54 protein-coding genes and 1 pseudogene (2 of these 55 cut by a window edge) are annotated in these 56,683 nt (G+C 63.8%); 24 read left to right on the forward strand and 31 right to left on the reverse strand.

Going from position 1 to position 56,683, the window contains the following annotated elements:
* A protein-coding gene (locus GGD63_RS14940) for a DUF2189 domain-containing protein (RefSeq protein ID WP_183243710.1) crosses the window boundary here: on the reverse strand, positions 1-861 show its 5' portion. 48 nt of this gene lie to the left of the window's left edge; 861 of the gene's 909 nt are visible here — the first part of the coding sequence; the start codon lies at positions 859-861; its stop codon lies beyond the left edge, outside the window.
* A gap of 532 nt (positions 862-1,393) precedes the next feature.
* On the opposite strand from GGD63_RS14940, the gene GGD63_RS14945 reads away from it, so the two are divergent.
* The 5 genes from GGD63_RS14945 to GGD63_RS14965 all read left to right on the forward strand — a co-directional run bounded on the left by GGD63_RS14945 (position 1,394) and on the right by GGD63_RS14965 (position 5,928).
* Positions 1,394-2,227 (forward strand): cytochrome c oxidase subunit II, encoded by an 834-nt coding sequence (locus GGD63_RS14945; protein WP_183243195.1) that lies wholly within the window; start codon positions 1,394-1,396, stop codon positions 2,225-2,227.
* A 72-nt stretch (positions 2,228-2,299) separates the two neighbouring features.
* Positions 2,300-4,084 (forward strand): cbb3-type cytochrome c oxidase subunit I, encoded by a 1,785-nt coding sequence (locus GGD63_RS14950; protein WP_183243198.1) that lies wholly within the window; start codon positions 2,300-2,302, stop codon positions 4,082-4,084.
* Complete coding sequence (locus tag GGD63_RS14955) at positions 4,081-4,788, forward strand: cytochrome c oxidase subunit 3 (protein ID WP_183243200.1); 708 nt, start codon at positions 4,081-4,083, stop codon at positions 4,786-4,788. Before GGD63_RS14950 ends, GGD63_RS14955 begins: the two co-directional genes overlap by 4 nt.
* 15 nt (positions 4,789-4,803) lie before the next feature.
* The gene (locus tag GGD63_RS14960) at positions 4,804-5,526 is read left to right on the forward strand and encodes a heme-copper oxidase subunit III family protein (RefSeq protein ID WP_183243202.1); all 723 of its coding nucleotides are present in this window, start codon (positions 4,804-4,806) and stop codon (positions 5,524-5,526) included.
* Positions 5,527-5,535: 9 nt separating this feature from the next.
* Positions 5,536-5,928: a cytochrome C oxidase subunit IV family protein gene (locus GGD63_RS14965; RefSeq protein ID WP_183243204.1), complete on the forward strand. Its 393-nt coding sequence runs from the start codon at positions 5,536-5,538 to the stop codon at positions 5,926-5,928.
* Positions 5,929-6,059: 131 nt separating this feature from the next.
* Here the strand turns inward: GGD63_RS14965 and GGD63_RS14970 are convergent, their stop codons facing one another.
* Genes GGD63_RS14970 through GGD63_RS14980 form a run of 3 tightly spaced genes read right to left on the reverse strand, consistent with a single transcriptional unit; the run spans position 6,060 to position 9,585 of the window.
* Complete coding sequence (locus GGD63_RS14970; protein ID WP_183243206.1) at positions 6,060-7,817, reverse strand: NAD+ synthase; 1,758 nt, start codon at positions 7,815-7,817, stop codon at positions 6,060-6,062.
* 21 nt (positions 7,818-7,838) lie between these two features.
* Positions 7,839-8,192, reverse strand: a complete 354-nt coding sequence (locus GGD63_RS14975; protein WP_183243208.1) for a diacylglycerol kinase — start codon at positions 8,190-8,192, stop codon at positions 7,839-7,841.
* Positions 8,193-8,196: 4 nt separating this feature from the next.
* Positions 8,197-9,585 (reverse strand): class II 3-deoxy-7-phosphoheptulonate synthase, encoded by a 1,389-nt coding sequence (locus tag GGD63_RS14980; protein ID WP_183243210.1) that lies wholly within the window; start codon positions 9,583-9,585, stop codon positions 8,197-8,199.
* 181 nt (positions 9,586-9,766) lie between these two features.
* Between GGD63_RS14980 and GGD63_RS14985 the strand changes: the two genes are divergently transcribed.
* The gene (locus tag GGD63_RS14985; RefSeq protein ID WP_183243212.1) at positions 9,767-10,663 is read left to right on the forward strand and encodes an alpha/beta fold hydrolase; all 897 of its coding nucleotides are present in this window, start codon (positions 9,767-9,769) and stop codon (positions 10,661-10,663) included.
* Between the two features lie 7 nt (positions 10,664-10,670).
* Here GGD63_RS14985 and GGD63_RS14990 read toward each other — a convergent pair whose 3' ends face one another.
* Together GGD63_RS14990 and GGD63_RS14995 are read right to left on the reverse strand one after the other, a co-directional pair.
* Entirely contained in the window at positions 10,671-10,934 is a 264-nt protein-coding gene (locus tag GGD63_RS14990; RefSeq protein ID WP_183243214.1) for a hypothetical protein, read from the reverse strand.
* Positions 10,935-11,120: 186 nt separating this feature from the next.
* Complete coding sequence (locus tag GGD63_RS14995; RefSeq protein ID WP_183243712.1) at positions 11,121-12,605, reverse strand: aldehyde dehydrogenase family protein; 1,485 nt, start codon at positions 12,603-12,605, stop codon at positions 11,121-11,123.
* 113 nt (positions 12,606-12,718) lie between these two features.
* On the opposite strand from GGD63_RS14995, the gene GGD63_RS15000 reads away from it, so the two are divergent.
* Entirely contained in the window at positions 12,719-13,801 is a 1,083-nt protein-coding gene (locus tag GGD63_RS15000) for a substrate-binding domain-containing protein (protein WP_183243216.1), read from the forward strand.
* 72 nt (positions 13,802-13,873) lie between these two features.
* The gene (locus tag GGD63_RS15005) at positions 13,874-14,248 is read left to right on the forward strand and encodes a winged helix-turn-helix domain-containing protein (protein WP_183243218.1); all 375 of its coding nucleotides are present in this window, start codon (positions 13,874-13,876) and stop codon (positions 14,246-14,248) included.
* A 6-nt stretch (positions 14,249-14,254) separates the two neighbouring features.
* Here the strand turns inward: GGD63_RS15005 and GGD63_RS15010 are convergent, their stop codons facing one another.
* Both GGD63_RS15010 and GGD63_RS15015 read right to left on the reverse strand, forming a co-directional pair.
* Entirely contained in the window at positions 14,255-14,632 is a 378-nt protein-coding gene (locus tag GGD63_RS15010) for a hypothetical protein (RefSeq protein ID WP_183243220.1), read from the reverse strand.
* 102 nt (positions 14,633-14,734) lie between these two features.
* Complete coding sequence (locus GGD63_RS15015; protein ID WP_183243222.1) at positions 14,735-15,313, reverse strand: hypothetical protein; 579 nt, start codon at positions 15,311-15,313, stop codon at positions 14,735-14,737.
* A gap of 161 nt (positions 15,314-15,474) precedes the next feature.
* Here GGD63_RS15015 and GGD63_RS15020 point away from each other — a divergent pair, with 161 nt between their 5' ends.
* Positions 15,475-16,413, forward strand: a complete 939-nt coding sequence (locus GGD63_RS15020) for a LysR family transcriptional regulator (protein ID WP_183243224.1) — start codon at positions 15,475-15,477, stop codon at positions 16,411-16,413.
* 23 nt (positions 16,414-16,436) lie between these two features.
* Here GGD63_RS15020 and GGD63_RS15025 read toward each other — a convergent pair whose 3' ends face one another.
* Genes GGD63_RS15025 through GGD63_RS15040 form a run of 4 tightly spaced genes read right to left on the reverse strand, consistent with a single transcriptional unit; the run spans position 16,437 to position 18,508 of the window.
* Positions 16,437-17,021, reverse strand: a complete 585-nt coding sequence (locus GGD63_RS15025) for a TIGR00645 family protein (protein ID WP_183243226.1) — start codon at positions 17,019-17,021, stop codon at positions 16,437-16,439.
* A gap of 34 nt (positions 17,022-17,055) precedes the next feature.
* Positions 17,056-17,691, reverse strand: coding sequence for a YjbE family putative metal transport protein (locus tag GGD63_RS15030; protein WP_183243228.1), 636 nt, complete (start codon positions 17,689-17,691; stop codon positions 17,056-17,058).
* Positions 17,688-18,050 (reverse strand): hypothetical protein, encoded by a 363-nt coding sequence (locus GGD63_RS15035; protein ID WP_183243230.1) that lies wholly within the window; start codon positions 18,048-18,050, stop codon positions 17,688-17,690. Before GGD63_RS15035 ends, GGD63_RS15030 begins: the two co-directional genes overlap by 4 nt.
* 2 nt (positions 18,051-18,052) lie before the next feature.
* Positions 18,053-18,508, reverse strand: coding sequence for a TerB family tellurite resistance protein (locus GGD63_RS15040; protein ID WP_183243232.1), 456 nt, complete (start codon positions 18,506-18,508; stop codon positions 18,053-18,055).
* A 659-nt stretch (positions 18,509-19,167) separates the two neighbouring features.
* Between GGD63_RS15040 and GGD63_RS15045 the strand changes: the two genes are divergently transcribed.
* Both GGD63_RS15045 and GGD63_RS15050 read left to right on the forward strand, forming a co-directional pair.
* Complete coding sequence (locus GGD63_RS15045; protein WP_183243234.1) at positions 19,168-19,353, forward strand: hypothetical protein; 186 nt, start codon at positions 19,168-19,170, stop codon at positions 19,351-19,353.
* Between the two features lie 348 nt (positions 19,354-19,701).
* Complete coding sequence (locus GGD63_RS15050; RefSeq protein ID WP_183243714.1) at positions 19,702-20,841, forward strand: hypothetical protein; 1,140 nt, start codon at positions 19,702-19,704, stop codon at positions 20,839-20,841.
* A 196-nt stretch (positions 20,842-21,037) separates the two neighbouring features.
* Here GGD63_RS15050 and gor read toward each other — a convergent pair whose 3' ends face one another.
* The 3 genes from gor to rpiA form a co-directional block, all read right to left on the reverse strand.
* Entirely contained in the window at positions 21,038-22,426 is a 1,389-nt protein-coding gene (gene gor, locus GGD63_RS15055; RefSeq protein ID WP_183243236.1) for a glutathione-disulfide reductase, read from the reverse strand.
* Positions 22,427-22,487: 61 nt separating this feature from the next.
* Positions 22,488-23,039, reverse strand: a complete 552-nt coding sequence (locus GGD63_RS15060) for a DUF2059 domain-containing protein (RefSeq protein WP_183243238.1) — start codon at positions 23,037-23,039, stop codon at positions 22,488-22,490.
* Positions 23,040-23,050: 11 nt separating this feature from the next.
* Positions 23,051-23,755: a ribose-5-phosphate isomerase RpiA gene (gene rpiA, locus GGD63_RS15065; protein WP_183243240.1), complete on the reverse strand. Its 705-nt coding sequence runs from the start codon at positions 23,753-23,755 to the stop codon at positions 23,051-23,053.
* 150 nt (positions 23,756-23,905) lie between these two features.
* Here rpiA and GGD63_RS15070 point away from each other — a divergent pair, with 150 nt between their 5' ends.
* The 8 genes from GGD63_RS15070 to GGD63_RS15105 all read left to right on the forward strand — a co-directional run bounded on the left by GGD63_RS15070 (position 23,906) and on the right by GGD63_RS15105 (position 32,647).
* A complete protein-coding gene (locus GGD63_RS15070; RefSeq protein WP_183243242.1) occupies positions 23,906-24,595 on the forward strand; it encodes an HAD family hydrolase in 690 nt (229 codons plus the stop codon).
* Between the two features lie 155 nt (positions 24,596-24,750).
* Positions 24,751-25,221: a hypothetical protein gene (locus tag GGD63_RS15075; protein ID WP_183243244.1), complete on the forward strand. Its 471-nt coding sequence runs from the start codon at positions 24,751-24,753 to the stop codon at positions 25,219-25,221.
* A 107-nt stretch (positions 25,222-25,328) separates the two neighbouring features.
* Positions 25,329-26,363, forward strand: a complete 1,035-nt coding sequence (gene moaA / locus GGD63_RS15080) for a GTP 3',8-cyclase MoaA (RefSeq protein WP_183243246.1) — start codon at positions 25,329-25,331, stop codon at positions 26,361-26,363.
* Between the two features lie 171 nt (positions 26,364-26,534).
* A complete protein-coding gene (locus tag GGD63_RS15085; RefSeq protein ID WP_183243248.1) occupies positions 26,535-27,116 on the forward strand; it encodes a TRAP transporter small permease subunit in 582 nt (193 codons plus the stop codon).
* A gap of 27 nt (positions 27,117-27,143) precedes the next feature.
* The gene (locus tag GGD63_RS15090; RefSeq protein WP_183243250.1) at positions 27,144-28,799 is read left to right on the forward strand and encodes a TRAP transporter large permease subunit; all 1,656 of its coding nucleotides are present in this window, start codon (positions 27,144-27,146) and stop codon (positions 28,797-28,799) included.
* Positions 28,800-28,969: 170 nt separating this feature from the next.
* Entirely contained in the window at positions 28,970-29,509 is a 540-nt protein-coding gene (locus tag GGD63_RS15095; protein ID WP_183243252.1) for a TRAP transporter small permease subunit, read from the forward strand.
* Positions 29,506-31,107 carry a TRAP transporter large permease subunit gene (locus GGD63_RS15100; protein ID WP_183243254.1) on the forward strand — a complete coding sequence of 534 codons (1,602 nt, stop codon included), beginning with the start codon at positions 29,506-29,508 and terminating at the stop codon, positions 31,105-31,107. The genes GGD63_RS15095 and GGD63_RS15100 overlap by 4 nt, the downstream gene beginning before the upstream one ends.
* 250 nt (positions 31,108-31,357) lie before the next feature.
* Complete coding sequence (locus GGD63_RS15105) at positions 31,358-32,647, forward strand: M20/M25/M40 family metallo-hydrolase (RefSeq protein ID WP_183243256.1); 1,290 nt, start codon at positions 31,358-31,360, stop codon at positions 32,645-32,647.
* Positions 32,648-32,689: 42 nt separating this feature from the next.
* Here GGD63_RS15105 and GGD63_RS15110 read toward each other — a convergent pair whose 3' ends face one another.
* The 9 genes from GGD63_RS15110 to GGD63_RS15150 all read right to left on the reverse strand — a co-directional run bounded on the left by GGD63_RS15110 (position 32,690) and on the right by GGD63_RS15150 (position 43,728).
* Complete coding sequence (locus GGD63_RS15110; protein ID WP_183243258.1) at positions 32,690-34,066, reverse strand: ATP-binding protein; 1,377 nt, start codon at positions 34,064-34,066, stop codon at positions 32,690-32,692.
* 1 nt (position 34,067) lies between these two features.
* Positions 34,068-34,742, reverse strand: coding sequence for a response regulator transcription factor (locus tag GGD63_RS15115; RefSeq protein ID WP_183243260.1), 675 nt, complete (start codon positions 34,740-34,742; stop codon positions 34,068-34,070).
* A 164-nt stretch (positions 34,743-34,906) separates the two neighbouring features.
* Positions 34,907-38,263, reverse strand: coding sequence for a CHAT domain-containing protein (locus GGD63_RS15120; RefSeq protein WP_183243262.1), 3,357 nt, complete (start codon positions 38,261-38,263; stop codon positions 34,907-34,909).
* A gap of 76 nt (positions 38,264-38,339) precedes the next feature.
* Positions 38,340-39,935 carry a hypothetical protein gene (locus GGD63_RS15125; RefSeq protein ID WP_183243264.1) on the reverse strand — a complete coding sequence of 532 codons (1,596 nt, stop codon included), beginning with the start codon at positions 39,933-39,935 and terminating at the stop codon, positions 38,340-38,342.
* 10 nt (positions 39,936-39,945) lie between these two features.
* The gene (locus tag GGD63_RS15130) at positions 39,946-41,181 is read right to left on the reverse strand and encodes a CHAT domain-containing protein (protein ID WP_183243266.1); all 1,236 of its coding nucleotides are present in this window, start codon (positions 41,179-41,181) and stop codon (positions 39,946-39,948) included.
* Positions 41,182-41,226: 45 nt separating this feature from the next.
* Positions 41,227-41,496 (reverse strand): hypothetical protein, encoded by a 270-nt coding sequence (locus tag GGD63_RS15135; RefSeq protein WP_183243268.1) that lies wholly within the window; start codon positions 41,494-41,496, stop codon positions 41,227-41,229.
* A gap of 71 nt (positions 41,497-41,567) precedes the next feature.
* The gene (locus GGD63_RS15140; RefSeq protein ID WP_183243270.1) at positions 41,568-42,341 is read right to left on the reverse strand and encodes an SDR family NAD(P)-dependent oxidoreductase; all 774 of its coding nucleotides are present in this window, start codon (positions 42,339-42,341) and stop codon (positions 41,568-41,570) included.
* 132 nt (positions 42,342-42,473) lie between these two features.
* Positions 42,474-43,031: a MarR family winged helix-turn-helix transcriptional regulator gene (locus GGD63_RS15145; protein ID WP_183243272.1), complete on the reverse strand. Its 558-nt coding sequence runs from the start codon at positions 43,029-43,031 to the stop codon at positions 42,474-42,476.
* A gap of 352 nt (positions 43,032-43,383) precedes the next feature.
* Positions 43,384-43,728: a hypothetical protein gene (locus tag GGD63_RS15150; RefSeq protein WP_312013274.1), complete on the reverse strand. Its 345-nt coding sequence runs from the start codon at positions 43,726-43,728 to the stop codon at positions 43,384-43,386.
* Positions 43,729-43,793: 65 nt separating this feature from the next.
* Here GGD63_RS15150 and GGD63_RS15155 point away from each other — a divergent pair, with 65 nt between their 5' ends.
* Positions 43,794-44,267 carry a hypothetical protein gene (locus GGD63_RS15155; RefSeq protein ID WP_183243276.1) on the forward strand — a complete coding sequence of 158 codons (474 nt, stop codon included), beginning with the start codon at positions 43,794-43,796 and terminating at the stop codon, positions 44,265-44,267.
* A gap of 20 nt (positions 44,268-44,287) precedes the next feature.
* Here the strand turns inward: GGD63_RS15155 and GGD63_RS15160 are convergent, their stop codons facing one another.
* Positions 44,288-44,509, reverse strand: a complete 222-nt coding sequence (locus tag GGD63_RS15160; RefSeq protein WP_183243278.1) for a DUF1127 domain-containing protein — start codon at positions 44,507-44,509, stop codon at positions 44,288-44,290.
* A 153-nt stretch (positions 44,510-44,662) separates the two neighbouring features.
* On the opposite strand from GGD63_RS15160, the pseudogene GGD63_RS15165 reads away from it, so the two are divergent.
* Positions 44,663-46,241, forward strand: a pseudogene (locus tag GGD63_RS15165) (winged helix-turn-helix domain-containing tetratricopeptide repeat protein).
* 205 nt (positions 46,242-46,446) lie between these two features.
* Here GGD63_RS15165 and GGD63_RS15170 read toward each other — a convergent pair.
* The gene (locus GGD63_RS15170; protein WP_183243280.1) at positions 46,447-47,370 is read right to left on the reverse strand and encodes an ornithine cyclodeaminase family protein; all 924 of its coding nucleotides are present in this window, start codon (positions 47,368-47,370) and stop codon (positions 46,447-46,449) included.
* Between the two features lie 144 nt (positions 47,371-47,514).
* On the reverse strand, positions 47,515-49,077 hold the full coding sequence (locus tag GGD63_RS15175; protein ID WP_183243282.1) for a winged helix-turn-helix domain-containing protein: 1,563 nt from the start codon (positions 49,075-49,077) through the stop codon (positions 47,515-47,517).
* Between the two features lie 396 nt (positions 49,078-49,473).
* Between GGD63_RS15175 and GGD63_RS15180 the strand changes: the two genes are divergently transcribed.
* The gene (locus tag GGD63_RS15180; RefSeq protein ID WP_183243284.1) at positions 49,474-51,012 is read left to right on the forward strand and encodes an FAD-dependent monooxygenase; all 1,539 of its coding nucleotides are present in this window, start codon (positions 49,474-49,476) and stop codon (positions 51,010-51,012) included.
* On the opposite strand, the gene GGD63_RS15185 is transcribed toward GGD63_RS15180, so the two are convergent.
* The 4 genes from GGD63_RS15185 to GGD63_RS15200 all read right to left on the reverse strand — a co-directional run bounded on the left by GGD63_RS15185 (position 51,004) and on the right by GGD63_RS15200 (position 54,724).
* Complete coding sequence (locus GGD63_RS15185; protein WP_183243286.1) at positions 51,004-51,354, reverse strand: hypothetical protein; 351 nt, start codon at positions 51,352-51,354, stop codon at positions 51,004-51,006. The two genes, GGD63_RS15180 and GGD63_RS15185, sit on opposite strands and share 9 nt — an antisense overlap.
* Before the next feature lie 413 nt (positions 51,355-51,767).
* A complete protein-coding gene (locus tag GGD63_RS15190; RefSeq protein WP_183243288.1) occupies positions 51,768-52,856 on the reverse strand; it encodes a TRAP transporter substrate-binding protein in 1,089 nt (362 codons plus the stop codon).
* 202 nt (positions 52,857-53,058) lie between these two features.
* Entirely contained in the window at positions 53,059-54,189 is a 1,131-nt protein-coding gene (locus GGD63_RS15195; protein ID WP_183243290.1) for an Mrp/NBP35 family ATP-binding protein, read from the reverse strand.
* A gap of 85 nt (positions 54,190-54,274) precedes the next feature.
* Positions 54,275-54,724: a VOC family protein gene (locus GGD63_RS15200; protein WP_246785481.1), complete on the reverse strand. Its 450-nt coding sequence runs from the start codon at positions 54,722-54,724 to the stop codon at positions 54,275-54,277.
* A gap of 202 nt (positions 54,725-54,926) precedes the next feature.
* Between GGD63_RS15200 and GGD63_RS15205 the strand changes: the two genes are divergently transcribed.
* Complete coding sequence (locus GGD63_RS15205; protein WP_183243292.1) at positions 54,927-55,799, forward strand: NAD(P)-dependent oxidoreductase; 873 nt, start codon at positions 54,927-54,929, stop codon at positions 55,797-55,799.
* A gap of 22 nt (positions 55,800-55,821) precedes the next feature.
* Positions 55,822-56,683 carry the 5' portion of a sodium:proton antiporter NhaD gene (nhaD, locus tag GGD63_RS15210; protein ID WP_183243295.1) on the forward strand. The gene runs 413 nt beyond the window's last position, so the window shows 862 of its 1,275 coding nt (coding positions 1-862); it begins with the start codon at positions 55,822-55,824; its stop codon lies off the right edge, out of view.

Consider the following 56,683-nt stretch of genomic DNA (forward strand, 5'->3'; position numbering starts at 1 on the left):
CGCCGCATAGCGCCTTCCCTTCGGTGGGGGCGGCGGCGCGTCCGGTGGATTCGGATTGGGCTCGACCACCCTCCGGTAGAGGTGCCACGTGGCGTGACCGAGCACCGGCAGCACGACGGCGAGACCGACGAACAGCGGCAGCGAGCCGATCACCAGCAGCGCCGCGACGATCAGCCCCCAGCCCGCCATCGCGACCGGATTGGCAGCCACCACCCGCAGCGACGTACGGATCGCGTCGATCGCGGTGGAATGCCGGTCGAGCATCAACGGGAACGACACGACGCTGACGCACAGGGCAACGACCGCGAACAGGAAGCCGACGCCGCATCCGATGACAATCAGCGACCATCCTTCCGGCGTGGTCAGGACTCGCGTTGCGAAGTCGGGAATGCTTGCAGCCGGCGCGTGACCGAAGATCGTGACGTAGATCGCGTTGGCGACGCCGATCCAGGCCCCGAACAGGACCAGCAGCAGCACGCCGAGCTCGACCATTGCGCCGAACGAGGGTGCGCGCAGCACCTTGATCGCGTCCCACGCTTCAACCTCCTCGCCCCGCTCGCGGCGACGGCTGAGCTCGTAAAGGCCGATCGCAGCAAACGGGCCGATCAGGGCAAATCCGGCAGCCAGCGGAAAAAGCAGCGGGAGGACCGAATGGCCAAGGACCATCCTGAACAGGACGAGACCGAGGACGGGATAAATCGCGCACACGACGATTGCGTGACTTGGCATCGCCTTGAAATCTTCCCAACCCAGGCGCAGCGCCTCGCCGAGGTCAGACAGACTGATCTTGCGAATGGAATAGGAGACCGCTTCGCCGAAGATGTGCCGTCTTACGATGTTGTCGGAGTACAGAGTGGCCATGAACGGACCCTCCCGTGCTGAAAATCGCGATTTTCGATAACACGCGCTTTCCAGCCACGCGTGTCCGCCTGACGAGCAGGAAACGCGATGGGTCGGGTACGGCAACCCAGGTTCAACGAAAAGAGCCTGGCCGGACGGAACCCGTCGCGACCTGCCTTGCGAGCTTAGCGCGCGCGGGGCACGGCTGCACTCACGGTTGGGTGAATTGTGCAGCAGCACGGATTTGTGCGTTGCATCACCCAGACCCAACATACGCACCTGATGCGTTGTCGGCTTGCCGGCGACGGCAACCACGCCACGTCGGGGCAACTACATTGCTCTATTGACGCCGGATTAGGGTGGTATCATTTTAGACGCAGACGCCCTTAGTTGATGGTCGCGAACTGTTCTCTTGATTTCGCGACCAGTGGAATGGGCGAGGCAAAAGGCCGGCGATGGCATAGATGCCAACCAAGAAAGGCCAGCCATCGCGACAGACATGAGCTCCGCCCTGGATTCGTATCCGCAGCCTTGATGGCAAGGATGGATCAGGATGGCTGTCGCACTGATACTGCTCTTGGTCGCAATCGGCTCGGTGCTGTTTCACCTCTACAGCCCGTGGTGGTGGACGCCGATCGCCACCGACTGGAGCTACATCGACCACACGATCAACATCACGTTCTGGATCACCGGGTTCGTCTTTACCGCGGTCATAGCCTTCATGGCCTATTGCGTCTTTCGCTTCCACCACAAGGAAGGAAGACGGGCGGACTACAATCCGGAAAACAAAAGGCTTGAATGGTGGCTCAGTGTCGGGACCGGCATCGGCGTCGCCGCCATGCTCGCACCCGGCCTGGTCGTCTGGCACCAGTTTGTGACGGTCCCGGCAGACGCGACCGAGGTGGAAGTCATGGGCCAGCAATGGCAATGGAGCTTCCGCCTGCCTGGCAAGGACAATCGGTTGGGCACGTCAGACGTCCGTAACATCAGCCCCGAAAATCCGATGGGCCTCAATCGCGACGATCCGCATGGGCAGGACGACGTCGTGATTGAAAATGGCGACCTGCATCTTCCGATCGGCAAGCCTGTCAAGGTCCTGCTCCGCTCCGTCGATGTCCTGCACGATTTCTACGTGCCGGAGTTCCGGGCCAAGATGGACATGGTGCCGGGCATGGTCACTTACTTCTGGATCAGGCCGATCCGGACCGGGACCTTTGACGTTCTCTGCGCAGAGCTTTGCGGTGCCGCGCATTATCAGATGCGGACCAAAGTCATCGTCGAGGAAGAGAGCGACTATCACGCCTGGCTCGGCCAGCAGAAGACGTTTGCCGAGTTGTCGGGCCGAAACGCGGTCGTGAGGGCGACGTACCAATCCGGCGGCAAGTAGGGACAAAAATGCCGCCGCAGACGTGGATCGGACGCGTAATCGCGCCGAGGAAACCACCGAGGAGAGTGTTCTATGGTCGATGTTCCATATGACGGGATCGCCGGCACTGTCGTTCCGCCTGCCGAAGTGCCTGATGTCGAGCTCTACCACCCGAAGAGCTGGCTGACGCGGTATGTGTTTTCGCAGGACGCCAAGATCATCGCCATTCAGTATTCGCTGACGGCATCGGCCATTGGGCTCGTGGCCCTGGTGCTGTCGTGGCTGATGCGACTGCAACTGGGATTTCCCGGCACATTCTCCTTTATCGATGCCAACCAATATCTCCAGTTCATCACCATGCACGGCATGATCATGGTGATCTACCTGCTCACCGCACTGTTCCTCGGAGGCTTCGGCAACTACCTGATCCCGCTGATGGTCGGTGCGCGGGACATGGTCTTTCCCTATGTGAACATGCTGAGCTATTGGGTCTACCTGCTCGCAGTTCTGGTGCTGGCGTCGACCTTCTTCGTGCCCGGCGGCCCCACCGGCGCCGGCTGGACGCTGTATCCGCCACAGGCAATCCTCTCGGGAACGCCCGGACAGGATTGGGGCATCGTTCTGATGCTGGCCTCTCTGATCCTGTTCATCATCGGCTTCACCATGGGCGGACTGAACTATGTGGTGACCGTGCTCCAGGCACGCACCCGTGGCATGACCTTGATGCGTCTGCCCCTGACCGTCTGGGGCATCTTCACGGCGACCGTCATGGCGCTGCTGGCATTCCCTGCACTGTTCGTCGGCTCGGTGATGTTGCTGCTCGACCGTCTCCTGGGAACCAGCTTCTTCATGCCCGCCCTCGTCGAGATGGGCCAGCTCAGCAAATATGGCGGCGGCAGTCCGCTCCTGTTCCAGCACCTGTTCTGGTTCTTCGGTCACCCCGAAGTCTACATCGTCGCCTTGCCGGCCTTCGGAATCGTCTCCGACCTGATCAGCACGCACGCGCGGAAGAACATCTTTGGCTATCGCATGATGGTCTGGGCGATCGTCGCGATCGGTGCACTCAGCTTCGTCGTGTGGGCGCACCACATGTATGTGAGCGGCATGTATCCCTATTTCGGGTATTTCTTCGCCACGACTACGCTCATCATCGCCATCCCCACTGCCATCAAGGTCTATAACTGGGTACTCACCCTGTGGCGTGGCGACATCCATCTCACCGTGCCGATGCTGTTCGCGCTCGGCTTCATCATCACCTTCGTGAACGGCGGACTGACCGGCCTGTTCCTCGGCAACGTTGTCGTGGATGTGCCGCTATCCGACACCATGTTCGTCGTCGCGCATTTCCATATGGTGATGGGCGTTGCGCCAATCATGGTGGTGCTCGGGGCGATCTATCATTGGTACCCGAAGGTCACGGGGCGAATGCTGAACGCCGGCCTGGGGAAGTTTCATTTCTGGGTCACGTTCCTCGGCGCCTACCTGATCTTCTTCCCCATGCACTATCTCGGGCTGCTCGGCGTTCCACGCCGGTACTTCGAACTCGGCGACGCCGCGTTCATTCCGCCTTCGGCGCATTCGCTGAATGCCTTCATCACCGTGGTGGCCCTCACCGTAGGCTTCGCCCAGATGACGTTCCTGTTCAATCTGGTCTGGAGCCTGTTCGAGGGCGAACCGTCGGGCGGCAATCCATGGCGAGCGACTTCGCTGGAATGGCAGACACCCGAGACGCCGCCAGGGCACGGCAACTGGGGCAAGGAGCTCCCGATCGTCTATCGCTGGGCCTATGACTACAGCGTGCCGGGGGCCGCGCAGGACTTCATTCCGCAAAACCAGCCGCCCGCGACTACGGGAGCCGTTCAAGGAGCCGCTTCGTGAGCGCCGTCATCCTGTTTCTGGGTGTGATCGCCGTCATCGCCGGATGGTGGCTGTCGCAGCAGAGGCTGACGTCGAAACCGTGGCTGGAGGAAGGTTCGATCCACGACTTCCCCGGCACGGGCGCAATGACCTGGCCGGCGGCGAAGGTTGGACTTGGCGTGTTTCTCGCTGTCGCCGGGTGCTTGTTCACACTCTTCGTCAGCGCCTACTCCATGCGCATGACCATGGTGGACTGGCGGGCAATGCCCGTGCCGAAAGTGCTATGGTTCAACACGGGCGTGCTGGTGCTGAGCAGCGTCGCGCTGCACTGGGCGTACATCGCCGCGCGCCGAGGCGACATGGACGGCGTCATCGTCGGCCTGCTCGCCGGTGGCACGTCGGCGATCACTTTCCTCGCGGGGCAGCTGCTCGCGTGGCAACAACTCGGTGCCGCCGGCTATTTTGTGGCGTCCAATCCGGCCAATTCCTTCTTCTACATGATCACCGCGGTGCACGGGCTGCATCTGACCGGCGGCCTGGTGGCTCTCGGCCGGACCACGGCCAAGGTATGGCGACAAGATGCTATGACGGCAGAGATGCGTCTGAGCGTGGAGCTGTGCACCATCTACTGGCATTTCCTGCTGCTGGTCTGGCTGGTCCTGCTCGGCCTTCTGACGGGTTGGACCAACGATTTCGTCGACATCTGTCGTCAGTTGCTGAGCTAGGGAGGGCGAAACCAGATGGCCGAGACCGTGCTGACCAATACAGCGCAAGGCGCCGGGCGGCTTCCGGGCTGGCGAGGCATCGCCGCGGACTGGGCCTCGGATCAGCGCGCTTTCAAGAACGTGTCCTGGGGCAAGGCCATGATGTGGATATTCCTCCTCAGCGACACCTTCATCTTCAGTTGCTTCCTGTTGTCCTACATGACCGCGCGCATGTCGACGACCGTGCCGTGGCCCAATCCCAGTGAAGTCTTCGCCCTCAATATCGGGGGCAAGCACATCCCGCTCATCCTGATCGCAATCATGACCTTCATCCTGATCAGCAGCAGCGGAACGATGGCGATGGCCGTCAATTTCGGTTACCGCCGCGATCGCGTCAGGACCGCAATCCTGATGCTGGTCACGGCGGCGTTCGGCGCAACGTTCGTCGGCATGCAGGCCTTCGAATGGACCAAGCTGATCATGGAGGGCGTCCGTCCCTGGGGCAATCCGTGGGGCGCGGCGCAGTTCGGTTCGAGCTTCTTCATGATCACGGGCTTTCACGGCACTCACGTGACGATCGGCGTGATCTTCCTGATCGCGATCGCGCGAAAGGTCTGGCGGGGGGACTTCGACGTCGAGAGGCGTGGTTTTTTCACAAGCCGCAAGGGCTATTACGAGATCGTCGAGATCATGGGCCTGTACTGGCACTTCGTCGATCTCGTGTGGGTATTCATCTTTGCATTCTTCTATCTTTGGTGAGGTCGGCGCATGACAAACGCGACAGTACACTTGGAAGGACAGCTCCACGCTCCGGCGCTTGGCGCAGTCGCAACGGGAGCCGTTCACGCCAAGGGTCAACAGCACCCGATCAAGCTCTACCTCGTGGTCTGGGGCTGGTTGTTCGTCCTCAGCACGTGCTCCTACCTCGTCGACTATTTTGGCCTCCATGGCTATCTGAGGTGGTCGCTGATCCTGCTGTTCATGATCTTGAAGGCCGGCCTGATCGTCGCCGTCTTCATGCACATGGCCTGGGAGCGGCTGGCCCTGGCCTATGCCATCCTGGTGCCCCCGGTCGCCGTGCTGGTCTTTGTGGCCATCATGATGCTCGAGTCCGAATATACGCACCTGCTTCGAGTGCTGTTCTTCGCGACCCCATCGTAGGAACGGCGGTCCCGCGCCTAAAGCGCGATGAGATCTGGATGAATCGTCATCGCGCTTTAGGTTGTTGTTTACGCATGATCTTTTCGGAAAACCGCTTCGCACTTTTCCGGATCATGCTTTAAGGCCGGAGTTCACCCCTCGAACGCGTCGATCGACGCCGTGCTCCCCCGCGAGACCAGCGCCTCGTCGTGTGCAGGCAGCCCCTCGCCCTTGTCGCGGAAGCGGTTGGTGATGGGGTAGCGGCGGTCGCGGCCGAAGTTCCTGGGCGTCACCTTCACGCCGGGCGCGGCCTGCCGGCGCTTGTATTCGGCGACGTTGAGCAGGTGGTCGATGCGGGTGACCGTCTCGCGGTCGAAGCCGGCGGCGATGATCTTATCGAGCGGCTCCTCGCGCTCGACCAGACGTTCGAGGATGGCGTCGAGCACGTCGTAAGGCGGCAATGAATCCTGATCGGTCTGGTTCTCGCGCAGCTCTGCGGTCGGCGGACGCGTGATGATATCGGGCGGGATCACCTCACCCGCCGGCCCAAGCGCGCCATCCGGCTTCCAGCTGTTACGAAGCGCCGCCAGCCGAAACACCTGCGTCTTGTAGATATCCTTGATCGGGTTGAAGCCGCCGTTCATGTCGCCATAGAGCGTGGCATAGCCGACCGACATCTCCGACTTGTTGCCCGTCGTCACCACCATCAGGCCGGTCTTGTTGGAGATCGCCATCAAGAGCGTGCCGCGGGTGCGGGCCTGAAGGTTTTCCTCGGTGATATCGGGCGGCAGATTCTTGAAGATGCCTGACAAAATGGTCTCGAACCCATTCACGGCTTCCGCGATCGGCAAGACCTCGTAGCGGATACCGAGATGACCGGCGAGCTCCCCGGCGTCGGCGATCGAGTGTGCCGCGGTGTAGCGGTAAGGCAGCATCACGCCATGGACCTGGTCGGCGCCGAGCGCGTCGACCGCGATCGCGGCGCAGAGCGCGGAATCGATGCCGCCGGAAATGCCGAGCAGCACGCCGGGAAAGCCGTTCTTGGCGACGTAGTCGCGCAAGCCCAGCACGCAGGCGGCGTAGTCGGCCTTGTCGCCCTCCGGCTGCTCGGCGATCGGCCCCGTGCAGCGCCAGTCGTCGCCGTTTCTGGTGAAGCGGAGCGTGGCGACGTTTTCCTCGAATGCCGGCAGTTGCGCTGCGAGCGAGAGATCGCCGTTGAGCGCGAAGGACGCGCCGTCGAACACCAGTTCGTCCTGGCCGCAAGTCTGGTTGAGATAGACCAGCGGCAGCCCGCTCTCGGTGACGCGCGCCACCGCGACCGACAGGCGCACGTCGTTCTTGTCGCGGGCGTAAGGAGAGCCGTTCGGCACAAGGATGATCTCCGCGCCGGTCTCGGCCAGCGTCTCGACCACGTTCTCGTAGTCCTCGGACTCCTCCAGCCAGATGTCCTCGCAGATCGGCACGCCGATGCGCACGCCGCGCACGGTGACGGGGCCGGCCGCGGGGCCGCGCGCAAACAGCCGCTTCTCGTCGAACACGCCGTAATTCGGCAGATTGCACTTGAAGCGAAGTGCGGCGATGCCGCCGCCGTCGAGCAGCGCGCAGGCATTGTAGAGCCTGCCGTCCTCGACCCAGGGCGTGCCGACCAGCATGGCCGGCCCGCCATCGGCGGTCTCACGGGCGAGCGCTTCGATCGCGACGCGGCAGGCGGCCTGGAAGGCCGGCTTCTGCACCAGATCCTCCGGCGGATAGCCGGAAATGAACAATTCCGGAAACAGCACGAGATCGGCGCCGTCGCCGGCCGCTTGCGCGCGCGCGGTGCGCACCTTCGCGGCATTGCCCTCGATGTCGCCCACGGTCGGACTGAGCTGGGCGAGCGTGACCGCGAATGCGTTGAGACGTTCGGTCATGACGGCCCTTTTCAATTTTCGTCAGACGAAACCCAGCCGCTCGACGATGGCGAAGATCCAGAACGCGCCCGCCATCAGAAGCGCCACACCAACGGCGGCCGAGCCCATGTCCTTGACGCGGCCGATCTGCTTGTCGTGATCCATGGTCAGGCGGTCGGCGAGCTTCTCGATCGCGGTGTTGAGCAGCTCGACCGTCAGCACGAACGCGACCGCACAAATCAATTCGACCGCACGCATCGCTGTCGCACCGATGAACCAGGCCACCGGCAGCGACACGAGGAGCACAAAGATCTCCTCGCGGATGGCCTGCTCCGAGCGGAACGCAAAAGCCAGACCGTTGCGGGAATTGATCGTGGCCTTCCAGATTCGCAGCAAGGTCCTAGAGCCCCGCTGCGACCGGCATCGGCTTGGTCTTGCCGGCGCGTTCCTGCTTCAGCAGCTCGGCGACCAGGAAGGCCATGTCGATGGATTGCTCGGCGTTGAGGCGGGGATCGCAGACCGTGTGGTAACGGTCGTTGAGATCCTCGTCCGTAATCGCGCGGGCGCCGCCGAGGCATTCGGTGACGTCCTGGCCGGTCATCTCCAGATGCACGCCGCCCGCATGGGTGCCTTCGGCGGCGTGGATCGCGAAGAACGACTTCACCTCGGACAGGATGCGGTCGAACGGGCGCGTCTTGTAGCCCGTGGTGGAGGTGATGGTGTTGCCGTGCATGGGATCGCACGACCAGACCACCACTTTGCCCTCGCGCTGCACGGCGCGGATCATGTTCGGCAGGTGCTCTCCGATCTTGTCGGAGCCGAAGCGGCCGATCAGCGTCAGCCGGCCCGGCTCGTTGTCGGGATTGAGCACGTCGATCAGCTTCAGGAGCTCATCAGGCTTCAGCGACGGGCCGCATTTGAGCCCGATCGGGTTCTTGATGCCGCGGAAATATTCGACATGGCCGTGATCGAGCTGGCGGGTGCGGTCACCGATCCAGATCATGTGGCCCGAGGTCGCATACCAGTCGCCGGTGGTGGAATCGATGCGGGTCATGGCCTGCTCGTAGCCGAGCAGCAGTGCCTCGTGGCTGGTGTAGAAATCGGTCGAGCGGAGCTCGGGATGGGCCTCGAGATCGAGGCCGCAGGCGCGCATGAAATTGAGCGCATCCGAAATGCGGTCGGCCAATTCCTTGTAGCGGCGGGACTGCGGACTATCCTTGAGGAAGCCGAGCATCCATTGATGCACGCTGCCGAGATTGGCGTAGCCGCCGGTGGCGAACGCGCGGAGCAGGTTCAGCGTTGCGGCCGACTGGCGATAGGCCATCAGCTGGCGCTGCGGATCCGGCACGCGCGCTTCCTTGGTGAAAGCGATGTCGTTGACGATGTCGCCGCGATAGCTCGGCAGCTCGACGCCGTTCACCTTCTCGGTCGGCGATGAGCGTGGCTTGGCGAACTGGCCGGCGATGCGGCCGACCTTCACCACGGGAACGGCGCCGGCATAGGTCAGCACCACCGCCATCTGCAGCAGCACGCGGAAGAAGTCGCGGATGTTGTTGGCGCCGTGCTCGGCAAAGCTCTCGGCGCAGTCGCCGCCCTGGAGCAGGAAGGCCTCGCCGGCCGCAACGCGGCCCAGGGCCTTCTTCAGATTGCGCGCTTCGCCCGCGAACACCAGCGGCGGAAAGGTCGCAAGCTGCGCCTCGACGTCGGCCAAAGCCTTGGCGTCGGGATAATCGGGCACCTGTAGCACCGGCTTGCTGCGCCAGGACTCGGGCGTCCACCGCTCGGACATCGCAATCTCTCCGTGAAGCAAAAAGCACAACCTGATCTGTGGGTTGCGAGGGCCGCCTTATACACAGGCTGGCAAAGGACCGCCAGTTGTAAATCCGTTTCGCACTGCAAACCCTTGCGGGGAAAGCCAAATTCGCATTTGCTGGGGATGGCTAGGAAAACTGGCAGGACAGCTTCTGCCCATGGACGCGGCGCGCGACGACGTTTTCATCGACGAGATCAGCTTCCCGGCGACCGACGGGTATGCGCTGGCCGGCACCCTGTTCCTGCCGCGCGGCGCCAAGCGCCACGCCGTCCTGATCAATTCGGCCACCGCCGTGCCGCGAAAGATCTATCGCGGCTTTGCCTCCTACCTCGCCCACCGCGGCTGCGCGGTGCTCACTTACGACTATCGCGGCATCGGCGACTCCCGGCTGCCGGCGATGGTCGGCTACAACCAGCCGAAATCGCTGGTCGGCTTCAAGGCCTCGATGTCGGACTGGGCCGCGCTCGACGTCACCGCCGCCGTGCGCTGGATGCGCGAGCGGTACAATACAATGCCACTTGCCTATATCGGCCATTCCTACGGCGGCCAGGCGCTCGGGCTGATCGAGAACAACAGCGACATTTCGCGTGCCGCCTTCGTGGCCTCGCAGGCCGCGACCTGGCGGCTGATGACCTCGCCGGAGAAATACCGTGTCTACGCCTTCATGAATTTTGTCGGCGTGCCGCTGGCCCACGCGCTCGGTTACGCGCCGGGCTGGGCCGGCATCGGCGAGGATTTGCCCAAGGGCGTGTTCCTGCAATGGGCCGAGTGGGTTTCGAGCCCGCGTTATCTGTTCGATTCAAAGCTGCCGGCGCTGGACAATTTCGCGAAGTTCAGGGGCGAGCTGCGCGCGCTGTGCTTCTCCGACGATCCCTGGGCAACGCGCCCCGCGGTCGAGCTGCTCGCGAGCGGATTCACCGCGATCCAGCCGGAGGTATTGACGGTGAAGCCGTCCGATGTCGGCGCCAAGGCCATCGGCCATTTCGGCTTCTTCCGCCCCGAGCACCGCGACACGCTGTGGCGCGGCGTCGCGGAATGGATCCAGGGGGAGTGAAACTGCGTCAGCGGATGATCGTGGTCAGCGACGAGTAACGCCTGTTCGGCTTGGCGTCGCCCGGCGCGAACTGCGCGAAGGCGTCGCTGACGCGGACCGCCGGCGGCGTGTCGCTCGCGAACCGAAACTCCTTCGGCCGCGGCGCATAGAAGCTGGCGCGGTAATAGGCGTCGTCGAAGCGCGCCTCGCCGGCGCCGAACACTGCGTCGCAGACGAACAGGAGCGCATACACTCCCGCAACCGCCACGACGATCTCCCTGAAGATTGACATGATGATGCCCTGCCCTTTTGCGGGCAGGATGCAGGCCGGTTCCAAAGCTCTGGTTTAAGGCGCCGTGCTTCCTGTCGGGAGGGTTTGCGGCCGCTGAGCCGAATGCAGACAATTTTATCGATCTCGAAAAAGAGCCCGCCTGACCGGACGATCAGGCGGGCCCAGGATTGGCCGATCGGGAGGTTCTCAGACGGCCAGGTTCATCCACACAGCCTTGGGCTCGGTGAAATTGTCGATCGCGGCGGTGCCGTGCTCGCGGCCGAGACCGGAGTCGCGCTCGCCGCCCCAGGGCAGGCGCACGTCGGTATAGCCATAGGTGTTCATCCAGACCGTGCCGGCGCGGGCCCGCTTGGCGAAGCGCTGCAGCTTGCCGATGTCGCGGCTCCAGGCGCCGGCGGCGAGGCTGTAGGCGGTGCCGTTGGCGATCCGAAGCGCATCGGCCTCGTCCTTGAACTTGATGACGCTGACGACGGGACCGAAGATTTCCTCCTGCGAGATCCGCATCTCGTGCGCCACGCCCGCGAACACGGCGGGGCTGATGAAGTAGCCGCGCTCGCCGACCCGCGTGCCGCCGGTGACGAGGCTCGCGCCCTCCTTCCGGCCGATATCGACATAGTCGAGGATCGACTTCATCTGCTTCTCGGAGATGACGGGGCCGAGCGCCGTCTTGCGGTCGAGCGGATCGCCGATCCTGAGCGATTTCGCGCGGGCAGCCAGCCGCTCGACGACCTCGTCATAGGCATTCTCCTGCACCAGCACCCGCGAGCCGGCCGAGCACACCTGGCCGGCATTGAAGAAGATGCCGGAAGCCGCCGCCTTGCTCGCTGCTTCAAGATCGGCATCGTCGAAAATGACATTGGCCGACTTGCCGCCAAGCTCGAGCGAGACGCGCTTGAAGTTGCCGGCCGCGCCTTTCATGATTCCGCGGCCCACGCCGGGCGAGCCGGTGAAAGTGACCTTGTCGACGTCGGGGTGATTGACCAGCGCGTCGCCGACGACGCGGCCAGGCCCCGTCACGACGTTGAAGACGCCCGCCGGAAGTCCGGCTTCGAGCGCGAGCTCGGCGATGCGCAGCGCCGACAGCGAGGTCAGCTCGGCCGGCTTCATCACCACGGTGCAGCCGCAGGCGAGCGCCGGCGCGAGCTTCCACATCCCGATCATCAGCGGGAAATTCCACGGCACGATCGCCGCGACCACGCCGACCGGCTCGCGCATGGTGTAGGTCAGCGCATCGTCACGCACCGGCACGACATCGCCGCTGATCTTGTCGGCCCAGCCGGCGTAATAGATCAGCGTGTCCACCGCGGCCGGAAAGTCCTGGCGCATCGTCGCGGCAACAGGCTTGCCGGCGTCGATCGACTCGAGCTCTATGATTTCCTCGGCGTGTGCCTTCAGCAGATCCGCCCAGCGCAACAGGATCTGGCCGCGCTCGGAGGCGCGCATCGTGCGCCATGGGCCTTCGAACGCCCGGCGTGCCGCGGCGACCGCATGCTCGACATCGGCCTCGCCGCCTTCGGCGACGGTGGCGATGACCTGCCCGGTGGCGGGATTGAGGGATTTGAAGGTGCGGCCGGAGCTGGCGGGGACGCGGCGGCCGTCGATGAGCAGATGCTGTGGCCGGGCCATGAACTCGGTCGCCGGCGAATGCGCAAAGTCATATGCAACAGACATCATATTTCCTCCAGTTCTGGTATGCCAGACTAGGCGCCTGTTGGCCGGAGTAAATATGATATGATCTGCAAATGGGCGTCGAATATATGAAGCGCAGTTCATAAGGGAGGCCGATGCTTCAGATCGAGATCGAGGCCGTCTGGCGGTTTCGCCGCGAGGGCAGCCCGCGCACCGTCGCCGTCATGCTCGGCGTGCTCAACGAAATCCGGAAGACCGGCAAGATCACCAGTGCCGCCAGCGATGCGCATCTCTCCTACCGGCACGTCTGGAATCTGATCGAGCAATGGTCGGAGTTCTTCGGCACCCCTCTGGTCGAAACCCAGCGCGGCAAGGGCTCAAAACTCACGCCGTTCGGCGAGCGGCTGGTATGGGCCGGCGAGCGCATGCAGGCGCGACTCGGGCCGCAGCTCGACAACCTCGCCCAGGAGCTCGCCAGCGAGATCAAGCCATTCCTCGAGCAGCGCCCGTCGGTGATCCGCGTGCATGCGAGCCACGGCTTTGCGGTGGCAAAGCTCCGCGAATTCCTCGACCGCGAACCCGGCATCGGCGTCGATCTGCGCTATGTCAGCAACCAGCATTCGCTGGTCTCGCTGGCGCAAGGCGCCTGCGACCTCTCCGGCCTGCATCTGCCGCACGGCGCGCTGCGCGCCCAGGGCATCAAGGCCGCGCGCGAATGGCTCGATCCGCGCGAGGACCGCATCATCAGCTTCGTCACGCGCGAGATGGGCCTGATGGTCGCGCGAGGCAATCCGCTGCGCATCGCCTCGCTGAGCGGTCTCACCGGGCCAAAAGTCCGCTTCGTCAACCGCGACCATGATTCCGGCACGCGCCTGCTGTTCGACCAGCTGCTCGCCGCAAACGGCATCGACGAAAGCAGGATCAACGGCGCGCAGCAGATCGAGTTCACCCACGCCGCCGTCGCGGCCTATGTCGCAAGCGGCATGGCGGATGCGTGCTTCGGCGTCGAGGCGGCCGCGCGACAGTTCGGCCTCGACTTCATCCGCCTCCTCACCGAGGATTATTTCTTCGTCTGCAAGCGCGCCTTCCTCGATACCGCCCCGATGCAGCGCATCCTCGAGATCATCCGCAGTGCCGATTTTCGCGCCGCCGTCGCCACCCTGCCCGGCTACGTGCCGTCGGATACGGGCACCGTGACCGGCGTGAAGGCGTTTCTGGAGATGCACGCCGTGCGATGACGGCGCGCGCTCACCTTGTCCGAGGTGGGCAAGAGTGGCAATCTCGTCGAGCAAAGTACACGAGATCCCATCATGTCGCGCGCGAGCGCCAAATCGCTTCCCCAACTGAGCCTTCGCATCGACCTCGACGGCGAGGGCCGGATCGGACCCGGCAAGATCGAGCTGCTTGAGCAAATCCGCGAGCACGGCTCGATCTCGGCGGCCGGCCGGGCCATGGACATGTCCTACAAGCGGGCCTGGGATCTCGTCGACGAGATCAAGCGCATCTGCAGACATGCCGTCGTCGAGCCGCAGGCCGGCGGCAAGAACGGCGGCGGCGCGATGCTGACTCCATTCGGTGCGAAACTTGTCGCGCGCTACCGCAAGATCGAGCGCGACGCCGCGCGCGCGGTGCACAAGGAGCTGGAAGCGCTGAGGAGCGACATCGCCCGTTCGCGCAAGTCGTGATGGCGGCTAATTCGGCCGCACCGCCACCCCGGGCATCGGCTGGGTCAGCGCTTCACCGAGCAGGCTCTGCTCGGCCTTAGGAATCGAGAAGCGAACCTTGAAGCCGTCTTCGGTCTGCAGCGTGATGATGCGCTGGGTCGTGTCGGTCGATTGCTCCAGTACCCACGACGCCAGCGGATAGGCGTAGCGCAGGCTCTGGTCGCCGTAGCGCGCCTTCAGCGCCGTCTCGAGCAGTCCGGGCAGCGTCATGATGAGGGCACCGACCTGGTTGAGCGAGACGCTGACGGCTGCGGGATTGCCCGTGACGTCCTCGAAGCCCAGCGAGATCGCGCCACCGTCGGCCGCCACCTCGCAGGTCGTGAGCGATCTGACCTTGATTTCCATCGAGAACTCCGGAGCGCAGTTCCGCTATATCCTATAAGATATAGCGATATGTGCGATCAGGTCCAGCCGGTTCTTTTGGAACATCTCGATCCAGCCGGTCGCTCAGACCAGCGGCTCGTCCTTCAGCGCCGACACCACCTGCTCGCCGCGCTCGGTCAGGCGATAGGTCACCAGCGGCCGGCTCGACGGCGGCTTGCGATCGATCTCGACGATGTAGCCGCGCACCATCAGCGCTTCGAAGCTGCCATAGTAGCCGAACATGCTGATCTGGTTCTGCTTGAGCAGCTTGAACTCGCGCAGCAGGCGGATCTCGTTGCCCGAGAGCAGCGAGCGGCGCACGCGCTGCACGAACCGCGCGCGCTGCTCGAACCAGGCCTGATCGGGCAATTCATGCGCGGCCGGCGCCGGATCGCGCTCGCAGGGGCGCGCCTCCGGCATGGCGTCGGCCATCACCTGTGGCAGGCACGGCATGCTGCTGATGACCGCTTCCCTCGCGACGTCGAGCAATGCGATCGACCAGCACCGCTTGTTGTCTACCATGACCGGCGGCGGCACGATGTTGTCGCGCACCAATTGCTCGAACCGCCCGGCGGTGACGCCGACATAGGCGGCCGCCCGTCGGCGATCGACCAGACGGGTGTCCGGCCCGTGCTCCAGCTCGCAAGCGATGTTCTCGTCCACCCGAAATCCCCTGGCGCCTCGTTGCGCAAGGCATGGCGTCTTCCCGGCAGGGCCGGCCAAGCCGGCGGCGAACCTAGGGGCGAGCAGCGCTCTCGAAAAGCAGAGAATTTCGTACATGTTGCTGCCGTTTCGGCAACGGCTATAGTCCCCCCAGGGGTCCCATGCGCTTTCACTCGCCGGCCATCCAGTATTTCCATGCGGTCCGCCGCACCGGCTCGATCCGGGCGGCCGCGCGCGTCCTGAACGTCGCCTCCTCGGCCGTCAGCCGCCAGATTCTCAAGCTGGAGCAAGAGGTTGGAGCACCCCTGTTCGAGCGCAATGCGCGCGGCCTGACGCTGACGACGGTCGGCGAGATGCTGGCCCGGCATGTCATGAACGTGCTCCAGGACCTCGACCGCTTCCGCTCGGACGTCGCCTCCCTGTCCGGCACCTGGCACGGCACCGTCAGCATCGCCTGCATCGAATCGCTGACGGAATCCGTCCTGCCGGACCTGATCGCATCCCATCGCGGCCGGGCCCGCCGCGTCAGCTTCACCACCGAGGTGAAGGGATCGTCGGACGTGCTGGAGTCCTTAAGCCGCGGCGAAGCCGATATCGGCATTGCCATGGCGCTCCGCCATCCGCCGGACCTGCGGCAGGTCGCATTGAAGCGGTTTCGTCTCGGCGCCGTGGTCGCACGCGAGCATCCGCTGGCGCGCCGCAAGACGGTGACGCTGGAGCAATGCCTCGCCTTCCCCGTCATCAACGCGCTGCCAGAGCTGTCGATCTATCATCTGCTGCAGCCGCTGATCGCGCAGCTCTCCGAGACGCCGGAGCCGGCGATCCAGGCCAACTCGATCGACCTGATGCGCGAGCTCGCCGCACGCGGCGTCGGCGTCGCCTTCCAGACCCAGCTCGGCATCGGCCGGCTGTCGCGCGACAGCCAGCTCGTCTTCCTGCCGCTCGACAATGCCGGCAGCCCGGTCTGGTCCGATCTCGGCATCTATGTCCGCGCCGAGCGCACCCTGCCCGCCTACACCGAGTCGTTTCTTCAAGAGCTGGTGCGCGAACTGGGCGAACGCGAGCGGCGCGAGAACCCGGCCTATCCGCAGACGCCGTGACGTCTGGTCAGGCGCGCCCGCGCTCAGCCGTGCCCGGCTGCCTTGCGGTGGCCGTTGTCGCTGAGGCGGTCGACCCAGGCGATGCCGATCGCGGAGATGATGAAGGTCAGATGAATCAAGACCTGCCACATCACGCCGCTCTCGGTGAAATTGCTGCGCGTGGTGCCGAGATTGCCGGCCTCGATGAAGGTCCGCAGCAGCGAGATCGAGGAGATGCCGATGATCGCCATCGCCAGCTTGATCTTGAGCACGCTGGCATTGACGTGGCTCAGCCATTCCGGCTCGTCGGGATGGCCGTTCAGGTTCAGCCGCGAGACGAACGTCTCGTAACCGCCGACGATCACCATCACCAGCAGGTTCGAGATCATGACGACGTCGATCAGTCCGAGCACGACCAGCATGATCTGCTGCTCGCTGGCGTCGAAGGAATGCACGACCAGGTGCCAGAGCTCTTTCAGGAACAGCATCACGTAGACGCCCTGCGCGATGATCAGGCCGACATAGAGCGGCACCTGTAACCAGCGCGAGCCGAAGATCAGCTGCGCGAACGGGCCGATTTCCGGCCGCGGCGACGGCGCAGCCGAAGGTGCATTGAGTTCAGACGTCATTGATCACTCCGGAGTGCAGGCAGGACGCGTCCGCTTAGAGACTCGCGATCACGGGCGCAAGCTCGAGCGAGCCGCGATAGATCATCTCGAAGGCAACGTAAACGATGATGGCGAGACCGACATACGCGATCCAGCGCTGCTTCTGCAGCACCCGGCCGAGCAGGTCGGCGGCGACGCCCATCATCGCGACCGACAACAAAAGGCCGAAGGCCAGGATGTAGGGATGCTCGCGCGCGGCGCCCGCGACCGCGAGCACGTTGTCCAGCGACATCGAGACGTCGGCGGCGACAATCTGCACCGCGGCCTGGCCGAAGGTCTTGCGCTGCACCGGCGCAGCACCGGCGCCGCCGCCATGGCTGAAGGCGAGCTCGCGCGAATGCGCCTGTTCCCGCAGTTCGCGCCACATCTTCCAGCACACCCAGAGCAGCAGCACGCCGCCGGCGAGCAGAAGGCCGATCACCTGCAACAGCTGGGTCGCGACGCCGGCAAAGACGATACGCAAGCCAGTTGCAGCGGCAATGCCGACGATGATGGCACGCCGGCGCTGCGCGGCCGGAAGGCCGGCGGCGGCAAGGCCGATGACGACAGCGTTGTCGCCGGCAAGCACGAGATCGATCATAACGACCTGAAGCAGCGCAGCCAGCGCATCTGTGGTGATGAATTCAGTCATGATTGATCATTTTTCGGTGTGGACGGATCGAGCCAATGCGGCTTGCGCCGCTCGATCCAGTCGAAGACCTTTGAACGGGAGGAGCGCAGCGTCGGCACGTCCTCGGCGAGCAGCGCAAGACCAAGCGGCAGCATCCAGACGCCAAGCACCGGCAGGAAGGAGAGCACGCCGCCCACGACGAGCAACGCGCCCGAGGGAATCCGCACCCACCGGCTGGAGGGCTTGAGCAGATAGGTGACGGTGTCGCCCATGCGCGGCGGCAGGCGATGGACGAGCTTGTCGAGGCGCGGATCGCCGCCGGCCACCTGGCCGGCGGCGCCCTCGATCCCGGCCGTGTGCTCTTCCGATGCCGTGCTCATGCTTACTCCCTTGCGATGCTGCTTGCCGCACTGGGCCCGACCTGCTTCGCGCGCGGCAGCACCAGCGTCAGCAGCCGCAGCAGCTTGATCGCCTGCACCTCATGCGGATGCACGTCCTCGTCCGCGGCCGCGACGCGCTCCGACAGCTCGATCAGATGCGATGACAGCGGCATGTTCGAAACCGGCCGCAACGTGTCGATCACCACATTGGCAAAGTCCGGCTCCTCCAATCGTTCCGCCAGTTCGTCGAACATCGAAAGCAGCCGTTCGTCGCCGATATGCGGCGCCAGTTCGCGATCCCTGATGAAGCGGATCACCTCGTCGCGCTCGACCGGCGAGACACGCCGGTCGGCCACCGCGACCAGCGCGCCGGCAATGACCAGTGCCACCGCCGCCTGCTCGTTCAGGCTGGATGGCTCGGCGATCTCGGTCGTATCGGAGAATTTGGCGTCAGACATCGTTGCTCCTCGTTTTGCGAAAATGGCCGCGTGGAGCTGCGATGGGGACGACGGGTCGGAAGGAACTCGAGAAGGCCCGACGATCGGCCGATCCATCGCATTCGCGCGGGACAGGTCATCCGACATCGCGAGGTTTGCCGACATCTGTCGGCGTCCTCGCCAGAGGGGCCCGGATTCTTGTTCGCCTCAGAAATAAAGATGGGTCTGTCGGAATCAAGGCGATATGACTGCGACCAGCCGCCGCATCGGTTCCGTGTTGCCATGTCTGGTTAAGCAGTTGCGCATGCAGCTTCGTAGCCCGGATGAGCGAAGCGATATCCGGGGACACTGGCCCCGCATGTCGCTTCGCTCATGCGGGCTACGGGAGATCCCCACGGGGCATCGTCTGCATCCGGGGCACGAGAGCGTTGGTTTCGTGCACACCTGTTTCAACACCGTTATTGCGAGCGCAGCGAAGCAATCCAGAATCCCTCCGCGGAAAGACTCTGGATTGCTTCGCTGCGCTCGCAATGACGGTGCATGGGCGACATCGCAGCCATGTCACGATGGATCGCTACGATCTCCGGAACGAGCGCTCCGATACCTACGCCCTCATAGCGCCCGCGCAAGCTTCGGCAGCGAAAAGGTCGTCCTTGAATTCGACGACCGCGGAGAATCGCATGCACAGCATCACGTCCTGCACCGGCTGCGGCCATGCGCTTGTCCCGATGCTGACGGCCAAGGGCCGTGCACAGCTGAGCTGCCTCTGGTGCGAAGGCATCGACGCGCGCGCGGTGGACATGGCGAAGTGGGCGGACAGCCCGTCCGGCAAGCCGGAGCGGACCGTCCGTCAATCGTTCGAATGAGCCGCGCCGGGGACAGAGTCGCCGCCATTCGCTTGTCCCCCGCGGCCTGCACGGTTGCATGGCCTTTGCAGGACATGCCGACAAATTAGACAAATGCGTCCTCGACCGGACTTGCGGGCTTTGCGAACAGGGCCCGGCAGGCTGGTGAACCGCGCTATCTAACCTCAGGCGCAACCTCGATTTTTCTCTCGCCGCGTGAAGCCGGAGGGCCCGCGCGCTGCGCCGCACGCCGACTGGCCCAAAATTCGCAAGACATCGCCACGCCGGCTTCCCTGCCCTCCGGCGACAAGGAGCAGCATGATTGCGCGCACCCAGCTCCGGGATGACGGCCTCACATCGGAGAATGCCATGAACGTGCATGCTGCCGGCGATCTCAAATTTACTGGCCTCACCCGCCCGGATGGCTCACCCCTTCGTCTCAACGATCAGGACTTCGTCGCGATCGATCGCGACAAGAATGCGAAGTTCGAGGCGACCTACCGACCGCAGGCGCTCTACAACCGCGCCAACGAGGGCTTCCACGCCAACAACGAGACCTTCCTGCTGCACGAGGTCGCGACCAACCTTCCGATCTACCGCCCCGATACCGGCCCCACCGATTTCCACCTGCATCTGCCGCCGGGCGGCTTTCAGCTCGTTCTGGTTACCTCGGGCGCCTTCACCTTCGACTATGACGGGCGCTGGTACAATGTCGGCCCCGGCGCGGTGATGCTGCAAAGCGCGATCGTGCATCGCCAGCTGTTCTACACCTGGTCGGGCCTGTCGACCGAAGAGAACCTGAAGACGCCGCAGACGGTGGTGCCCGATCCGATCTCGATGGGCTATTCCGGCAAATTCCTCGAAGCCTTCATCACCGATCCCACCACCTTTCCGAACCCGACCATTGTCGGCCCGGATCAGATCAATGAGGACGAAACGCCGCGCGTGGCCTGGAGCCATCCGCTGCATGACCGCCCGGCCAATGCCGGCTTCTGGCTTCAGGATCCCCTGGCGCTGGACGCGCTGTTCAAGCCGCTCACCGATGGTTCTGTCAAATCGGCCATGCCGGTTTACGTGCGCGACATCGGCATCGAGATTCCGAGCGGGCATCTCGTCACCGGCCACATCATCGCGACCGACCCGCGCGGCCACGCACTCTTGCCGAAGAGCACGTCTGCCGCAGCGGACGCGACCTGTTTTGCCAAGGGCGAGGTCGTGATCTACCGCGTCATCCGCGGCACGGCCGAGTTCAAGAAGAAGTCCGGTGAGACCTTCGAGCTCTCCGCCGGCGACGTGGTGACGGCGGGCAAGGATTCCATCAGCCTCACCGGCGTCGGCGAGAACACGCAAGTTCTCCGCCTCGGCCTGCTCAAGGGCATGAACGAGCTTCGCAGCTGGACCCCGACACAGCGCGACGAGATCGATGGCCTCGCCGGTCAGATCATCACGCACAAGGACGTCCGTCCCCTCCGCACCGAAGGCAAGCCGGTCGGATATCTGTACGGGTAGGGCCGGCTACACCGTCGCATAAAAGGAAAACGTGGCCGGCATCTCGCTTGCGGCCATCCTTCGAGACGCCCGCCTGCGGCGTGCCCTCAGGATGAGGTCGGGGTTCTGCAGCGAGGATTTAGACCCTCATGGTGAGGAGCCCGCCAAAGCGGGCGTCTCGAACCATGCAGGCCCGGCTCGTCCGGCAGCCTCTCCCCTACTCCGCCGCCTGACGCACATGGCGCGCAGTCGGGGTGCGCATGGTGACGAGCTCTTCGGCCGCGGTCGGATGCAGCGCGATGGTCGCGTCGAAATCCGCCTTGGTCGCCTTCATCTTCACCGCGATCGCCACCGCCTGGGTGACTTCGGCGGCGCAATCGCCGACGATGTGGCAGCCGAGCACGCGGTCGGTCGAGCCGTCCACGACGAGCTTCATCAGCACGCGGGTGTCGCGGCCCGACATCGTCGCCTTGATGGGGCGGAACGTCGTCTTGTAGATGCCGACATGGCTGAACTGCGCGCGCGCCTCGGTTTCCGTCAGACCGACGGTGCCGACCTCCGGCTGCGAGAACACGGCCGTCGGAATGTTGGCGTGATCCACCTGCACCTCGCGCTTGCCAAACACGGTGTCGGCGAAGGCATGGCCCTCGCGGATCGCGACCGGCGTCAGGTTGAAGCGGTGGGTGACGTCGCCGATCGCATAGATGCTGTCGACCGAGCTCTTCGAGAAATGATCGACCGCGATGCCGCCATTCTTCGGATTGATGGCGACGCCGGCGTTTTCCAGGCCGAGATTGGCGACGTTGGGGTGGCGGCCGATCGCGAACATCACCTGGTCCGAGGCGATGCTCGAGCCGTTCGACAGATGGGTGGTGAAGTCTTCGCCGTGGCGGTCGACCTTGGTCACCGTGCAGCCTGTGAGGATGGTGATGCCCTGCTTCTCCATCTCGGAGCGGACGTGAGCCCGTACGTCCTCGTCAAAACCGCGCAAGATGTTGTCGCCGCGATAGATCACGGTGACGTCCGAGCCGAAGCCGGCGAAGATGCCCGCGAATTCCAGCGCGATGTAGCCGCCGCCCTGGATCACGATCCGCTTCGGCAGCCTCGCAAGGTGAAACGCCTCGTTGGACGAGATCACGTGCTCGATGCCGGGGATCGCCGCGCCGTGGTTGGGCGCGCCGCCGGTGGCGATGAGGATGTACTTCGCCCTGATCTTCTTGTCGTTCTCGAGCAGGCGGACGGTGTGCTTGTCCTCGATCACCGCACGGCTCTTGACGATCTGCGCGCCCGCCTTCTCGACATTCGTCGTGTAGGCCGCCTCCAGCCGCGCGATCTCCTTGTCCTTGTTGGCGATCAGCGTCGCCCAGTCGAAGCTCATGGACGGGATGGTCCAGCCGAAACCGGCGGCGTCCTCGATCTCGTGGCGGACATGCGAGCCGATCACGAACAGCTTCTTGGGCACGCAGCCGCGGATCACGCAGGTGCCGCCCATGCGGTACTCTTCCGCGATCATCACGCGGGCGCCGTGACCGGCCGCGATGCGGGCGGCCCTCACGCCGCCCGAGCCGCCACCGATGACGAAGAGGTCGACGTCGAATTCAGCCATTGTCCACTCCGACCTCTTTCAGGGAGACCCGATCAGGTAATCCTCTGTCAGATAGGTACTGTCAGATTTCCTTGCCACGCTTGCGCATCTCGGCGCGGAAGGCACCCATCACGGTCTCGGAGAAATTCTGGGCCCAGGAGTTCATGAAGGCCATGCTGAGGCCGATGGCGCGCGGCTCGGCGTCGATCAGCTTCTTGCCCAGCGGCGACCTGTAGAAGGTGACGAGGTCCTTCAGCTCCTGCTCGGTAAACTCGCTGGCATAGATCTGCGCCATGCCTTCACCGATCTCATTCTGGCGGCCGGCGAGCTGCTGGGCTACGATCGGCGCGACCTCATTGAGGTCCTTCTGGTAGTTGAGGTTCTGCTGCGTCAGCGCGATCTTGGTCTTCTCGACGAGGCCGGGCACGGCGCCTTGATACATCGCCGTGGCGTTCTTGATCTGCAGGATCTCCCTGGCCGCGGCAATCGCCGCCGGCGAGGCCTTCGGCTGGGCCGGCGCGGCGGCCGCCTTGGGCTGGGCCGGCGTCGCCTGCTGCGCCATCGCCGGGACCGCCGAGACGGCCAGGCCAGCAGCAAGGGTCGCGGCCGGCAAGAATTTCAAAACGCTCTTCATTCCTAGTCTCCTTAGGGCTTTCGCCGTTCAATCACGCGGATTCCCTCGCCGCCCGCCAGAACGGCCGAGCTGGCCAAGCCGATGAACAATCCATGTTCGACCACGCCGGGGATCGCGCTCAACGCCTTGGCGAGGCTGGCGGGATCCGCAATACGTCCGAGCTGGGCATCGACGATCCAGTGGCCGCCATCGGTGACGAAAACGTGGCCGTCTTTGGCCTTGCGGACCGCCATTTGCCCGGAAACGCCGCAGTCGGCAAATGCCTTCTCGATCGCGCGGCGCGTCGCGCCAAGCCCGAACGGGATGACCTCGACCGGCAGCGGAAACTTGCCGAGCGTCGGCACCCATTTGCTGTCGTCGGCAATTACGATCATGCGATCCGAGGCGGCCGCCACGATCTTCTCGCGCAGCAGCGCACCGCCACCGCCCTTGATCAGATTGAGCTCGGGATCGATCTCGTCCGCGCCGTCGACGGTGATGTCGAGATGGTCGATCTCATCCAGCGTGGTCAGCTTCACGCCGCAACGCTCCGCGTCGGCGCGCGTGGCCTCGGAGGTCGGCACGCCGATCACTTTGAGCCCGGCGGCCACCCGCTCGCCGAGCAGCTCGACGAAATGCTTGGCGGTCGAGCCGGTGCCGAGCCCGAGTTGCATGCCGTCACGCACCTCCTCCAGCGCACGCGCCGCCGCCTGCCGCTTCAACTGGTCCATGTTCAATTTTGCGCCCGCCTCTGGCTTGAGAGTGCCGCCGGTATAGCCGCTGCGGCGGCCTATGTAGCCTCGTTTTCCTCGCGGGAACAGGCCTATAAGCTGATCTTATGGCCCCGCCCCTTGCGCCGGCACGGCCGGACCGATAGCGCTTGGCCCATGACCTCCCCCTCCACGACCTCCCTCTACACCCTCGTCTTCGATCTCGACGGCACGCTTGTGGATACGGCGCCCGACCTGATCACCGCGCTGAACTACGTGCTCGATCGCGAAGGCCTGCCGCCGGTCCCGATGGCCTCGGCCCGCAACATGATCGGCGCCGGCGCCCGCAAGCTGATCGAGCGGGGACTGGAGGCCGAGGGCCGCACCGTCACCCCAAAGGACATGGACCGGATGACGGCGGATTTCATCGCCTATTACGCCGAGCATATTGCGGTCGAATCCCGTCCCTTCGAGGGGCTCGAGGCGGCACTCGATCATTTTGCAGCGCAAGGCCATCGCCTCGCGGTCTGCACCAACAAGCTGGAATGGCTGTCCAAGCGGCTGCTGGACCAGCTCGACCTGAGCCGCCGCTTCGCGGCGATCTGCGGCGCCGATACCTTTGGCGTCCAGAAGCCGGATCCGACCATTTTCCGGGAAACGGTGGCCCGGGCCGGCGGGGATGTGAAGGCCAGCATCATGGTCGGCGACGCCGGAACCGACGTCGGGGTCGCCCGGCGGGCCGGGGTTCCCGTGATCGGGGTCAGCTTCGGCTACACGGACGTGCCGATCGCCGAACTGAAGCCGGACCGGCTGATCCATCACATGCGCGACCTGCCGGCGGCCGCGAGCAGCCTGATGTTGGCCTAGCGTTCGGCAAGTCGCTGAAATTCCAGAAAAAAGCAGAAGATACTCCGCGTTAACCAACTATTAACTATGCGCGGCGCGCCGGTTGCCTGCCCTTAGCGACGTCCCTAAGGTCCGCCCGGGATGTGGCGGTTCGTCGCAGTCAAAGTGGGTGGTTCATGCGTCGTGTGATTGCGGTTGCGTTAGTGGGAGCGAGCCTCGGGGGCTGCTCCTCGATGTCCTGGGACATGTTCAAATCGGCCCCGCCGACCGTTCAGGTTCGGCTCGAATCCAATCCCCCCGGCGCTGACGCCTCGACCTCGCTCGGTCAGGGCTGCAAAACCCCCTGCTCGGTCTCGGTGCCCGCGCCAGAGGCGCCGTTCACGGTCGCCTACGCTCTGCCCAAGTACCACCCCGCGAGCGTGCCGGTGAACGTGATCAAGAATCCCGGCGATTTCACCACGCCCGCCTCGGTCACCACCGACCCGAATCCGGTATTTGCGGAACTCCAGCCGGCGGCGCCGCCGAAACCCGTCCGCAAGCCGCACCGGCCGAAGAAGCCGAAGCCGGCCGCGCCCGCCGCGGCGCCGGCCGATGCTGCACCCGCAGCAGGCTCGCCGTTCCCCGATCCGACCGCGGGCAAGCGCTGATCACGTATACCACCCGATTGTCCTAGCCGCGTCCGATGCTTAGATTGCTTCCAGAGCACCGCTGAAGCAAAGGTGCGCCCGTCGCCGTAAGTGACAAGGCATTTGGTATGAACGGATCTTCTGCGAATCCCCGCGCAGCGCTGTCGAGCGCCATGACCGATCCGTTCGGGCGGACCATCACCTACTTGCGCGTTTCCGTCACCGACCGCTGCGACCTGCGCTGCTTCTACTGCATGTCGGAAGACATGACGTTCCTGCCCAAGGCGGACCTGCTGACGCTGGAGGAACTCGACCGGCTCTGCACGGCCTTCATCGCCAAGGGCGTCAAGAAGCTGCGCCTCACCGGCGGCGAGCCGCTGGTCCGCCGCAACGTGATGACGCTGGTCCGCTCGCTGTCGCGGCATCTGAGGAGCGGCGCCCTGAACGAGCTGACGCTGACCACCAACGGCACGCAGCTGGCAAAGCATGCAAGGGAGCTCGCCGATTGCGGCGTCCGCCGCATCAACGTCTCGCTCGACACGCTCGATCCGCAAAAGTTTCGCGAGATCACCCGCTGGGGCGAAATCGACAAGGTCTTGGAAGGCATCGAGGCCGCGCGGGCCGCAGGGCTAGCCGTGAAGATCAACGCGGTCGCACTGAAGAACCTCAACGAGGACGAGCTGCCTTCGCTGATGCGCTGGGCCCACGGCAAGGGCATGGGCCTGACGCTGATCGAGGTGATGCCGATGGGCGAGATCGGCGCGGGCCGTCTCGACCAGTATCTGCCGCTGTCGCTGGTGCGCGCGCGGCTCGCCCAGCAGTTCACCATGACGGATCTCGCTGAGAGCACCGGCGGGCCGGCGCGCTATGTCAGCGTCGCCGAGACCGGCGGCAAGCTCGGCTTCATCACGCCGATGACCCACAATTTCTGTGAATCCTGCAACCGGGTGCGCATCACCTGCACGGGAACGTTGCACACCTGCCTCGGCCACGAGGACGCCTCGGACTTGCGCAAGCCTCTGCGCGCATCTGATGACGATGAACTGCTGGCGGATGCGATCGACCGCGCCATCGGGCTCAAGCCCAAGGGCCACGATTTCATCATCGACCGCCGCCACGATCGCCCCAGCGTCTCCAGGCACATGAGCGTCACCGGCGGCTAGGTTTAGGCGGGCTGGCGGCCTTATTCCCCTTAACTATCAACAAACTTCCGATTGACTGGCGGCACGCCCGCTGATTTGGTGCGGCTGCCTCATGCCTGCGCGGCGAGACAAGCCACGCGCCCGCTCGGCGCAGTCAAGACGGCCGGGGCACAATCGGGGGAGGACCTATCGTTGCAAGCGCTCCTTAGGCTGAGCAGCAGGATCGACGCGTTCACGCGCTGGACGGGCAAACGCATTGCGTGGCTGATCGTCGTCGCCGTCGTCATCTCGGCGGTCAATGCGATCGTCCGCAAGACGTTCGACACATCGTCCAATTCGTGGCTCGAGCTGCAATGGGTGCTGTTCAGCATCGTCTTCCTGCTCTGCGCGCCCTGGACGCTGCTCGACAATGAGCACATCCGCATCGACATCGTGAACAACACGCTGCCGAAGAAAGCGCGCAACGTGATCGACGTGGTCGGCCACGTGTTCTTCCTCATTCCGATTTGCATCGTCATGATCATTACGGGAGTGCCGTTCTTCCAGCGCTCCTTCCACATCAACGAGCAATCCGGCAACGCCGGCGGCCTGCCGCAATGGCCCGCCAAATCCCTGATCATGATCGGGTTCGCTTTCCTGCTCGTGCAAGGCATCTCCGAGCTGATCAAGCGGATTGCGGTGATGCGCGGATTGATACCTGACCCCCATGAATCCCAGGTGTCGGCGCTGGAGGCCGAAGTCGAGCATCTCGTCGAAGCGATCGAGAAGAAGTAGCCGTTGGCGACGGTGTAGGGGAAATTCATGACCGCATTCATCATCGCCAATATGGCGCCCATCATGTTCGTGTCGCTGGTGGTCATGCTGCTGCTTGGCTACCCTGCGGCATTTTCGCTCGGCGCCGTCGGCCTGTTCTACGCCGTGATCGGCATCGAGCTCGGCCAGTTCCACCCCGACTTCCTCCAGGCCCTCCCGGAGCGCGTCTATGGCGTGATGAACAACGACACGCTGCTCGCGATCCCCTTCTTCACCTTCATGGGATTGGTGCTGGAGCGGTCGGGCATGGCCGAGGACCTGCTCGATACCATCGGCCAGCTGTTCGGCACCATCCGTGGCGGCCTCGCCTATGCCGTGATCTTCGTCGGCGCACTGCTCGCCGCGACGACCGGCGTGGTCGCCGCCTCCGTAATCTCGATGGGTTTGATCTCGCTGCCGATCATGCTGCGCTATGGTTATGACCGCCGCGTGGCGGCCGGCGTGATCGCCGCCTCCGGCACGCTGGCCCAGATCATTCCGCCATCGCTCGTGCTGATCGTGATGGCCGACCAGCTCGGCAAGTCCGTCGGCGACATGTACGAAGGCGCCTTCATTCCGGGCCTGGTGCTCGCCGGCCTCTATGCCGGCTACGCTTTCCTCGTCAGCATGATCTTCCCGAAGGCCACGCCGGGCCTACCGAAGGAAGCCATCGCCTTCCGCGAAGACGATGGCCGCCGTGGCCTCGTGTCGCTCGGTGTTCTGTTCCTTGCGAGCTGCGTGTTCGGATGGTTCGTGATGCGCGATTCGAGCGTTCACGGAGCCGATTACGTCGTACTCAGCATGTTTTGCGGCATCATCTTCGCCTTCGCCGTCGCGGTACTGAACTGGGTCGTCGACAAGCTGACCGGCTTCCGTTTCCTCTCGAAAATGGCGCAGCAGACCACGTTCGTGATGGTGCCGCCGCTGTTCCTGATCTTCCTGGTGCTGGGCACCATCTTCATCGGCATCGCGACCCCGACCGAAGGCGGCGCGATGGGTGCCGCCGGCGCTCTCATCCTCGGTGCCATCAAGCGGCGGCTCAGCTGGGACTTGGTCCGGCAAGCCACGGAATCGACCGCCAAGCTGTCGGCTTTCGTCGTCTTCATCCTGGTCGGCGCCCGCATCTTTTCGCTCACTTTTTACGGCGTTAACGGGCACGTCTGGGTCGAGCACCTGCTCACCTCCCTCCCCGGCGGCCAGGTCGGCTTCCTGGTCTTCGTCAACGCGCTCGTGTTCGTACTGGCATTCTTCCTCGATTTCTTCGAGCTGGCCTTCATCGTGATCCCGCTGCTCGGACCTGCCGCCGAGCACCTCGGCATCGACCTGATCTGGTTCGGCGTCATTCTCGGGGTCAACATGCAAACCTCGTTCATGCATCCGCCGTTCGGCTTCGCGTTGTTTTATCTCCGGTCGGTCGCTCCCAAGGAGCGATACACCGATCGCGTCACCGGCAAGAGGATGGATCCTGTCACTACGGGTCAGATCTATTGGGGCGCAGTGCCGTTCGTCGTCATCCAGCTCATCATGGTCGGCCTGGTGATCGCATTCCCGTCGATGGTCATGCACTATAAGGGCACCCTGCCGAACATCGATCCAAGCACCATCAAGATCGAGGTGCCGCAGGTCGAGCTGCCGCCGCTCGATTTCGGTCAGCCCAAGCAATAGCGACTGACCCCGCGCTCCCGCCACCGGTCCATCGCGGTCAAAACCGAAACGCACGAGGAATGGGATTGACAGCGCTCTGCGTGGGGAAATCCGGTCCTGCGGTCGCCTACATTTCGCGTGCGTGCTGATGCTGTTGCCATGAAGTTAGACTGTGACGGAGAAAAAGTAAGATGCGTCCATTGCTGGCGGTGAGCAACGCCATCGACCTTCTCAATGAGAAGATCGGCTACGTCTGTAACCTCCTGGTGCTTCTGTCCTGCCTGGTCAGTGCGGCCAACGCCATGATCCGCTACGCCTTCAGCTACTCCTCCAACGGCTGGCTGGAGATGCAATGGTACATGTTCGCGATCCTGGTGATGTTCGGCGCCTCTTACACCTTCAAGCGCAATGAGCACGTCCGAGTCGAGATCTTCTATCTGCTGCTGTCCGAGCGCGGCCAGCTCCTGCTCGACCTGATCGGCACGCTGTTCTTCCTCATTCCCGCCTGCCTCCTGCTCGCCTATCTGTCCTGGCCGTTCTTCATGCAGGCCTATGAGGTCGGCGAGATGTCCGGCAATGCCGGCGGCCTGATCCGCTGGCCGATCAAGTTCGTCATTCCCGCCGGCTTCGTCCTGCTGGCGCTCCAGGGTGTTTCCGAAGTCATCAAGCGTATCGCGGCTCTCCAGGGCTATGTGACGATCGACGCCAAGTACGAGAGGCCGACCCAATGATTACGCTGGAAATGATGCCGCCGCTGATGTTCGGCGGCCTGGTTCTGGCGATGCTGATCGGCTTCCCGGTTGCGTTCACGCTTGCCGCGGTCGGCCTGTCCTTCGGCTTCCTCGCCATCCATCTCGGCTTCTTCGACCTCAACTTCCTCCAGGCGATTCCCGGCCGCGTGTTCGGCAGCGTGCTCTCCAACGAGCTGCTGCTCGCGATCCCGTTCTTCACCTTCATGGGCGCGATATTGGAGCGATGCGGGCTCGCCGAAGACATGCTGGATTCGATGGGCCAGCTGTTCGGCCCGGTCCGCGGCGGCCTCGGCTATTCCGTGATCATCGTCGGCTTCATCCTCGGCGCCATCACCGGCACGGTGGCGGCGCAGGTGATCGCCATGGCGCTGATCTCGATGCCGGTGATGATCCGCTACGGCTACAACATGCGCTACATCACCGGCGTGCTCGCTGCCTCCGGCACCATCACGCAGCTGGTACCGCCCTCGCTGGTGCTGATCGTGCTCGCCGACCAGCTCGGCAAGTCGGTCGGCGACATGTATCTCGGCGCCTGGGGCCCCTCGGTGTTCCAGATCATGCTGTTCGCCGGCTACACCTTCATCCTCGGCCTGATCAAGCCGGGCCACGTGCCGGCGGTGCCGATCGAGGCCCGCACGCTGACCGGCTGGGCGCTGTGGAAGAAGTGCCTGATGGGCATCATCCCCTCGGCCGTGCTGATCTTCGTCGTGCTCGGCACCATGATGATGGGCCTTGCGACGCCGACGGAAGCCGGCGCAATGGGCGCGGTCGGCGCCATCGTGCTCGCCGCGATCCACCACAAGGACTTCACCAGGAACGATCGCAAGGTGCTGATCGCGGGCGTGGTCGCCGCCGGCGTCGGCACCATCATCGCGATGCTGTACAGCGAGAATTTGATCTTCAAGCTCGCCTTCGCGGTGACCTATCTGGCAGTGGCGTGGATCTGCTTCCAGGCTGCGCGCATCCCCGACCTGCGCGACCTGATCAAGCAGGGCTACGAGTCCACCATGCGCCTCACCTGCATGGTCACCTTCATCCTGATCGGCTCGACCTGCTTCTCGGTGGTGTTCCTCGGCGTCTCCGGCGGCGTCTGGCTCGAGCATCTCCTGACCTCGCTGCCCGGCGGCGTCTGGGGCTTCCTGATCTTCATCAACCTCTTCATCTTCTTCCTGGCGTTCTTCCTCGACTTCTTCGAGATCGCCTTCATCATCCTGCCGATGATCGCGCCGATCGCGCAGAAGATCCTCGCCCCCGTGGTGGGACCGGACGCGGCGCTGATCTGGTTCGGCGTGATGCTGTGCGTGAATATGCAGACCTCGTTCCTGCATCCGCCGTTCGGCTTCGCGCTGTTCTACCTGCGCGGCGTCGCGCCCAAGGAAGTGAAGAGCTCCGACATCTATTGGGGCGCGATGCCTTGGATCGGCCTGCAGATGATCATGGTGCTGCTGGTGATCATCTTCCCGTCCGTGGTGACGGTCCTGCTCGACAAGCCGCTCAACGTCGATCTCGACAAGGTCAAGATCGAGGTCCCGCAGATCGAGCTGCCGCCGCTGGATTTCGGCCCGCCGCAGAAGTAGCGGCGCGCACACCCACCCTCTTACCCTCCCCTGGAGGGGGAGGGTCGATCGCGCGTAGCGCGAGCGGGGTGGGGTGATCTCTCCCGCGGGCAGTGTTCGTGTGGAGAGATCACCCCACCCCGTCGCCCATTTCGCTGCGCTCAATGGTCGCCGACCCTCCCCCTCCAGGGGAGGGTGAAGTCCGACACGCGTGACAATCGCGACAAACGCAGGCATATCGGCCCATCCTCCAACCGATGGACCGCCGCGCATGCCCCGATCGCACCCTGTTCCCTCGCTCGTCGCTCCGTTGATCGCCTCGCTGTGGCTGGCATGTGCCGCCTCCGTCACGCACGCCGAGCCGGTGGCCGACGTCCACGCGCTGGCACAGAAGGAGCAGCAGCCGTTGCTCGACACGCTGCGCGATCTCGTCAGCATCGAATCCGGCAGCAAGGACATCGACGGCCTGAACCAGATCGCCGGGCTGGTGGCCGACCAGCTCAGGCAGCTCGGCGGCACAGTGGAGATCCTGCAGCCCACCGACATCTATCGCCTCGACGACACGCCCGAGAAGATCGGTCCGGCCGTGCACGCCGTGTTCAAGGGCACCGGAGCTAAGAAGATCATGCTGATCGCCCATATGGACACGGTGTACCTGAAGGGCATGCTGAAAGACCAGCCGTTCCGCATCGACGGTGACAAGGCCTACGGCCTCGGCATCGCCGACGACAAGCAGGGCGTCGCGCTCATTCTCCACACCGTCGCGATGCTGCAGAAACTCAACTTCAGGGAATACGGTACGCTGACGGTGCTCACCAATGGCGACGAGGAGATCTCCTCGCCCGGCTGGCGCAGCACCATCACAAAATTCGCCTCGGATCAGGACGTGGTATTCTCGTTCGAAGGCGGCGGCACCGACGGCACGCTGCGGCTCGCCACCAGCGGCATCGGCTCGGCCTATCTCTCGGTGATCGGCAAGTCGTCGCATGCCGGCGCAAGGCCCGAGGGCGGCATCAACGCACTCTACGAGCTCTCGCACCAGGTGCTTCAGATGAAGGACCTGTCCAAGCCCGAGCAAGGCCTGAAGCTGAACTGGACCGTCTCCAAGGCCGGCACCAACCGCAACGTGATCCCGGCCGAAGCCACGGCCCAGGCCGATGCGCGCGCGCTCAAGGTCTCGGATTTCGACGAGCTGGAAAAAGCGCTGCAGGACAAGATCAAGAACCGCCTGCTGCCCGATTCCAGGGTCGAACTGAAATTCGAGGTGCGCCGTCCGCCGCTCGAGGCCAACGACGCCTCCCGCCGCGTGGGGGCCTACGGCAAGACGATCTATGGCGAGCTCGGAATGCCTCTCAAGGTCGACGAGAAGGCGACCGGCGGCGGCACCGACGCCGCCTTTGCCGCGCTCAAGACCAAGGGCGCGGTGATCGAAGGCATGGGCCTCTCGGGCTTCGGCGCGCATTCCAACGATGCCGAATATGTGAAGCTCGACACCATCGTGCCGCGTCTTTACCTGACCACGCGCATGATCATGGATCTGTCCAGCGGCAAGGTGAAGTAGTGCCGGCGAGCCATCCTCTCCCGCACGGAAGAGCGTGCAGCGTCAGTGCCGCGCCGCGTCCGGCTCAACGCCGCCTGCCTCCGCCAGCCTGAACCGCAGCGTGAACTCCGCGCCGCCGCCGGGAAGGTTCGCCACCGCCACTGTCGCGGCGTGATCGTCCGCAACGCCACGCACGATCGAGAGCCCGAGGCCGGCGCCGTCGCTGCGCTGGCGGTCGGCGCGCCAGAAGCGCTGGAAGATCAGGTCGCGCTCGGCCTCCGCAATGCCCGGGCCGCAATCGCGCACGCGCACGGAGCCGTCCTCGCCGACCTCGACGTCGACCGATGTATCCTTCGCGGTGAACTTGATGGCATTTTCGGCGAGGTTGAAGATCGCGCGCTGGAGCATTTCGGCATTGCCATGGATCAGCACCGGCGCATCGGTGCCCTTCAGCGCGATGTCCTTGTGCTGGGCGAGCGCGAACGGCGCGATCGAGCCGACCACCTCGGTGCAGACGGCGCGCAAATCGGCGGTCTCGCCGGGATCGAGCACCAGCGTGTCGAGCTCGGCGATCTCCAGGAGCTGGGCGACGATGCGGCTCATGCTCTCGATGTCGGCATGCAGCGCCTCTCTTGCCGCACCGTCATGCAGCGTCTCGATCCGCGTGCGCAGGATCGCAAGCGGCGTGCGCAATTGGTGCGCGGCATCCGCCGTGAACTGGCGCTGCACCCGAAAGCCGTCCTCGAGACGGTCCAGCGCCTGGTTCACGGCGGTGACGAGCGGCATGATCTCGCGCGGGATCTGCTCCGTCGGCAGGCGGATGTCGGTGCGCGCCGGGCCGATATTGCTGGCTTCCTTCGAGGCCTTCCATAGCGGCGCGATCGCGCGGCGGAAGATGATGATGTCGGTGGCGAGCAGGACCAGCAGGATGGGGATGGTGATCCATCCCACCCGCCGGAAGAAGTTCGAGATGATGTCGTCGATGATGACGTCGCGATGCGAGAGGTCCTCGGCGACGCGGATACGCACCGTCTTGCCCTCGATGACGCGCGTCACGCCGGCGCCGGAAATCGTTTCGGACAGCGGCGGCGCCGGTGTCGCGGCGCCCGCCTTGCGGCGGGATGAGAACAGCACACGGCCGTCCTCATCGCGGATGTCGTAGAGATAGCGGCCGTAGGCTTCCGAATAGAGGCCTCGCAGGCTGTCCGGCAGAATGAACGTCAGGGTGCCGTCCGCCTGCGGGACGATGCGCTCGGCGAGCACCTCGGCCTGGGCGCGCATGGCGTCGCGATGGAGCTGGTCGACCTCCGAGTTGAGGAGCCAGAACAGCACCAGCGGCAGGAAGATCGCGACCACCGCGACCGCGACGATGTGCAGGAACACGATGCGCGAGATCAGCGATTTGAACGTCGGCCTGGCGAATGACCGGACGGATGGCACGCTATTTCTCCTCGGCCATCAGGTAGCCGACGCCGCGAATGGTGTGGATCACGACCTTGGCGCCGTGTTCAGTGAGCTGCTTGCGCAGCCGCGAGACGTAGACCTCGACCGCGTTGGAGGCGACCTCGCCTTCGAGGCCGAAGATGTGGTCCTCGACGTTCTTCTTCGGCACCACCCGCCCCTGCCGGCGCAGCAGGATCTCGAGCACGGAGGTCTCGCGCGCGGAGATGATCCGCGGCTGGTCGTCGACGAAGATCTGGCGGCTTTCGGTGTCGTAGACGAGGTTGGCCAGATGCAGCGAGCGGCCGAGCAGCTGGCCCGGCCGGCGCAGGATCGCCTCCAGCCGCGCCACCAGTTCCTCCATCGCGAACGGCTTTGCGAGATAGTCGTCGGCGCCGCTGCGCAGGCCGTTGACGCGGTCCTGCAGGCCGCCGCGCGCCGTCAGCACCAGCACCGGCAGCGGTTCCATCTGCCGACGCAGCTCGCGCAGCACCGACAGGCCGTCGCCGTCGGGAAGGCCGAGATCGAGGATCATCGCGGCATAGCTGACGCTGCTGACCGCCTCGCGCGCCTCGGCCGCGCTGGCCACGATGTCGCTCTCATAACCGGCCGCCGACAGCCCGGCGGCCACGAGCCGCGACAGCTCGGCATTGTCCTCGACGATCAGAAGGCGCATCGCATTTCCCGCCGGATGTCCCGGTATCCCAGCGCGGCTCGCGCCGCATCTAGGCTCTCTTCCCCCATTCGTCCGGTTTCGGCCAGCGAAAAAGCACCGGGCAGGCCGGCCTCGAAGGTCCTGTCAGCTTCATGTAAGCGGAGGCGACGGATAGATCCCTCTACCTAGGAGGCATCCGAGGCGCGTGCGAACGGATTGCCATACACGGAATAGGCCAGCCAGGTCAGTTCCTTCCGGTTCTTGGCGGCCTCGCGCGCGGCGCGGACGGCATCGACCAGCGTCTCCCCCTGCTTGAGCGAACGATAGAACGCCTCGGCAAAGCTGTAGGCCAGCTTGTCGTCGACCGACCAGAGCGCGCCGACCAGCGCGCCCGCGCCGCGTTCGGAATAAGGCCGCAGGAACGCATCGACGAAACCGGCGACACCTCCGCCGATGCCGCGCCCGGCGCGCCCGGTCTGACAGGCGTTGATGAAGACCATCGGATTCGGCCCGCTCTCGGCGAAGCGGGCATACGCCTTGACCTGATCCGCCGAGAGCGAGTCCTGGGCAAAATTGCCGTCGACCTTGGTGCCCGTCATCAACAGGTCGGCCGTCATCACCGCCCGCTGTGCCGCCTCGCCATGGCAGGCAAAGTGCAGGACGTCGCAGTCCTTCGCATCCTTCTGCAGGAAGCTGGTCACGGCGATGCTCTCGGCCGTCACCTCGCGGGGGCTGCCGAACAGCTTGGCCAGCATCTGGCGTTCGGCATCGGCGCCTTCGAGCCGCAGGCCGGGATCGACATAGGCCGGGATCACGTAATTGACGCGATCATTGCGCATGGCGAGTTGCGGACCGGGCCACGGCGTGCTGTGCAGCCAGCGCACCAGCCCCCATTCCGCGAGGAAGCCCTTCCCGTCCGGTCCGGACTTCCGATCGTTGATGTAGAGCAGCTCCCAGGGAACGAACGGCTCCTCGGAGATGACCTGGATCGCGCGGATCGCGTCGCGGTGGGTCCACAACGCCTCGCGGACCCTGTCCGGCAACAACTCGTTTGCCATGACGATTCCGTTGGCCTGCAGGCGCGACAGGAACTGGTCATACAGGCGGTTCGTTGCGAGCCACGCGCTCTCGATGCCCTTGAAGATCTCCGCAACATAGACATCGCGCGAGAAGCCGCCCGGAAGCGTGCGCGATTCCGAAACCGCGATGTTCGGATCGACGCAGGCAAGATCGAAACGCAGCGTCACCTTGCCGCTTTCCACGATCTCGTAGATCCGCAGCACCGCCGGCTCGTCCGGATGTGCCGCCATGGCCAATCCGACCTGGCTCCGGCGCAAGATCTTGCTGTCGGCGTCGACGAACACGGGGACCAGGGCAAATGACGCGAGAATGCGCGGCCCCTGCCGTGCTTCGACCAGGATGTCGGCCGCGCCTTCCGCGGTCCCCTCCACGACGAAGCGGAGCGACTCCGCCCGCTGATCCCGTGGTAGCTCGATCTCGGCGCTGGTGTCTCCGATAACCCGGCAATTCTTGCGCGCGATGACCTCGACGACGATCGCGCGGGCCGTATCGACATTGACCGGCGCATCCAGGGCGGCCGAGGCCGGGCTCTCCGCGGCCTCGATCTTCTGTCGGGAGACCGTGACGAACAGCGGGACCGGCTTCTTCGGCGGCGGATGAGACTCGATCTCCGCCGCGAAATAGCAGGCCGCAGTTCGCGAACCGGGCGACGTCGATCCCGATGGCGGCGTGTCAGCTGCGGCGGGCGCCACTGTTGCCTCGGCCGGCCTCGCCGAAGGAGCCGAGCGCGATCGCGTCCGTCGCAATGTGAGAGTGTCCGACACGGGGCCGGATCCGGGGCTTTCCCATTCGCGTGCAGCCAAGTTTGATTCAAGCGGGCTTTCGGCAATGGACGCCACTCCCCGCCTCGATCGCCGCGGCGGCGGCTGCTGCAGGTCGATTTGTACCGGGGCCCGATCGGGACGAGCCGCACCAAGACCCAGCCACTCGCTCAATTTCGAGGGCACGATATCCGTCGCAAAATACGTGGTGTGAAACACGTCGTCCGTATCGCCGAAAGCGAACGTCGCGTCCTTCGCAAGGCGTGGGCCACGGGTCCCGAACGACGTCATCGACGCCGTATCCACCACCAGGTCATTATCAAGCTGGAACAGGCGATTTGTCACGCGATCGGCAATGAACTCGGCGAACTCCTTGGTCACGCCCTTGTCGGGTGCGATCTGCGCGACGAAATTCGACGTGATCGCATGATAGGCTGCGAGCCTGTCGAGAGGACCGGCCGCGCCGTTCAACGCCTTGACCAGATCGCTCGTTGGGCGCATCGCGGCAAGTCCGGGCACCCGGCCCTCGTCGATGGCGACTTCGGAAAACGCCTGGACGAAACGGCCGACGGTCTTGATCCCCTGCGACACGACGGGGCTCAGCGCAGCGCCTCCTGCGAGGAATGAAACGGCACGGACGCCGGCCATGATCCCGTTGGTGTAGAGGTCGATCATCGCCGCCCAGTTCTCGGGCTCGGCCAGATGCGTTCCGGCATTGGTGCAGCCGACAAAGATCGCCTTGCCGAGCCGGATGTCCGGCCGCTTGTCCGCAAGCAGATTTTCGACCACGCGATAGACCAGTCCGCCGCGACTGTGGATGACGGCATCGATCGAGGAATTTTTGGAGATTCCGAGCGCCTGCAGCGCGGCAACAAGAGCGGCCGCATTCTCTGCCGGTGCGACCGTCAGGGTCTTGTGATCGAAGCCGAGCACGGCGTCGTAATGCGCGCTGGCCTTCGACAGAAACGCCTTCCCGCTGTCGGAGCCGGCAAGCTGTGCGAAGCCGCTCGCCGTCGACGAGAACGTGCCATGCACCATGAGCAGGATCTTCAGCGGACGGTCCTGCGGCAGTCGAGGCCGCGCCGATCGCGCCGGTGTCCATGCCGCCGGATCGAGCCCGGCCATCACCACGATGCCCTCTTCCCGGTCCCCCTCGATGTAGTCGGTCGCCACATCGATCGCCGTTCTGGCGGCGAACTTCAGCACATAGGCACGGACCGGATCGATCAGCTTGTCGGACACCCAGTCGAGAACGGGACCGCGCTTGCCGCCTGCGGGGGCGACGCCGCGCGCCGAGCCCCTCGTCCCGGCCGTCAACGGAAATACCAGAACCTGTGCACCCCCGCGCCGCCTCGACGGTTGGCCCGCCGCTAGCGGATAGGTCCAGGCATAGACGCCGCCTGCGCCCTCGATCAGGACCAGCGCCCGTTCAGACGGGCCAACCTCGACCTCGATCTGCGTCGGCGTCGTTGCGTCCCGTCGCAGCGCACGCGTTCCCGGACGCGTCGGCACCATCTCGACTTCGGCCGCGATGGTGAAGTCGGACGCCGACAACGCTCCCCTCAGCTGATCGGCGCCACCGATCTGGCTGGCAGTGCCCCGGCGAAATCCGCGGCGGACAGGGCCGTCCTGAACGATCCTGATTTCGACATCGTCGGGACTACGAACCACGATCCCGTTCGCCACTTCCAGTTCAGCCATGACTTCGCCCCTGTCCAGACGACCTGCTTCGTCGCGTCCTCATATGGCGCACGGGCTTTGCGAGCCCGGCGTGAGATCAAGACCTGAGCTGCGTGCTCGGCTGAGACGCCGGCGCCGCCCATTCGAGCCGACTGCCATCGAGCGCCGACGACTTCCGGATCAGCTTGTTGGCCTCGATGTAGGCTTCCGCGGTCGACGGCACGAGATAGCCCATGACGAAGCCGAGCACACCGAAAAGAGCGACGATGAACCCGTAATGCAGCCAGGAGATATACGGCATGTTCAGACCGAAATGTCTGCTCACCAATGTGAAGCCGATGAGAAGGCAGAGCATTGAAGACGCCATCACCACCGCATGGGTCGCGCCGTCCCTCAGCCTTGCCTCGTGATAGTCCAGTCGATCGGCCCTCAGCCGCACGTCGAGAAGAATGCTCAGGACCACCGTATTGGCCATGAAGATCAGCGACAGCAGCGAGCTCGCCGCAAGCGGATGGCCGCTTGCCAGCCAGCCGGGCGCGATCGGGATCGTGCTGTAGGTGATCCAAAGCACGAAATTTCCGATCAGATAGGATAGCGCCCCGAAGACCACGTAGGAGCGCCAGGGCAAGGCGTACAGCGAGGGGCGCGCGAAATTCGTCGAGGCCTTCGGGTAGATCGCAAAGAAGATCGAGATCGTGAGGGCCACCGCATGCGCGGCGGAGGAGAGGCCTCCGGTCAGCGAGTCCACTTCATAATTCTTCGACAGGTTCATGAAGAACAGCGGTGCGACGGAGACCACGAAGTCGAGCAGGAAGATGATCACCAGGGGTGCAAACGGCAGCGGCTGGGGGAGAATGGTCTGATATCCGAAGCTGGAAATCAGCTCCATCCGGGAGTCGCGCCTGTCGACGACCGACAGCGCAGCCTCGGCCAATCGACGCTGGTACGCGACGCGCAGATCCTCGCATTCCTCCGCGATGAAATCGGAAATCTCGAGCACCAGCTCCATCGCATCCACGTCCGACACCGTGATGTCTTCCGTCAGCAGGAGAGCGCGGGCCGACCGTCGCAGCATGCGCCGATATTGCTTTTCCATCTCGTCAAAGGCGGCTTTCCGGGCGCGGAAAAATCTCGCGAACCGCTTGTTGCCGCGCAGCTCGACGAAACTGGTATGGAGGGAAGCAACCTGCTTGATCATGGTTGCCGCACCGACGGCGAGCACCTGGTTGTCGTCATTGAGCGCTTTCTCGATCAGCCCGGCGGGAACGCCGTACCCTTCGAGCTCGCGCTGCAACTCGGGCCTTGCCCGCTCCGTCACGCTGATGGGCGACCGCGCGATGGCCACGATGACGGTCTCCACGACCTGCGGGTAGCGTGCCAGCGCCTGCGCCATGGTCCGCAGGAAATCGATTACCCACCGGAGCAGCGGCAGGTGGGGTGCCAGCACCATGAAGGCGATCGTCGCCGGTATCGAAACGACAAATCCGATTCCGCGGGACAGCAGGATCGCGACAAAGAAATAGAACACCACCGCGATCGCGACGTAGGCAAGAACCGCGAAATAATAGCGATCGCGCATCACGGCATAGCGGATGTCGGTGATTTCGAAGGGCGCATGAAAGTCGATCGCGCTGACGACGCAGATCGCAATCGCACCGAGGCAGAGAGCGACGATCGGGTCAAGGCTCTGCATGGATGAAAACTCACTCCGATCCGGCCCGGTCCACGAAAATTTCCCCGTCGAGGCCGCGCATGTACAGAACCGGCGAAATCCATTCGGCGAACTGCCGCGCCTTCAATTCGGCCCGGGTATGCGCCAGGGCGGCCTGAATCGAAACGTTTTCCGCCAGATAGGTGTAGAACGTATCGGCGAAGGCGAGACCCATGTTGTCGCTGATCTCGAACTGCATGGCGATCACGGCGGGCACGCCTCCCTGAATGAGCTCGGCGGCGGTGCTCGAGAACAGAGAGCCGGGCTCGCCCTGCGCGCCGCTGCAGGAGTTCAGCACGACGAGACTCGGCGTTTGACCGGGCTGGGTCAGGAACGCTTTCAGCGAGTCGGCATAGAGCCTGATCCCCTTCGACCCGCCCTCCTCCTGGACCACGATGAAGCCCATCTGCCGCTCGGGATCGTGGCCGCCATGCCCGATGAAGTGAAACAAGTCCCACCGCTTGCCCTCATCTCCCCTCAGAAAGCGGCGATTGAGATCCCGAGCCTTCGCCGAGGGGATCCAGGACAGCTTCATCCGCTTGCCGTCATTCAACTCGCTCAGCGCCTTCTTGATCGCGACCTGCTCGGCATCGACCTCGATCTCGTCCAGCGGGAATCCGTTCAGGACCTTGACCCGCGCAGCCATGCCCAGCATCCGTATCGGCCTTGCCGCGGACACCCGGCGCTCCTCGGCATAGTCGTCGACGGCCCGCATGAATGGCGTGCTTTGCGACGTCGTCACGTAGAAGCGGTTCTTCTTGTCGTACATCGTTTCCCAGGGCACGTAGGCGAGCGTGGGATCGGTGACCCGCAGACGGATCAGGAACGGCTGATCGTCCTTTCGCGCCGCATGGGAACATTCCTGATAGAGCTCGAGGATCTTGCGCTGAAAGATGAACTCGAAGAGCTGCGATCCGATCTCCTGCACGATCCGTTCGTCCGACCCCGAGGTCAGACCTCCGGCAGCGTCACGGAGAGCGGGTCTTGCTTCATCAGCGCCATTTGCCGCGGCCGCAGCATTCTCGTTTCGCGGGCGCAACGCCACGTCGGCATTGCGCGCGGCAGCGCACTGGAGGATTGCTTCCTGCAACGGCCTCAGATTCTGACGAAAACTCGGCTTGAGCTTCTCGACTTCGATCTCGCGGCTCGATGAATTGTAGTCCGCGACGATGCGGCAATGACTTTCGCCACAATCTTCAATGGTCAGATTGAAAACGACTTTCGCCACGACGCAACCCTCAGCCGCGCAACAGCCGGCGCAAAAACCTCACGCCTACTCAAAATCTATACCGGACAGAAAAGCGCGCAACGGGCGAATCGAGCCGGTGCTGTTCTCCGCATCCACCGTGCCGGCATCCTGCCGGTCTGTTTTCCGTCCGGGACGCTCACCATCCATGGTCGGCGTCCGATCGAAATCCAATCGAATGATCGTCAAAACGACGCGGAACCATGGCGTGCGCACCCGGCCGCGGCTGGCGCACCGCATCGCGGCCATCGGCGCAGAGCGGAAGCTTGCCGGCTCCTGGGCTTTTTCTAGAGCCAATTTCCCGGCACGATTGTGAGCCGTTTCACATCTCCCGTTTTATTGATCCCGCCCGTGGTGTTAGTTGCAGGCTACGCCACCGGAAGCTGCACGCCCGTCAGCTCGGCCAGTCTGACGATGAGCGCGTCCTGGAATGTCGGGTCGGTCGCCTCACCGGCCGGCTGCTCCTGCCGGAGGTGATGCCAGTAGCGGCCGCTGACCATCGCGGCCGGCTCTTCGCTAACGGCGAGCCAGGACTGCGTACGCTGTCCGGTGTCGAGATCCACGGGGGCACCCGCACCGCCCATTTTGGTGCGCACCCAGCCGGGATCGACCGCGTTGCTCAGGACGTGCGGCCAGCGCCGGGCGAGTGCGTAAGCCAGCGCGACCGCGTGCAGCTTGCTTTCGGCATAGGCCTTCCCCGCATCCCAGCTTCGCTGGGTCCAGTCGAGGTCGCGCAATGAGCCCTCGCCGCCGCGATGCAGGCCGCTGCTGAGATAGACCAGCCGCTTCGGCCGCGCGATCAGGGCCGTCAGCATGTACGGCGCCAGCGTGTTGATCGCCAGCGTGCCGGCATGGCCCTCCGCGGTCGGGCCGCGGCTCCGCTCGGTGTAGACGCCGGCATTGTGGATGATCGCATCCATGCGTCCGATCGCATTGACCTGGTCTGCGATGCTCTTGGTCTCGACGGCGCTTCTGAGGTCGCCGATCACGATCCCCGCAGCATGCGCGGCGAAGTCCGCGATTGCGGCGGCGCGCTCGGCCGATCGCGCGTGCAGCACCACGCGGTGCCCCTGATCGAGCAGCGATTGCGCGGCCGCCCGGCCGAGCCCATCCGTGCTGCCGGTGATGAAGACGATCGCCATGCGCTGCTCCCTCGGTCTTCGCAGAACGCAGCCGACTGTAGCGGCCCTGCGCTATGCCCTGCGATATTGTTCGTCGCTGACCTTCTCCATCCAGTCAACGTCTTTGCCGCCGGCCTCCTGCAGCTGAGCTCTCTAGCTCCGTCCCTCGAAATAGGCGCAAAGCAGGGTCGTGTCCTTTTGCGCGATGGCTTTCCGAAAGAATTGGCACCTGAAATGCCGGTCCTTCCCCTCGCCCCTCTCGATCAGGAACACGCATCCGGTGCAAACGTCGGCATGATGGCGGCGCTTGGCAACATCGAGCCCGCCCAGGACGCGGCGAAGCGTATCGCGCAGCTGCGATCGATCGGTGACATCGAGTGCCACAAGCCGATCTCGCAGAGCGTTCATCGGATCATGCTCTAGGAATCTCTCGCCCGCTCCCGTGAGACAGAGCGCAATCGAACGCTTGTCCTCTGCAACTGGCTTGCGGACCATCAATCCCTTGCTCTGCAGCACGGCGGCAATCTGCGATGCGGCGCTGCGGGTCGTCCCCAGGAAGCCGGCAAGAGCGCTCGGCGTCCTCGAAAACCTGTTTGCGCGGGCGAGATAGCGCAAGGCCATCCATTCCCGATCGCTCAGACCCGAAAGGCTGCCTTCAAAAAGCCAACTGTCGGCCGATTGCACCAGGAGCTGTAAAATCTCAATTGCCATTGTCACTGATAAGTCCCCAGGGCAACGGCCGTCGTGGCATCTCGATCCGGGATCGAGAGCCGCCGTATTCGGTGAAGGTTGAATTCCAGTCGGGACTGGTTGGGTCCGGCACACCGTCCCGTGAAGCCGGAACGGCGGTGGTGATACCGCCGCGACCTCAGCCCGATTGCAGGATTCCGATAGCCTGATCGTTCCGCGAAAGGAACACCGAAAAACTACGTACCGCACTCACGTCGAGATGGAGGGCATCAGGTCCCGCGCGCCCGAATAGAACGATCGAAGTCGCACCGGACAGTTGCCCCGCTCCTGAAGGCTTACCGCACACGTAGCCTGAAGGATGAACACGGCAGGTTCAATGCCCTGTGCGATTGCCCTGCTGCTCATCTGGACACCACCGCGCGATCAGGAAGGAGCCACCAGCCACAACAGCAAACAAGCATGCCACCACAAGGATACTCGTGGACAGCGCGATCAAGCCGCGCTCAAAGGCGTTGATCGCGGCGGTGCCAAAGGTCAGCCAGCACCCGATCGCCACCACGTGCGACACGGCCTGCACGACCGCGCACCGCGCCACCGGCTTATAGTTCAGAAACCGCAACAGCAGCGGGCCACCCCCGAATGCAAGCGCGAAGGCCCAGACGACAATCAAGATTGGCAAATCAAGAAGACTGTTCAAAATGGGGGACAAGACAAGCACCCTGAAGCATTCAGGGTTTGACGGCCCGAGCTGCGAAGAGGTTCAACGCATCACAGCCACAGCAGATGAGTGAGCACCCGGCTTTCGGCCCGTTGTTCGATCCAGACGGCTTGAGGGAGGTGAAAATCCCTGGTCAGCTTTGGGCGTCGGCCCTGAGTGGAGAAGACAGGACTGGAGGCGAAGTCGCGGCGAACTATGTGGCAGCGATTGCACGCGACCTCCCGGTCAAGCCCGACTATCATCTCGTACCGAACGCCGGCCATTACATATTCCTTGCGCCCCGCACGCCGGAGCTGGCGAAGAAGCGCCCGAGGTCTGCACCGGCAGACCTCGCTTCGATCGAGCCGCGTTTCGCGCGGAATTCAATGCCGTCGCGCTGGCTTTTTTTCGCGAACATTTGGCAGGAGCTGGTCATTCGGGCGTGTACTCATAAACGCGCAGACGTCAGCCTTTTGGGTCAAAGCAGAAATTTTCTGCTCAATCAGAGTATTTCCGATTTTGACCCGAAGCAGACTTCACCAGCGCGGCGCTCAAGTTAGACGTGCGATATCGCGCCACGTCAGACATCTCGCGGGTCGATTTCGGGGTGCGAGGCCAAGTACTCGATGTCGCTATGGGCAATGCCAATATCGTGCAGGTCGCGGCTGTTCATGCCGTACAAGGCGGCCCGCAACTTCCCGCGACGGCGCTGTTTCTGAAGCGCATTCCTGGTTCGTTCGATGAAATCTGTAACTTTCCGGGTCAGCACGGCAGGCTGTCCCAATACTGTCATCATGCTCATGGCGGTCTCTCCTTGGGAGGGAGGCCACATGATGCCAAGGGGTGGACGAGCGCGCTTTACTTGCTCCTTACATTTTCGTCACTGGCGGCTTAATCTTTGACCGATCGGCGTGTTGGAGCCTGGTGTTCGAAAGTTCCTTAGGGAAACGGTAGCTTGCGTTATCTCTTCGACAGCTGCGCTTTGGATACCGACCGCCGCGAGTTGCGTCGCGGCGCCGAATTGGTTGCCGTCTCGCCGCAGGTCTTCGACTTACTTGAATACCTGATCCGCAACCGGGAGCATGTGGTCAGCAGGGACGAGTTGATCGAGGCCATATGGAAGGGGCGAATTGTCCCTGAGTCGGCACTCACGACCCGACTGAATGCCGCTCGAAGCGCCATCGGCGACACGGGCGAAGAGCAGCGCCTCATCAAGACCCTTCCACGCAAAGGCTTCCGTTTCGTCGGATCAATTCAGGAAGCGACAAGGCTCGAGGGCGAGGCAATCGGCGATGCTCCCGTGCAGGGGGCGATACCGGATCTTTCGTTCCCTGAGAAGGCCTCCGTGGCCGTTCTCCCATTTACCAATCTTAGCTCCGATCCGGAACAGGACTACTTCGCTGATGGAATGGCCGAAGAGATCATTACAGCGCTGTCCCGGTTCAAAGCCCTGTTCATCATCGCGCGCAACTCGAGCTTCACTTACAAGGGGCGTCTCGTCGATGTGAAGCAAATCGGGCACGAACTTGGGGTGCGCTACGTGCTGGAAGGCAGCGTCCGAAGCGCGTTGGGCCGCATGCGCATCACAGGCAAGCTCATAGATGCCGCGACCGGGGCACATCTTTGGGCCGACCGATTCGAAGGCGATGTGGGAAACGTCTTTGATCTGCAGGACCAGGTAACTGAGAGCGTGGTAGGAGCCATCGCACCAACGGTTGAAAAAGCAGAGATCCAGCGCGCGAAGTGTAAGCCAACAGAAAGTCTCGATGCTTATACAATCTATTTGCGCGGATTGGCTAAATTTTATCAGGTAGATCTCAACCGGCGGACGATCGACGATGCATTGCAGCTGTTCAACAGCGCGACTGAACTCGATCCTGATTTTGCGGTCGCGTACGGTCGTGCTGCCTCTTGCTACGCGTATGGAAAGGGGAACGGTTGGTTTTCAGGCGCCGAGGAAGAGATTTTCGCGGGCAACATTCCTCGCCAGACGGGCCGCCGAATTGGGCAAAGATGATGCAATCGCACTCAGTGGGAGCGGGTGGACTTTCGCCTACGTCGTTGGTGATTTCGAGCAGGGTGCAGCCTTGATCGATCGCGCACTTTTTCTCAATGTCAATTTGGCAGAGGCTTGGCACTTTAGTGGATGGATTAAAAACTGGCTCTGCGAGCCGGATCTGGCACTTAAATCCTTTGCGCACGCCATGCGTCTGAACCCCTTGGATTCGCGGATAGCAGGCATGCGAACTGGGACGGCATATGCGCACTTCCTGCTGGGCCGCTATGAAGAGGCAGCGTCTTGGGCGGCAATGGCATTGCAATACAATCCAGAATTTCCTGCCGGACTACGCGTGGCCGCCGCGAGCAACGCGATGGCCGGCCGACTCGAACAGGCACGCAAGGCCATGGCGCGTCTCCGGCAACTCCGTCCCGCGCTCCGGGTATCCAACATACAGGACCTGGTGCCTCATCGGCGGGCTGTTGACCTTGCGCGATTCGAAGAAGGGTTGAGGAAAGCCGGATTGCCAGAGTAACCTCGATTATCTAGGCAAACGCCTGATCGAAGGAGGCGCAATGTCAGCAATTGGCCCAACTGCGAAGTTGCGCCGCGTCCGACGGAGGCCCGCTCATCGTGCCAGACCGGACCAGATTTGCTCAACCTGAGTTATTCGCAATTTGACCCCTAGCAGACCTCATCGCTTCGCAACAAAAGCACTGATGCGCAACGCGCCGGTGTCTTCACGCTGAACGGGCCGCAGAATTCGTGGCGGCATGAAGCTTAAGCACCAACTCCGCGGTCGCGATATCTTCGACAGCAATACCGACCGACTTGAATATTGTTGTCTCCGTCAGGGGGCTCGCTTTAATCCCAGCAAATAATTCCCCGGCCTCGGCATAGATCGGCGCGTTCGACAGGATGACGTCGCCGGATTCTTTCAGGGCCGCCTCACGGGAATCGACAACGAGCACATTGCTCATCGCTTCGTCGTCAAGCTCGCGCCAGGTTGGTCGCGGCGAACCCACAGCGTTGACGTGAGCTCCGGGTTTGAGCCAGGATCCCTTCAGGACGGGCTCAAGTGCGTTTGTCGCCGTCACGATCACGTCGGCGCCGCGGACGGCGGATTCAGCGTCCCTGCACACGCAGCCGTGTTCCTCGGCAAAGCGCTGGGCATGTCCAGCCGTTCGACTCCATATTCGCACTTCATCGAACTTGCGCACTTGCCTGAGCGCCTGAAGGTGCGCCTTTGCCTGAACTCCGCTGCCGAGAAGTGCCAGAACCCGGCTATCGGATGCTGCGAGGCGATCTGTAACGGCCGCCGAGACCGCCGCGGTGCGCATCTCGGTAATGAGCCGTCCATCCATGACCGCGATCGGTTCGCCTGTCGCCGGACTAAACAGGATGACCATCGCCATGTGCGTGGGGAGGCGCTTCGCCGCATTGCCTGGGTAGAAGCTGACCAGCTTCAATCCCATCGCCTTATCCATCGCGGCCGGCATGATCCCGAGGTAGCGCTTTCCCTCCTCGAGCGTTAGCATGCTGCGTACAGGCTGTAATGCGCGCCCTGTCGAGAACGCCACCAGGGCGCTTTCCATGGCGGCAATGAGATCATCCCACCGCAGCACCCCTTGCACGTCGCGTTCGTCGAGATGGGTCACCGGCATCAAAACGCCTCCTCCGAGCTGGCCGTGATCACTGGCTGAAGCAGGGTGCGTGCGGGGGACCAATGGTGTCTTGAAGGTCCTCCTAAATAACCCCTAAAAATGCTTAGGAGCCATCGACAATGCCCTTTTCTGGAGGCGACGTCCTCAGTCGGGGAGGCCGGCGAGCCGCAGCCCTTGTTTAAGCGTGGCAAGGTCCTGCGGGCGACGGAGGGGTATTCGCTCGCTCAGGTTGGAGATGGTGTGCAAGGGGTCAGCCTCCCGCAAACGCCCGACCATTGCTGCAGCTTCATCCAGCCGTCCTGCCAGGGCATTGCTCGCTGCGCCGGCGCGAAGGCCGGCAAGGAAATGGGGCTGCAGACGAAGCGCGTCGAACGCGAGCGCGATCGCCACTTCATAGCGGCCGGCGAACAGGTGAGCGTAAGCGGCGGCGGCCGACATGTTGCCGCGCAGCGGATCGAACGGGCTAAGGCGCATCGCGCGGGACTGGTCCTCGATGGCTTGCTCGGGTTCGCCAAGGTAGACGCACACCCAGCCTCTGAAATGCCAGGCAGCCGCATGATTCGGATCGAGTTCGAGAGACCTTTCGATGAATGCTCGGCCGTTCTCGAGTTGAGCGCCCGTGTAGGCGAGGATCAAACCGCCACGGGCAAGAGCGATGGCGTCGTCTTTACCCAATTCCGTAGCGAGCGTCGCAAGGCGCAGTGCTTCAGCGCTCTCCTTGGTGCGGTCCAGCATCCAGCCGTTGGCTTGACGCCAACCGTAGCACCACGCGCCCATGCCGTATGCGGAGGAGTAGTCCGGGTCGAGTTCGATCGCCCGGTACAACGCTTGGAGCGCGTCGCTTGTGCCACCTTTGGTCGCGCGATTAATCCCGGCCAGGCCGCGCAGGTAGTGGTCGTACGCCTGCAGGCTGTCGGTTGGTTTGTGGCCCGCGCGCTCGATTTCTGCCCGCTCCAATCTCGGACGGATCGCCCCGACTACGGATGCCGCGAGCTGATCCTGCAGATCAAACACATCCGTGACGTCGCCTTCGATGCGATCGGCCCACAGGGTTACGTCGTTCGAGGAGTCGACCAGTTGACCGGACAGACGTAGCCGCTTGCCCGACTTGCGCACGCTGCCTTCCAGGACATAGCGCACGCCGAGTTCTCGGCCGACCTGCTTCACCCCGACCGAACGACCTTTGTAGATGAAGCTCGAATTGCGCGCGATCACGAAGAGCCAGCGCACGCGCGACAACGCGGTTATGATCTCCTCGACGATGCCGTCCGCGAAATAGTCCTGCTGTTGGTCGTCGCTGAGGTTTTGAAACGGCAGGACCGCAATGGAGGGCCCGTCGGGTAGCGCCAACGCGGTCCGGGATTCGGCGCCCACGCTTGCACCAAAGCTTTCCGACAGCGGCGGCGGGCCGATGTACCGATAGCCCCGCCGCGCCAATGTCTCGATCCAAAGCTCTGCCCCTGGCTCAAGAGCCAACTCGCGGCGCAACGCGGCGATCTGCACCGACAGGTTGTTCTCTTCGACGGAAAGGCCTGCCCATGCGGCCGCGATCAGGGTGTCCTTGCTGACCGGCGCACCGTGGTTTTCGAGCAGCACACGTAATACAGCGACCGCTCGCCGGCCGGCTCCAAGCCGCTCGGCACCTCGAAATAACACGTCTCCCTCGGCATCGATGCGGAAGGGGCCAAATATATAGGCATTTGTCACGAGACCTATTGTATCACAAAACCGCGGTGCGAAATAGATCGAGCTTGTGACCGCTTCTGGCCCTTCTCGGACCTCGTGCTATGTCCGCTACTGCGCTGGCTGCTGGGGGATAAGCGGACATCGCGGATTTATGAGTACACGTCCTAGCTCGCAAGAGAGGCCCGTTGACGCGGCCGCGATCAAGCAGCTAAATTGACCACGTCGGAAAAGGCAGACTTGGTCTGGTAAGCCCAAGTCCTTTCGGTAACGAAAGCTCTGGTCTTTGGCCTCAGGCCTGAGATCCCCACGACGAACACGATCGCTGTTGAGGCGATCACACGTTCGTCCGTGAGGTCTCAAATCTGGGAAACGCTCCGGTCGAACATCGACAGTCGAATATCGACAACGGAGCATTTTATGCAGCCCTCCCACACGATTCCCTATGACGTGATCATCGCCGGCGCCGGTCCCGTTGGCCTGTTTCTGGCTTGCGAATTGCGGCTTGCCGGCTGTTCGGTGCTGGTGCTGGAGAAGGCACAAGCCCCGCACTCCCCGCTGAAGAGCCTGCCGTTTGGTCTGCGCGGCCTTTCGGTGCCGACCATCGAGAGCCTCGACCGCCGCGGCTTGCTGGATGATCTGAAGGCCCGCGCGGTGAGCCGCGACGCGCCGGCAGCCGCGCACTGGATGCAGCAGCAGCGACGCCCCGGCGGTCATTTCGCTGGCATCCAGTTCTTCCACGACCAGATCGACAGCACGCAATGGCCGTACCGCCTGCCCGGCCCGATCGGAAGCGTTGCGGCCGACATGACGAGCATCGAGTCCATTTTTGCGATCCGCGCCGAGGCGCTGGGTGCAGAGATCCGGCGCGGCTGCAGCGTCGAGGCCTTCACGCAATCGATCGATGGGGTTGCCGTCGAGGTGACTGGCGCAACGGTCAACGGCCGCTGGCTCGTTGGTTGCGACGGAGGGCGTAGCGGCGTGCGAAAGGCGGCCGGTATCGGCTTCACCGGCACCGAGCCGGAGTTCACCGGCTATTCGGTGCAGGTCGAGCTGTCCGATCCGAGCGCGCTTAGGCCGGGTCGCCATTACACGCCTTCGGGCATGTACACATTTGCCGCGCCCGGCACGTTCGCGATGGTCGATTTCGATGGCGGTGCGGCCCACCGCACAGAACCGCAGCACGACCATATCGAGGCAGTGCTCCGCAAGGTCTCAGGCATCGACGTAAAGGTGACCGCCCTGCTGCTCGCGACCACCTGGACCGATCGTGCCTATCAGGCAACCGGCTATCGCGAAGGCCGCGTCTTGCTCGCGGGCGACGCCGCGCACGTCCATTCGCCGCTGGGCGGCCAGGGCCTCAACCTCGGCCTCGGGGATGCCATGAATCTTGGATGGAAGCTCGCAGCGACCATTCGTGGCGATGCGCCGGCGCTCCTGCTCGACAGCTATTTGGCCGAGCGACATCCGGTGGGCGCAAAAGTGCTCGACTGGTCACGCGCCCAGGTCGCGCTCATGCGCCCCAGCAGGAGTTCGCGCGCGCTCGAAGCAATCGTTCGCGATCTGATCGACACACGCGACGGCGCGACCTACTTCGCCGAACGCGTGTGGGGCGTCTCTCTCCGCTATGACCTTGGCGCCGGCCATCCTCTGGTGGGCCGAAGTGCGCCCGACTTCAAATTCGCCGGCGGGACAAGACTGAGCGAGCGCCTCAGAACCGGAAAAGGATTGTTGCTGGATTTTGAAGCCCGCGCTTCGCTTCAAGCGCTTGCGAGCCGCTGGGGCGACCGGGTCAACTATCTTGCGAAAGACGTGAAGGATCGATTGGGCCTGACCACCTTGCTCGTGCGCCCCGATGGCGTCGTGGCCTGGGCGAGCGAAGATGCTTCGGACAGTGAGGAAATATCTCAGGTCACCGCGCGATGGTTTGGCGAGCCTGATGCGCTGACCCTAAGGTAACTGCAGTCGATGCCTCTGAAACGCGGCCCTGAGCTCTGCCAGTTGATCGCCTGTTGCGCCCAACTCCGCCTCGGCTCGATTGGTCGGCAAGTCCACGTAAGCGATCGGCTGATCGAACTGGCTCGCCGTGAAGTCGTACCTCTGCCCTCCGATCCGATTATAGAAATGGTCGCCGGCCGGCAGCGGGGTCTTCAGCAAGTCACCGCCGAAGAGCTCGTGAATGAGCAGCGACGTAACGTTGCATTGGCCTGCCGCCGGATTGTCCGCCGTCCATTGGCTGGCTGTCGACAACGACCATGCCTTGCGCAGCGCGCCTTGAATCTCATCGGGATCGAAACTCATCGTCATCGCCCGGATCAGCGCCGAAGTGAAAAATTCGGATTATGCGATTATCGCTTTCTACCACTGTTTTGCCCGACGAGTCAAAACGACCTCATTGCTCGGCTGAGCCCCAACTCCATCCGCCCGTCATTGCGAGCGCAGCGTCTTGTCCGCCGAAGCCTTGGCGAAGGCGGAAGCAATCCAGGATCGTTCCGCAGAGGGACTCTGCAATGATGACTCCGTCCGGCCGATTTGCCCCGATGCTTCAAACTGTTGGCCACATTCCAGAGGCAACGTGCCCTCACCCACCTCTACTGTGCATGGGGTTGTTTTCGAACTTTTTTGTTTGGCAGCTTCAGATGCGCCGCAGCAAACAAAAAGCCCGGCCTCTGCTGGAGGCCGGGCTTTCCGGTTCTTGCGACTTGCTCGAAAGATCAGCCGCGGGTGCGCGAGCGGATCATGAAGGTGTCGTAGGTGTATTCGGCGACCTGCCACCACAGATATTCGTCGGAGCGGTAGGCCTGCATGGCGTCGATCGACTTCTTGAAGTCGGCGTTCTTGGCCGAGGTCTCCGCCCACAATTCGTTGGTCGACTTGAGGCAGGCTTCCAGCACCTCGTTGGTGAACGGACGCAGCTGGGTGCCGCCGGCGACCAGACGCTTGAGCGCCGCCGGGTTCTGCATGTCGTAGCGCGCGGCCATCCAGCTGTTGGCGTTGGCCATCGCGTTGGTGAGGATCGCCTGATAGTTCTTCGGCAGCGAATTCCACTTGTCGAGGTTGGTGAAGGCGTGCACCATCGGACCGCCTTCCCAGAAGCCCGGATAGTAGTAGTACTTGGCGACCTTGGCGAAGCCGAGCTTCTCGTCATCGTAGGGGCCGACCCATTCGGCGCCGTCGATGGTGCCCTTCTCCAGCGCCGGATAGATGTCGCCGCCGGCGAGCTGCTGCGGCACCACGCCGACCTTCTGCAGCACCTGGCCGGCGATGCCGCCGATGCGCATCTTCAAGCCGGAGAGATCGGCAACGGTCTTGATCTCCTTGCGGAACCAGCCGCCCATCTGGGCGCCGGTGTTGCCGCAGGCGAAGCCGATCACGTTCGACTTCTTGAAGAACTCGTTGCCGAGCTCCATGCCGCCACCCTGGTACCACCAGGAGTTCTGCTGGCGCGCATTGAGGCCGAACGGCACCGCGGAGTAGATCGCGAAGGTCGGGTCCTTGCCGACATAGTAGTACGAGACGGTGTGGCACATCTCGACCGTGCCGTTCGAGGTCGCGTCGAGCGCCTGGAGACCGGGCACGATTTCGCCGGCGGCGAACACCTGGATCTGGAACTTGTTGTCGGTCATCTCGGCGACGTACTTCGCCACCTGCTCGCCGGCGCCATAGATGGTGTCGAGCGACTTCGGGAAGCTCGAGGTCAGGCGCCACTTGATCTCGGGCGAGGACTGCGCGATCGCCGGCGAGGCCACGGCGGTCGCCGCCGCGCCTGCTGCCGACACTTTGAGAAAATCACGACGCTTCATCTTCAGGTCTCTCCTTGCTGGGGCGTTTCCCCTTAACTTCTCTTATGCCGCCGCTCATTCCGGCGACGCGTCCGGGCCGCGTCGAACCGAAGGGGCTTGACTGCCGTGGGCCTTTAACACGGAAGGCGCGCTTTCGGAACGCGACAATGGCATGACGGGGCTCTACGAAAGTCGCATGTTCCGATGGACCGGCCTCTCCGCTTCAGGCCGCGGCGATGACGCCCCTGAGCTGGTCCCGGACCTGTCCCGCAATGGCGCGGTAGATCGCCGCATGGGGACCGTCCGGCTCGCTGTCGACGACGGGATTGCCGGCGTCCGAGGTCGCCCGAATCGCCATGTGCAGGGGGATCTCGCCAAGGAAGGGGACTCCCAGCTTCTCGGCCTCGTGCCGCGCCCCGCCATGGCCGAAGATGTCGGATTTCGTGCCGCAATGCGGGCACTGGAAATAGCTCATGTTCTCGACGATGCCGAGCACGGGCACGTTGACCTTCCTGAACATCGCAAGCCCGCGCCGGGCGTCGATCAGGGACAGGTCCTGCGGCGTCGAGACGATCACGGCACCCTTCAGCGGCACGTTCTGCGCCAGCGTGAGCTGGGCATCGCCGGTGCCCGGCGGCATGTCGACCACGAGCACGTCGAGCTGGCCCCATGCAACATCGCGGAGCATCTGCGTCACCGCCGACATCACCATCGGCCCGCGCCAGATCATCGCGGTCTCCTCTTCCACCAGGAAGCCGATCGACATGATGGCAAGGCCGAAGCGCCGGAGCGGAATCATCTTGCGCTCGCCATCCAGCTCCGGCTTGTCGCGCAAACCGGTCAGCCGCGGCACCGAGGGGCCGTAGATGTCGGCATCGAGCAGCCCGACCTTGAGGCCGAGGTCGCGCAGGCCGAGCGCCAGGTTGAGCGCAGTGGTCGACTTGCCGACGCCGCCCTTGCCCGAGGCCACCGCGATGACGGCGGCGACGCCCGGAATCTCCGACTGCCGCGCCATGGGCGACCCACCGCCCTGCGGCGGCTTGTGGGCATGGACCGGCTGCACGCCCGGCGCGCCGCGGCTCGGCGCCGGAGGCGGCGCGGAGCCAGGCTTGCGTTCGGCGGTCAGCGCCACCAGCACGGTGGTGACGCCGGGAAGGCTGCGCACCGCAGCCTCGGCCTCGCCCCGGATGGGCTCCCAGGCCCGTGCCTCGGCGGCATCGACATTGATCGAGAAGAACACCTTGCCGTCGGAGGCGCTGATCGGGCTCAGCACATTGGCATTGGTGAGCGCAACCCCGCGCGGCGACTTGATCCGGGCGAGGCTGTCGAGAACCTGTTGCTGCGTCACGCTCAAAGCGCATCTCCCAAACGGGGCATGATCGGGTCAGATCATGCCCAATGCTTCAGGATGCCCCATTAGAGCGGAAACGACCAAAAGGCTACTGCCTGCCGATATCGTCAGCCATCTCGGCCGGCGCGGCGCCCTGCTCCAGGGCCGCCTCGTAGTTCAGCTCGATCATGACCCCGTTGGGGTCGTGGACGAAGATCTGCCAGAGGTCGCCGCCGGGCACCTGGCGGGAGTCGAACTTCATCCCTTTGGACGTCAGCCGCTGCTTCATGCCGTCAAACCCGCGGCTGACGAAGGCGACATGGTGGACAACGCCGGAATCCGGCTTTTGTGGCTCCGAGGTCGGAGAAATATCGACGAGGTGCACCACCGGCTTGCCCTCGCTGTACATCCAGGCCCCCGGGAAGGCGAAATTCGGCCGGGGGCCTTTTTCCAGGCCTAGCACGTCTTCGTAGAAGCGGACCGTCTCGGCCAGATTCCGGGTCCGGATGTTGAAATGATCGAGGACGCCAACGCTCACGCCGCCCAAACCCACACCCATGTTTCGCTCCCTTGTTTTGAAGTTCTTGGGGTCCGCCATCCTAGCACATGAGGGCGCCAAACGAAGCCGTTGCCCTCCGCCCTTAAGGGTTTATGGTGCGCCCGATCCGCTTCCTCGCGGAACCCTGAAGATGCCGCCTGGGCGCCCCCCCCCCCCGCCCGGCTACAACCGTAAAACCCAAACTACGGACAAGGTACCACACATGGCTAAAGTCGCTTTCCTCGGTCTCGGCGTGATGGGCTTCCCCATGGCCGGACACCTCGTGAAAAAAGGAGGCCATGAGGTCACCGTCTACAACCGCACCGCGGCCAAGGCGAAGGAATGGGCGGACAAGTTCGGCGGCAAGACCGCGGCCACCCCGAAGGCCGCCGCCGAGGGCCAGGATTTCGTGATGTGCTGCGTCGGCAACGACAATGACCTGCGCGCGGTCACGATCGGCGCCGATGGCGCGTTTGCCGGGATGAAGAAGGGCGCGACCTTCGTCGACCACACCACCGCCTCCGCCGAGGTCGCGCGTGAACTGGACGCGGCCGCCACCAAGGCCGGGTTCAAGTTCATCGACGCCCCGGTTTCCGGCGGCCAGGCCGGCGCCGAGAACGGCGTGCTGACGGTGATGTGCGGCGGCGCCGAGGATGTCTATGCCGGCGCCGAGCCGATCATCACGGGCGCCTATGCGCGGATGTGCAAGCTGCTCGGGCCCGCCGGAAGCGGCCAACTGACCAAGATGGTCAACCAGATCTGCATCGCAGGCCTCGTCCAGGGTCTCTCCGAGGGCATCCATTTCGCCAAGAAGAGCGGCCTCGACGTTGCCGCCGTGATCGAGACCATCTCCAAGGGCGCCGCGCAGTCCTGGCAGATGGAGAACCGCTACAAGACCATGAACGAGGGCAAGTACGATTTCGGCTTCGCCGTCGAATGGATGCGCAAGGACCTCTCGATCGCGCTGGCCGAAGCCCGCCGCAACGGCGCCAATCTGCCGGTGACCGCGCTGGTCGACCAGTTCTACGCCGAGGTCGAGAAGATGGGCGGCAAGCGCTGGGATACGTCGAGCCTGCTCGCCCGCCTCAATCGCTGACACCTGACGATCTGAGACGACCGTGCTGATCGCGATCGCCGCCATCTTCGCCCTCGCCTACGCGGCGATCGCGCTCGAGCACCCGCTTCGCGTCAACAAGAGCGCCTCCGCGCTGCTCGGCGCAGGGCTGCTGTGGAGCATCTACGCGATCGCAACGGGCGACCACGCACTGATCGGCCGCCAGCTCGACGAATCCGTCGCCTCCACCGCGCAGATCGTCTTCTTCCTGATCGGCGCAATGACGATCGTCGAGGTGATCGACGCCCATGACGGCTTCGAGGTCATCACCTCCCTGATCCGCACCACCAGCCAGGTCGCCCTGATCTGGCTGGTCGGCTTCGTCACGTTCTTCCTGAGCGCGATCCTCGACAACCTCACCACCACGATCGTGATGATCTCGCTGATCCAGAAGCTGGTCGGCGCCCGCGACGACCGCCTGGTGTTCGCCGCCATCATCGTGATCGCTGCCAATGCCGGCGGCGCCTGGACCGTGATCGGCGACGTCACCACGACGATGCTCTGGATCGGCGGACAGATCTCGCCTTTGAGCATCATGGCCTCGGTGTTTCCGGCATCCCTCGTCAACCTCCTCGTCCCCCTCGCGGTGATCAGCTATTCGCGGCGGGGCAAGACCATCGCGCCGCCACGCAAGGAGGACCGTGACGCGATCGCCCGGTTCGAGCGCAACCTGATGTTCTATCTCGGGCTCGGCACGCTGATCGCGGTGCCGGCCTTCAAGGCGGTCACGCATCTGGCGCCCTTCATGGGCATCCTGTTCGGGCTCGGCGTGCTCTGGCTGGTCGGCGAGATCGTGCACCGCCACAAGGACGAGCACGTGCGCCAGCCGCTCACGCTGGTGCACGCGCTGGCACGGATCGACATGA

Origin of the sequence: Bradyrhizobium sp. cir1 (genome assembly GCF_014198245.1) — a bacterium.
Lineage (GTDB): Bacteria > Pseudomonadota > Alphaproteobacteria > Rhizobiales > Xanthobacteraceae > Bradyrhizobium.

Excerpts from the sequence above, each read along its gene's own strand:
- GGD63_RS15140 (WP_183243270.1), bottom strand. The coding sequence starts at position 42,341 with ATGGCGATCGTCTTCATCACCGGCAGCACGGATGGGCTCGGCCGGGCG.
- GGD63_RS14970 (WP_183243206.1), bottom strand. The coding sequence starts at position 7,817 with ATGACCGAACGTCTCAACGCATTCGCGGTCACGCTCGCCCAGCTCAGT.
- GGD63_RS14995 (WP_183243712.1), bottom strand. The coding sequence starts at position 12,605 with ATGTCTGTTGCATATGACTTTGCGCATTCGCCGGCGACCGAGTTCATG.
- GGD63_RS15095 (WP_183243252.1), top strand. The coding sequence starts at position 28,970 with ATGCGTCCATTGCTGGCGGTGAGCAACGCCATCGACCTTCTCAATGAG.
- GGD63_RS15005 (WP_183243218.1), top strand. The coding sequence starts at position 13,874 with ATGTCGCGCGCGAGCGCCAAATCGCTTCCCCAACTGAGCCTTCGCATC.
- GGD63_RS15075 (WP_183243244.1), top strand. The coding sequence starts at position 24,751 with ATGCGTCGTGTGATTGCGGTTGCGTTAGTGGGAGCGAGCCTCGGGGGC.
- GGD63_RS15145 (WP_183243272.1), bottom strand. The coding sequence starts at position 43,031 with ATGGCAATTGAGATTTTACAGCTCCTGGTGCAATCGGCCGACAGTTGG.
- GGD63_RS15070 (WP_183243242.1), top strand. The coding sequence starts at position 23,906 with ATGACCTCCCCCTCCACGACCTCCCTCTACACCCTCGTCTTCGATCTC.
- GGD63_RS15045 (WP_183243234.1), top strand. The coding sequence starts at position 19,168 with ATGCACAGCATCACGTCCTGCACCGGCTGCGGCCATGCGCTTGTCCCG.
- GGD63_RS15050 (WP_183243714.1), top strand. The coding sequence starts at position 19,702 with ATGAACGTGCATGCTGCCGGCGATCTCAAATTTACTGGCCTCACCCGC.
- GGD63_RS14960 (WP_183243202.1), top strand. The coding sequence starts at position 4,804 with ATGGCCGAGACCGTGCTGACCAATACAGCGCAAGGCGCCGGGCGGCTT.
- GGD63_RS15020 (WP_183243224.1), top strand. The coding sequence starts at position 15,475 with ATGCGCTTTCACTCGCCGGCCATCCAGTATTTCCATGCGGTCCGCCGC.
- GGD63_RS15105 (WP_183243256.1), top strand. The coding sequence starts at position 31,358 with ATGCCCCGATCGCACCCTGTTCCCTCGCTCGTCGCTCCGTTGATCGCC.
- GGD63_RS15170 (WP_183243280.1), bottom strand. The coding sequence starts at position 47,370 with ATGCCGGTGACCCATCTCGACGAACGCGACGTGCAAGGGGTGCTGCGG.
- GGD63_RS15010 (WP_183243220.1), bottom strand. The coding sequence starts at position 14,632 with ATGGAAATCAAGGTCAGATCGCTCACGACCTGCGAGGTGGCGGCCGAC.
- GGD63_RS14985 (WP_183243212.1), top strand. The coding sequence starts at position 9,767 with ATGGACGCGGCGCGCGACGACGTTTTCATCGACGAGATCAGCTTCCCG.
- GGD63_RS15025 (WP_183243226.1), bottom strand. The coding sequence starts at position 17,021 with ATGACGTCTGAACTCAATGCACCTTCGGCTGCGCCGTCGCCGCGGCCG.
- GGD63_RS15060 (WP_183243238.1), bottom strand. The coding sequence starts at position 23,039 with ATGAAGAGCGTTTTGAAATTCTTGCCGGCCGCGACCCTTGCTGCTGGC.
- GGD63_RS15185 (WP_183243286.1), bottom strand. The coding sequence starts at position 51,354 with ATGAGTTTCGATCCCGATGAGATTCAAGGCGCGCTGCGCAAGGCATGG.
- GGD63_RS14965 (WP_183243204.1), top strand. The coding sequence starts at position 5,536 with ATGACAAACGCGACAGTACACTTGGAAGGACAGCTCCACGCTCCGGCG.
- GGD63_RS14990 (WP_183243214.1), bottom strand. The coding sequence starts at position 10,934 with ATGTCAATCTTCAGGGAGATCGTCGTGGCGGTTGCGGGAGTGTATGCG.
- GGD63_RS15125 (WP_183243264.1), bottom strand. The coding sequence starts at position 39,935 with ATGCAGAGCCTTGACCCGATCGTCGCTCTCTGCCTCGGTGCGATTGCG.
- GGD63_RS14980 (WP_183243210.1), bottom strand. The coding sequence starts at position 9,585 with ATGTCCGAGCGGTGGACGCCCGAGTCCTGGCGCAGCAAGCCGGTGCTA.
- GGD63_RS15155 (WP_183243276.1), top strand. The coding sequence starts at position 43,794 with ATGAGTGAGCACCCGGCTTTCGGCCCGTTGTTCGATCCAGACGGCTTG.
- GGD63_RS15205 (WP_183243292.1), top strand. The coding sequence starts at position 54,927 with ATGGCTAAAGTCGCTTTCCTCGGTCTCGGCGTGATGGGCTTCCCCATG.
- GGD63_RS15200 (WP_246785481.1), bottom strand. The coding sequence starts at position 54,724 with ATGGGTGTGGGTTTGGGCGGCGTGAGCGTTGGCGTCCTCGATCATTTC.
- GGD63_RS15100 (WP_183243254.1), top strand. The coding sequence starts at position 29,506 with ATGATTACGCTGGAAATGATGCCGCCGCTGATGTTCGGCGGCCTGGTT.
- GGD63_RS15000 (WP_183243216.1), top strand. The coding sequence starts at position 12,719 with ATGCTTCAGATCGAGATCGAGGCCGTCTGGCGGTTTCGCCGCGAGGGC.
- GGD63_RS15040 (WP_183243232.1), bottom strand. The coding sequence starts at position 18,508 with ATGTCTGACGCCAAATTCTCCGATACGACCGAGATCGCCGAGCCATCC.
- GGD63_RS15030 (WP_183243228.1), bottom strand. The coding sequence starts at position 17,691 with ATGACTGAATTCATCACCACAGATGCGCTGGCTGCGCTGCTTCAGGTC.
- GGD63_RS15160 (WP_183243278.1), bottom strand. The coding sequence starts at position 44,509 with ATGAGCATGATGACAGTATTGGGACAGCCTGCCGTGCTGACCCGGAAA.
- GGD63_RS15190 (WP_183243288.1), bottom strand. The coding sequence starts at position 52,856 with ATGAAGCGTCGTGATTTTCTCAAAGTGTCGGCAGCAGGCGCGGCGGCG.
- moaA (WP_183243246.1), top strand. The coding sequence starts at position 25,329 with ATGAACGGATCTTCTGCGAATCCCCGCGCAGCGCTGTCGAGCGCCATG.
- GGD63_RS15090 (WP_183243250.1), top strand. The coding sequence starts at position 27,144 with ATGACCGCATTCATCATCGCCAATATGGCGCCCATCATGTTCGTGTCG.
- GGD63_RS15180 (WP_183243284.1), top strand. The coding sequence starts at position 49,474 with ATGCAGCCCTCCCACACGATTCCCTATGACGTGATCATCGCCGGCGCC.
- GGD63_RS15035 (WP_183243230.1), bottom strand. The coding sequence starts at position 18,050 with ATGAGCACGGCATCGGAAGAGCACACGGCCGGGATCGAGGGCGCCGCC.
- GGD63_RS14950 (WP_183243198.1), top strand. The coding sequence starts at position 2,300 with ATGGTCGATGTTCCATATGACGGGATCGCCGGCACTGTCGTTCCGCCT.
- GGD63_RS15115 (WP_183243260.1), bottom strand. The coding sequence starts at position 34,742 with ATGCGCCTTCTGATCGTCGAGGACAATGCCGAGCTGTCGCGGCTCGTG.
- GGD63_RS15120 (WP_183243262.1), bottom strand. The coding sequence starts at position 38,263 with ATGGCTGAACTGGAAGTGGCGAACGGGATCGTGGTTCGTAGTCCCGAC.
- gor (WP_183243236.1), bottom strand. The coding sequence starts at position 22,426 with ATGGCTGAATTCGACGTCGACCTCTTCGTCATCGGTGGCGGCTCGGGC.
- GGD63_RS14945 (WP_183243195.1), top strand. The coding sequence starts at position 1,394 with ATGGCTGTCGCACTGATACTGCTCTTGGTCGCAATCGGCTCGGTGCTG.